This window comes from Pseudomonas sp. KH_046_2, from assembly GCF_057838985.1.
In genome coordinates, this window is the sequence record NZ_CM174480.1 from 627,189 (window position 1) to 683,378 (window position 56,190).

Below are 56,190 nucleotides of genomic sequence, written 5' to 3' on the forward strand. Positions count from 1 at the left end.
GGTGGTGGAAAACCTGTTCTGGTTCGGTCGTTACTGCGAACGTTGCGACGACAGTGCCCGTTTGCTGCGCATCATGCTGGCGCGTTATGTCGACGGCGATGACCCCCAAGCCTTGCAGGCCGCGGTCGATCTCGGCGAACGGCTGATGCTGTTGCCCGAGGAGGGCGAGTTGCCGGAGCGCCTGTTGGCGGCGCTGCTTGGCGATGACTGGCCGTTCAGCCTGCGTTCCAACCTGCAACGCTTGCAGTGGGCGGCTTCGCAGGTGCGCGGCAAGCTCTCGCGGGAAAACTGGCAGGCGCTGGTGGAGTTGCAGCGTGAAGCCATGGAGCTGGAAACCGACGAGCCGGATTTCGGCGAGTTGCTGGATTTTCTCAACCGTCTGGTGATGTCCCTGGCGGCGCTGTCCGGCTTTGCCCTGGACGACATGACCCGGGACGAAGGCTGGCGTTTCCTGATGATTGGCCGGCGGATCGAGCGTTTGCAATTTCTCAGCGGCAGCCTGGCGGCGTTCTTGCGGGGCGCCGGGGCTTTCGATCAGGCCGGGCTGGAATGGTTGCTGGAACTGGGCAACAGCAGCATCACCTACCGGTCGCGCTATCTGGCGGTGGCGCAGCTGATCCCGGTGCTCGATCTGTTGTTACTCGACGAGCAGAACCCCCACGCCGTGTTGTTCCAGTTGAAACTGGTGACCCGCACCCTCAAGCGCCTCAACGATGACTTTGGCGTGCCGCGCGAAGCAGCGTTGCCGCAATTGGTCGAGCGTCTGGCGCGATTCGATCTGGGCTGCCTGGAAAACCCGCTATTCGGCGACGCCAGTGTTCGCGCCGCCATCGAGGGGCTGGCCGCGCTGCTGCAAGAGATCGCCGACGCCAGCGGGCAGGTTTCCGATCGTCTGGCGCTGCGGCATTTCGCCCATGTCGACGATGTCAGCCAGCGCACGGTGTCCGTCTGATGAGTGCTCACTACCAGATTTTCCACGACACCCATTATCACTACGACAGCCCGGTGTCCCTGGCCCAGCAACTGGCGCATTTGTGGCCGCGGCCTTGCGCATGGCAGCGCTGCACCGACCGGCAATTGCTGATCAGCCCCGAGCCGACCTCGCGTCGTGATGAGCTGGATGTGTTCGGCAATCCGTTGACCCGGCTGGCGTTCGAGCGTCCCCACGATGAATTGCTGGTCAACGCCAGCCTGACCATTGAAGTGCTGCCCCGGCCTGCGTTGGACTTCAATCTGTCACCCGCGTGGGAAGACACACGTAGCGCGCTGACCTACAGCAGCCAACCGCTGTCGCCCGAATTGCTCGAAGCCTGCCGTTACCGCTTCGAATCGCCTTATGTGCATTTGAAACGCAACTTCGTCGAATTCTCCGAGAGTTGCTTCCCGACGGGGCGGCCGCTGTTGCTCGGGGTACAAGCGCTGATGGAGAAAATCTTCAGCGAATTCACCTTCGATGCCGAAGCGACCCAGGTGGCGACGCCGCTGGTTGAGGTGCTGGAGCGTCGGCGCGGGGTCTGCCAGGATTTTGCTCACCTGATGCTCGCTTGCGTGCGCTCCCGTGGATTGGCTGCGCGGTACATCAGCGGCTACTTGCTGACCCAGCCACCGCCGGGTCAGCCACGGTTGATCGGCGCCGATGCGTCCCACGCCTGGGTCTCGGTGTTTTGTCCGGTGCTGGGGTGGGTGGATTTCGATCCGACCAACAATGTGCAACCGGCGCTGGAGCACATCACCCTGGCCTGGGGCCGGGACTTTTCCGATGTGTCGCCGTTGCGGGGGGTGATTCTGGGGGGAGGAAACCACGACCCGGAAGTTCGGGTAACGGTGATGCCACTGTAGGAGCAAGCTTGCTCGCGATGGACGTGAACGATGACGCGTACTGTCTGGAAAAATGCGCTGTCTTCGAATTTTTCGCGAGCAGGCTCGCTCCTACAGGGGGACGCAGTAATTTCAGATGGTACTTCAGACTGGACTGTGAGGGTCAGCAGCGTAACTGCTGACCCTGGACACAGATCCGGTGGGCCTGATCAGATCATCGGGCCCTGGGGGTCTCAGGCGTTGGGCGCCTGATCTTTCGGTGCTTCAACATCACTTTCTGCGGCCACTTCACCTTCTGCTTCCGGGTTCAGTGCGGCTGCTTCTTCTTCAGCTGTAGCTTTCTTGCGCTGAAGCTTTTCCTCTTTCTTCTGCTCCTTGGCCAAGTCTCTCTGACGTTTGGCGAAGGAATAATTAGGTTTAGCCATGGGCGATCCTCTGGGGTCGAAGGTGAGGTTGAGCGGCGCATATTCTGCCCTGTATCGGTGCCGAGCCGTTAGCTGGGTTTTTGCTCGGCCCATTTTGGCGCTACGGACGGTTGCCAGGCATCCAGAGCATCGAGCAGGGTTTGCGGCGATTCGCTCACTTGCAGCATGTCACGGTGCTGCCCGCGAACGAAGCCTTCGCCGACGATATGATCGAGAAAAGACGTCAATTTGCTGTAGAAACCGTTCACTTCCAGCAAACCCAGCGGTTTGCCGTGGTAGCCCAGCTGGCCCCAGGTCCAGACTTCAAACAGTTCCTCAAGGGTGCCAAGGCCGCCGGGCAGCGCGATAAAGGCATCGCTGAGCTCAGCCATCCGGGCCTTGCGCGCGTGCATGCCATCGACGACTTCCAGGCGAGTCAGGCCGCTGTGGCCGATTTCCTTGTCCTTGAGGCTTTGCGGGATGATGCCGATCACTTCACCGCCGGCCGCCAGGGCCGCATCGGCGACAATGCCCATCAGGCCCACGGCGCCACCGCCATACACCAGGGTCAGCTTGCGCTCGGCCAACGTCCGGCCAAGGGCCACGGCTGCTTCGCGGTAAGCCGGGTTGGTGCCGGTGCTGGCACCACAAAATACACAAACGGATGTTAAAGACATGCCTTGCTCCATGGTCGATCAGGGCCACAGAGTAATGGCAGGCGCGCGGCACTCCAAGGGCTAGACTTGTTGTTCCGGGGTTTCGTACGTACCGCTGGCGCCGCAAGCGTAGGCGGCCAGCAAACTGCACAACAGGCTGTTGATCGACATGACAGACGTTCCATTTGAAGGGGGACGGCCTGATGATAGGCCCGGGCCAGACACTTGGCCGGTAGATAATTTGCATCGGCGTCATAGCCCGAAAGTTGTATACAATTTTTGATTCAAGTCATATGAACTTGCGAAGTTTTCAGGCAGTCTTCTGTCCATTCGCGATTTCGTTAACCCTGCCTTGGAGATTCACCATGTTTGCCAAACTTGTTGCGGTATCCCTGTTGACACTGGCCAGCAGCCAATTGATGGCTGCAGAGTGCAAAGTCACCGTCGACTCCACCGACCAGATGTCTTTCGACACGAAGGCCATTGAAATCGACAAGAGCTGCAAGACGTTTACCGTGGAACTCAAGCACTCCGGCAGCTTGCCGAAGAACGTCATGGGCCATAACTGGGTGCTGAGTAAAGAAGCCGACATGCAGCCGATCGCCACCGACGGCCTGAGCGCCGGCATCGACAAGAACTACCTGAAAGAAGGCGACGCCCGCGTGATCGCCCACACCAAGATCATCGGCGCCAAGGAAACCGATTCGGTGACCTTCGATGTGTCCAAGCTGGATGCGGCTGAAAAATACGGTTTCTTCTGCTCGTTCCCGGGCCACATCTCGATGATGAAAGGCACGGTTACCCTGAAGTAAGACTGGCCACCGCGTTATCGTTCATCGCGGGCAAGCCACGCTCCCACAGTGACACCACCGTACCTGTGGGAGCGGGCTTGCCCGCGAAGATGCCAGAAGCATCGACACATATTTTGTGTCAAAGAAAAGCCCGCTGAAGCTCAACACTTCAGCGGGCTTTTTCATCCAATCACGCCTCAAGGCGCAAACGGCATCACTCGCTTGTGATGCGTCTTGTTGTACGTATCAACAATGATCTTGAACGCCTCTTCACGCACCGGCTCGCCGTGCAGGAACGCGTCGATTTCAGCGTAAGTCACGCCGTGGGAGGCTTCGTCCGGTTTGCCCGGCGACAGGTCTTCCAGGTCGGCGGTCGGGACTTTCTCCACCAGCGACTCCGGCGCGCCGAAGCTGCGGGCGATGGCGCGGACCTGGTTTTTCACCAGGCCACTCAGTGGCGCCAGATCGCAGGCGCCGTCACCGAACTTGGTGAAGAAACCCATCACCGCTTCCGCCGCGTGATCGGTGCCGATCACCAGGCCATGGGCCGCGCCGGCGATGGTGTACTGGGCGACCATGCGCATGCGTGCCTTGGTGTTGCCGAGTACGAAGTCCACCGACACCGCATGTTTGCCTTCGAAGGCCGCCACTTCATTGGCCAGGGCTTTGACTGCCGGGCCGATGTTCACGGTGTGGCGCTCGTCCGGCTTGATGAAATCCACCGACGCCTGGGCGTCGTGTTCATCGAACTGGGTTTCGTAGGGCAGGCGCACGGCGATGAATTTGTACGCGGCATCACCGCTGCGCTGGCGCAGTTCACGGACGGCCCGCTGGGCCAGCAGGCCGGCAGTCAGGGAGTCGACCCCACCGCTGATGCCCAGCACCAGCGTCTTGAGCCCGGAGTTGACCAGGCAATCCTGAATGAAGGTCACCCGCCGGGCGACTTCGGCCTCAAGGGCGGCTTCGTCGGCGAATGGCGGCTGGACCTTGAGCTGTTCAGCAATCTCACGCTGTACGGCTTGCATGAATTCACTCCTTGCTTGATGTACTTGAAAGGGCGGCAGGAACCTGGAAAACGTGTCGCAGGTAAGCGACGAAATTCGGGTCTTTGCAGTGCGTCTTGCCTGGCTCGTCGGAGATCTTCGCCACCGGCTGGCCGTTGCAGGCGGCCATTTTAAGCACGATGCTCATCGGTTCGACACCCGCAATATCACAGGTCAGGTTGGTGCCGATGCCGAAGCTGACATTGATCCGACCGCGCAGTGCCCGGAATATTTCCAGGCACTTGGGTAATGTCAGGCTGTCGGAGAAGGTCAGCGTCTTGCTCATCGGGTCGATGCCGAGCTTGTGATAGTGGGCAATGGCTTTTTCCGCCCATTGCACCGGATCGCCTGAATCGTGGCGCAAACCGTCGAAAAGCTTGGCGAAAAACAGATCGAAATCGCCGAGGAAGGCATCCATGGTGATGCAGTCGGTCAGGGCAATCCCCAGCAGGCCACGGTATTCGCGGACCCAGCAATCGAGTGCTGCAATCTGGCTGTCGATCAGCCGCGGGCCGAGTTGCTGGTGCGCCATGATCCATTCGTGGGCCATGGTGCCCAGGGGTTTCATGTCCAGCTCCCGGGACAGGTGTACGTTGCTGGTGCCGACGAAGCGTCCGGGGAAATCGTGCTTGAGCACATTCACCACTTCTTCCTGCACGCGATACGAGAAGCGCCGGCGCGTGCCGAAATCGGCCACCTGCAATTCGGACAATTCATCACTGCTGGCGTTGGCGCTCAGCCAGTCGAACTTGCGGTAGAGCTGCTCGCGGGCCTGCTCCAGCACAACTTCGCGGTAGCGATAGCGGTTGCGCACCTCGCTGACCAGCGCCAGCAACGGCACCTCGAACAGGATCACATGCAGCCAGGGGCCACGCAGGCGGATGAACAGTTCACCGTTTTCGATGCCGGTGTGGATGTAGCGCAGGTTGAAGCGAAACAAACCGAGAAAACGCAGGAAATCCGGCTTCAGGAAGCTGATGCGCTCCAGGAAGCTCAACTGGTCGGCGCTCAGGCTCAACTCGGCCAGGCGCTCGATCTGGAATCGGATTTCCGCCAGATACGGGCACAAATCCTCGCTGTTACGGCAACGAAACTCCCATTCGACTTCGACGTTCGGGTAGTTGTGCAGCACCGCCTGCATCATCGTCAGTTTGTAGAAGTCGGTGTCGAGCAGGTTCTGCACGATGCGATCGGCAAACACACTCTCGCTCATAACGGGAATCTCCAGCGTTGCAGCGGTATTGATCAGTGGCGTTAGTGGCGCATATCCGGGGGCTGGATTGCCAGCGATTTCTTGGATCACAACAGATCCCCTGTGGGAGCGGGCTTGCTCGCGAAGGCGTCAGTCCAGTCAATATTTGTGTTGAATGTGCCGGCCTCTTCGCGGGCAAGCCCGCTCCCACAGGTACTGCGTGCAACCCTAAATTTGCGACATCTCCGGGCTATCGATCTGCTCCAGCATCCACTTCACAAAGTCCCGCACCTTGGGCACTTCCGCCGAGTGCTCAGGGTACGCAAGGTAATAGGCGTCGGTGCTGGGCATTGCATGCTGCCAGGGAATGACCAGCTTGCCGTCAGCCAGTTCCTCTTCCACCAGAAAGCGCGGCAGCAACGCCACGCCGCAACCAACCTGGGCGGCGCGGATGCACATATAAAAGGTTTCGAAGCGCGGGCCGTGGTAGCTGTGCTCGGTGTGGTAGCCCTGATGGTCGAACCAGTCATGCCAGGCCTGGGGGCGGGAAGCGTTTTGCAACAGGACCAGGTCAGTCAGTTGTGTCGGATCGGTGAATGGCGTGTCCGGCAGGCTGCCCGGGGCGCACACCGGCACCAGCTCTTCGCCGAACAGCTTCAGGCACTCGGAACCGGGCCGCGAGCCCTGGCCGAAGTAGAACGCCAGGTCGCTGCGACCTTGCAGCAGATCGTCGGCTTCCTGCTCGCTGCACAGGTCCAGGTGGATCGACGGGTGCCGCAGGCGCCAGCCTTTCAGGCGCGGCACCAGCCAGCGCGCACCGAAGGTCGGAGGCGTCGAAACCCGCAGGACTTCTGTTTCGCCGCCGTAGGAACGCAGGTAATGGGTCGACATCTCGACCTGGGTGAGGATTTTTCGCACCTCAACCAGGTACAGGTCGCCAGCCGGCGTCATCTGCAGGCGGCGGCGCACCCGGCGAAACAGCAGGTGCTGCAACAGCTCTTCGAGTTGTGCGACCTGTTTGCTCACGGCGCTCTGGGTCAGGTTCAACTCTTCGGCGGCCCGGGTGAAGCTCAAATGCCGGGTGACGGCCTCGAAGCACTGCAACGCAGCGATCGATGGCAAGTAGCGTTTATTCAGCATGGGCGGTCCTTGGTTCTTGTCTCTTTATTGCCAGCAATGCACAGCATGAATAAACGGAATGATATCTCTCTTAATGGTCGTTTGTTGAGTAACCTCCGGGCAGCTAAAACTACAGGTCTGATCAGCCGTGAATTTCCGGCTGCACGTGTTCTGTCTTTTGCTTGAGGAGTGACCCATGGTTGCCGCATTGCTTGATCGTCTAGGTGTGAACCCGGCCCTGTACCAGAACGGCAAAGTGCCGGTGCATTCGCCGATCGATGGCAGCAGGATCGCCGCCGTGAACTGGGAAGGCGCTGCTGAAGTCGAGCAGCACATCAGTCGCGCAGATCATGCGTTCGAACTGTGGCGCAAGGTCCCGGCACCGCGCCGTGGCGAGCTGGTGCGGCAACTGGGTGACATCCTGCGTGAATACAAGGCCGACCTCGGCGAGCTGGTGTCCTGGGAAGCCGGCAAGATCACCCAGGAAGGCCTGGGTGAAGTTCAGGAAATGATCGACATCTGCGACTTTGCCGTCGGCCTGTCGCGCCAGTTGTACGGTTTGACCATCGCCTCCGAGCGTCCTGGCCACCACATGCGTGAAACCTGGCACCCGCTGGGCGTCGTCGGGGTGATCAGTGCGTTCAACTTCCCGGTCGCGGTCTGGGCCTGGAACGCCACGCTGGCGCTGGTCTGCGGCAACCCGGTGATCTGGAAACCGTCGGAAAAGACCCCGCTGACCGCACTGGCTTGCCAGGCGCTGTTCGATCGCGTGCTGAAGAACTTCAGCGATGCACCTCCGCACCTGAGCCAGGTGATTATTGGCGGTCGCGATGCCGGCGAAGCCCTGGTCGATGATCCGCGTGTTGCGCTGGTCAGCGCCACCGGCAGTACCCGCATGGGCCGTGAAGTGGCGCCGAAAATCGCCGCCCGCTTCGCCCGCAGCATCCTGGAGCTGGGTGGCAACAATGCAATGATCCTCGGCCCAAGCGCCGACCTGGACATGGCTGTTCGCGCGATCCTGTTCAGCGCCGTCGGCACCGCCGGTCAGCGCTGCACCACCCTGCGTCGCCTGATCGCCCATGAGTCGGTGAAAGAAGAAATCGTCACCCGCCTGAAAGCCGCGTACTCGAAAGTGCGTATCGGCCATCCGCTGGAAGGCAACCTGATCGGCCCGCTGATCGACAAGCAAAGCTTCGAAAACATGCAGGATGCGCTGGAGCAGGCCTTGAGCGAAGGCGGCCGGGTGTTTGGCGGTGGGCGTCAGCTGCAAGACAAGTTCCCGAATGCCTACTACGTGTCGCCGGCCATCGTCGAAATGCCGGAGCAGAGCGATGTGGTCTGCCACGAAACCTTCGCCCCGATCCTGTACGTGGTCGGTTACAGCGATTTCCAGGAAGCCCTGCGCCTGAACAACGCCGTGCCACAAGGCCTGTCCTCGTGCATCTTCACCACCGACGTGCGTGAAGCCGAGCAGTTCATGTCGGCGGTGGGCAGCGACTGCGGCATCGCCAACGTCAACATCGGCCCGAGCGGCGCGGAAATCGGCGGCGCGTTTGGTGGCGAGAAAGAAACCGGCGGCGGTCGCGAGTCCGGCTCCGATGCATGGCGCGGCTACATGCGCCGCCAGACCAACACTGTGAACTATTCGCTGGAGTTGCCGTTGGCGCAGGGCATTACGTTCGATTAATTGTAGGAGCGAGCTTGCTCGCGATGATCGTCAACGATAACGCGGGCTTGCTGTTTAAACGCGTTGCCATGACGTTTTTCGCGAGCAAGCTCGCTCCTACAAATGAATGGTGTGTTGGTTAGGTTTCTGTTGGAGTCTGGCAATGCCGTTACGCGAAGAGTGTCTGTGGGAAAAACTGACGCCGCAAAGGCCGGACAATTCGGCCCTCAAGGGTGAGGTCTCGGTGGATGTCTGCGTCATCGGCGCCGGGTTTACCGGATTGTCGGCGGCGGTGCACCTGCTGGAGCAAGGCAAGAGCGTTTGTGTGCTGGAGGCCCATCGCGCCGGCCATGGCGGTTCGGGGCGCAACGTCGGGCTGGTCAATGCCGGGATGTGGATTCCCCCGGACGAGATCGAAGCCGGGTTTGGCGAGGCGGTCGGCAGCCAGCTCAACCGCATGCTGGGGGCGGCGCCATCGCTGGTGTTCAGCCTTGTGGACAAATACAACATCGATTGCCAGTTGCGCCGCGAAGGCACGCTGCACATGGCGCACAACGCCCGTGGTGAGGCCGACTTGCGCAGTCGTGAAGAACAATGGAAACGTCGCGGTGCGCCGGTGGAATTGCTCACCGGTCAGGCCTGCGAACAAGCCACCGGCACGAAAAAGATCGCCGCTGCATTGCTCGATCGCCGCGCCGGCACGCTCAACCCGATGGCCTACACCACGGGGCTGGCCAAAGCGGCCATCGGCCTGGGCGGGCAGTTGTTCGATCATTCCCCGGTCACCCGACTCGAACGTCAGGGCCAGCGCTGGTCTGTGCAAACCGCCCAGGGTTCGGTCATGGCCGAGAAAGTGGTGATTGCCTCCAATGCCTACACCGAAGGCGACTGGACGGAACTGCGGCGCAATTTTTTCCCCGGTTATTACTATCAGGTGGCTTCGGCTCCGCTGACCGAAGAGGCCGCCCGGCAAATTCTGCCCGGTGGCCAAGGGTCGTGGGACACCCGGCAGGTACTCAGCAGCATCCGTCGAGACAAAGACGGTCGCCTGCTGCTTGGCAGCCTGGGTAATGGCAATCAGAAGCCGGCCTGGTTCCTCAAGGCCTGGGCCGACCGGGTGCAGCAGCACTATTTTCCGTACCTCAAACCGGTGGAATGGGAGTGCACCTGGACCGGTTGTATCGCCTTTACCCCTGATCATCTGATGCGCCTGTTCGAGCCGGCGCCCGGTTTAGTGGCAGTCACCGGTTACAACGGCCGGGGCGTGACCACGGGGACGGTGGTCGGCAAGGCCTTTGCCGATTACCTGTGTAACGGAAATCCTCAAGCGCTACCGATTCCTTTCGCGCCCATGCAGCCATTGGCCGGGGTGGGGTTGCGCAGCTGTCTGTATGAGGCGGGATTCTCGCTGTATCACGCAGGCCAGTGCCTGCGGATCGTGATCTGAAGGCTGATTTTTGCAGTGGGAAGCGGCGTTTTTTCGATCTGCAGCTAGCCTGTAGTGGTGCGGGTTGTAGCAGTCTCGCACCAGCAGTGTGCACTTCGGTGACGCACGTTGTTACAGGCTGGTTGCACGTCGTTTAAAGCCGCGGTTGCAATGATGGCGCAGTCGGGTTGCGCCTCAAAAAAATAATGGTTTTACCTTCCGCGGTTTAGACGGTTGCACGCCCAATGAAAATGGGTCCGAAACAGTCGAAATAACAAGAAAGCAGCGACTTTTTTCAGAATAAAAAACCGATGGCACGGCCCTTGCTCTGAGCAGTCAGTGAAGTCGCAGTGCCAATTAAAAAAACCATGGAGCACCACCTCATGTCCCAGACGTTTTACAAGAAAGGCTTTCTGGCCCTCGCAGTGGCAACTGCGCTGGGTGTTTCTGCGTTTGCTCAGGCTGACATCAAGATCGGCGTAGCGGGACCAATGACTGGCGCCAACGCGGCATTTGGCGAACAGTACATGAAGGGTGCACAAGCGGCGGCCGATGCGGTCAACGCGGCGGGCGGGGTCAACGGGGAAAAAATCGTACTGGTCAAGGGCGATGACGCCTGTGAACCGAAACAGGCTGTGACGGTCGCCAAAGACCTGACCAACCAGAAAGTCGCCGGCGTGGTCGGTCACTTCTGCTCCTCGTCGACCATCCCGGCCTCCGAGATCTACGACGAAGCAGGCATCATCGCCATCACTCCAGGCTCCACCAACCCGGCTGTGACCGAGCGTGGCCTGAGCGCCATGTTCCGTATGTGCGGGCGTGACGACCAGCAAGGCATCGTGGCCGGCGACTACATCGTCGACGTGCTCAAGGGCAAGAAAGTTGTCGTGCTGCACGACAAGGACACCTACGGCCAGGGCCTGGCGGATGCCACCAAGGCTCAACTGGTCAAGCGCGGCGTAACGCCTGTGCTGTATGAAGGCCTGACCCGTGGCGAGAAAGACTTCAGCACCATCGTCACCAAGATCCGCGGTGCCGGCGCTGACGTCGTCTACTTCGGTGGCCTGCACCCGGAAGCCGGTCCTCTGGTGCGTCAACTGCGCGAACAAGGTCTGAAAGACGTCAAGTTCATGTCCGACGACGGCATCGTGACCGACGAACTGGTGACCACCGCTGGCGGTCCGCAATTCGTTGACGGCGTGCTGATGACCTTCGGTGCCGACCCACGCATGCTGCCAGACAGCAAGACCGTGGTAGACGCCTTCCGCAAAGCCGGTACCGAGCCTGAAGGCTACACCCTGTACGCCTACGCTTCGGTCCAGACCCTGGCTGCAGCCTTCAACGGCGCCAAGTCCAACAAGGGCGAAGAAGCGGCTGCATGGCTGAAGAAGAACCCGGTCAAGACCGTCATGGGCGAGAAGACCTGGGACAGCAAGGGCGACCTGAAAATCTCCGACTACGTGGTTTACCAGTGGGACAAGGATGGCAAATACCACCAGCTGGAAAAACAGAAGTAAGGGCTGACTCAATCGGCAGATCCCTACGGCTCCCTTGTAGGAGTGAGCCTGCTCGCGATGACGGACTGACAGGCAACACATACGTTGAATGTTCAACCGCTATCGCGAGCAGGCTCGCTCCTACAGGGGGCGGTGGTGATCGGGCTGATCGTGGCTGACATTGCTCCGACGTAAATCTGTATTTTCCTTAGAAGAACCGCACAGCCACATGTGCAGGTTCTCATTGCGTGAGATTGCGTTATGGATGGTATTTTCCTGCAGCAACTGGTCAATGGCCTGACCCTCGGGTCGGTCTATGGCCTGATCGCCATCGGCTATACAATGGTCTATGGCATCATCGGCATGATCAACTTCGCCCACGGCGAGGTTTACATGATTTCCGCTTACCTCGCGGCAATCAGTCTGGCTCTGCTGGCTTACTTCGGTATCGAATCCTTCCCGCTGCTGATGCTTGGCACGCTGATCTTCACCATCGTCGTCACGGCGGTGTATGGCTGGGTCATCGAGCGTGTCGCCTACAAACCCCTGCGTAACTCCACTCGACTCGCACCGCTGATCAGTGCGATCGGTATCTCCCTGATCCTGCAAAACTACGCACAGATCGCCCAGGGCGCGAAGCAACAAGGCGTTCCGACTTTGCTCTCGGGTGCCTGGCGCGTTGATATCGGTACCGGTTTCGTTCAGTTGACCTACACCAAGGTCTTCATTCTGGTCGCAGCGTTCGTCGGGATGGCCGCGCTGACCTACATCATCAAGTACACCAAGCTCGGCCGCATGTGCCGTGCAACCCAGCAAGACCGCAAGATGGCTTCGATCCTGGGGATCAACACCGATCGGGTGATTTCCTACGTGTTCATCATCGGTGCAGCGATGGCGGCCCTGGCCGGCGTGCTGATCACCATGAACTACGGCACATTCGACTTCTATGCCGGCTTCATCATCGGGATCAAGGCGTTCACCGCCGCGGTGCTCGGCGGGATTGGCTCACTGCCCGGCGCGATGCTCGGCGGGATCATCCTCGGGATTTCCGAGTCGCTGTTCTCTGGTCTGGTGAACTCGGACTACAAAGACGTTTTCAGCTTCTCGCTGCTGGTCCTCGTTCTGGTCTTTCGGCCTCAAGGCCTGCTCGGCCGTCCTCTTGTGTCGAAGGTGTAAGCGATGTCTTCAACCACTAAAAAAACCATTGATATCAAAAAAAGTCTGGTTGACGCGATTCTTGCCGGCCTCATTGCCCTGATTGTGTTCGGGCCGATTGTCGGCGTCGTTCTCGATGGCTATGGCTTCAACCTGGAAACCACCCGGGTGGCGTGGATCGTGGCGATCGTCATGGCCGGACGCTTTGCCCTGAGCATGTTCCTGCAGACAGCCAGGGGCCTGAAAATCCTCGAAGGCTTTGAAACGACAGGCTCCGGGGTACATGTGCTGGCGCCGGACTACAAGTCGCGGTTGCGCTGGATCATCCCGCTGATGATCGTCATCGCCGTGGTGCTGCCGTTTTTCTCCAACTCCTACCTGCTGGGCGTGGTCATCCTCGGATTGATCTACGTGCTGCTGGGGCTGGGGCTGAACATCGTGGTCGGCCTGGCCGGCCTGCTCGACCTCGGTTACGTGGCGTTCTACGCCATCGGTGCCTACGGCCTGGCGCTCGGTTATCAATACCTTGGGCTGGGTTTCTGGACGGTGTTGCCGCTGGCGGCGATTACCGCCGGCCTGGCCGGTTGCATCCTCGGCTTCCCGGTGTTGCGCCTGCATGGCGACTATCTGGCGATCGTGACCCTGGGTTTCGGTGAAATTATCCGTCTGATCCTCAACAACTGGTTGTCGCTGACCGGCGGCCCGAACGGCATGGCAGCGCCGTTGCCAACCTTCTTCGGCATCGAGTTCGGCAAGCGAGCGAAAGAGGGCGGAGTCCCGTTTCATGAGTTTTTCGGTATCGCCTATAACCCGGATGTGAAGTACTACTTCATTTACGCGGTGTTGTTCCTGGTGGTGCTGGCCGTGCTGTACATCAAGGACCGCTTGACCCGCATGCCGGTCGGTCGCGCGTGGGAAGCCTTGCGTGAAGACGAAATCGCCTGTCGCTCCATGGGGCTGAATCATGTACTGGTCAAGCTGTCGGCGTTCACCATCGGCGCATCGACGGCGGGTCTGGCCGGGGTGTTCTTCGCCACCTATCAGGGCTTCGTCAACCCGACCTCGTTCACCTTCTTCGAATCGGCACTGATCCTCGCCATCGTGGTACTCGGCGGCATGGGCTCGACCATAGGCGTCGTAATTGCAGCCTTCGTGCTGACCGTCGCCCCGGAGCTGCTGCGTGGCTTCGCCGAATACCGAGTGCTGCTGTTCGGCATCCTGATGGTGTTGATGATGATCTGGCGACCGCGCGGCCTGATTCGGATCAGCCGTACCGGTGTGACCCCGCGTAAAGGAGTAGCGCCATGAGCGAAGTCGTACTCAGTGTAGAAAAGCTGATGATGCACTTCGGCGGCATCAAGGCGTTGAGCGATGTCAGCCTGAAAGTGCACCGCAACTCGATCTTCGCCCTGATCGGTCCTAACGGCGCCGGCAAGACCACGGTGTTCAACTGCCTGACCGGGTTCTACAAAGCCTCCGGCGGCAAGATCGAACTCAACATTCGTGGGCAACAGACCAACGTCATCAAGTTGCTGGGCGAGCCGTTCAAACCAACGGATTTCGTTTCGCCGAAATCCTTCGCCAGTCGGCTGTTCTACAAGGCATTCGGCGGCACCCACCTGGTGAACCGTGCAGGCCTGGCGCGGACCTTCCAGAACATTCGTTTGTTCAAGGAAATGTCCGTGCTGGAAAACCTGCTGGTGGCCCAGCACATGTGGGTCAACCGCAACATGCTGGCCGGCATCCTCAACACCAAGGGCTATCGCAAGGCTGAAAGCGATGCGCTCGATCACGCGTTCTACTGGCTGGAAGTGGTGGACCTGGTGGACTGCGCCAACCGCCTGGCCGGTGAACTGTCCTACGGCCAGCAACGCCGCCTGGAAATCGCCCGGGCCATGTGCACCCGTCCGCAGATCATCTGCCTCGACGAACCGGCCGCTGGGCTCAACCCACAGGAAACCGAAGCGCTGAGCGCGATGATCCGGCTGCTGCGCGACGAGCACGATCTGACCGTGGTGCTGATCGAACACGACATGGGCATGGTTATGAGTATCTCCGACCACATCGTGGTGCTGGACCACGGCATCGTCATCGCCGAGGGCGGACCCGATGCGATTCGTAACGATCCGAAAGTGATTGCGGCCTACCTGGGCGCCGAAGAAGAGGAGGTGGTATGAGTAAACCCATCCTCGAACTCAAGGATCTGGACGTGTTTTACGGCCCGATCCAGGCCCTTAAAGGCGTCTCGCTGCACATCAACGAAGGCGAAACCGTCAGCCTGATCGGCTCCAACGGTGCCGGCAAGTCGACCCTGCTGATGTCGATCTTCGGCCAGCCACGGGCAGCCGACGGGCAGATCCTCTACCAGGGCGTGGACATTACCCACAAGTCGTCCCACTACATCGCCTCCAACGGCATCGCGCAATCGCCGGAAGGGCGGCGGGTGTTCCCTGACATGACCGTCGAGGAGAACCTGCTGATGGGCACCATCCCTATCGGTGACAAGTACGCCAAGGAGGACATGCAGCGCATGTTCGAGCTGTTCCCTCGGCTCGAAGAGCGGCGTACGCAACGGGCGATGACCATGTCCGGCGGTGAGCAGCAAATGCTCGCCATCGCCCGGGCCCTGATGAGCCGGCCGAAGTTGTTGCTGCTCGATGAGCCGAGCCTTGGCCTGGCGCCGATCGTGGTGAAGCAGATCTTTGCCACCCTGCGGGAACTGGCCAAGACCGGGATGACCATCTTCCTGGTGGAGCAGAACGCCAACCACGCCCTGCGGTTGTCGGACCGGGCGTACGTGATGGTCAACGGCGAGATCCGCATGACCGGCACCGGCAAGGAGTTGCTGGTCAACGAGGATGTGCGTAACGCCTATCTCGGCGGGCACTGAGTTTCAGTGGTTATGCACAAGCCCCGGCGCGCAATCGCCGGGGCTTTTTTTTATATCTCCAATACTCCACAGGGTTTTTGGCATGCCTCTGGGAAATTGTGGAAAACAATATTCCCAAGCTCGCAAAGGGCGACATAAAGCCGCTGCAAATAGTTGTTTTGTCACGGTTTTGACTTGTCCCCGTTTGCTGTGGAACCGGCTGTGAATAACGTGGGAGTAGCTGGCTGGAGCCCTTTTAAACCGTGGCTTGCAGAGGTGTGGTTGTTTTTTGATCATGTGTTTTTGCGCAGCTTGAAGGTCGCTTTGTCAACCTTTTTGTTCGGGATGAAAATGCATGGAATCGGCGTGGACAAGCCTGTGGATAAGTCTGTGATTAAACTCTGGAAAGACTCGGCTGAAGGCCGTGGTTACTGGCTTGGCGCCATCGTCGGTTTGACCCGTCAGTCATGAAAATGGCCAAGGGCTACACAGCAGGCGGTTGAGGGTCAAGCAAAAAAGTTTCAAAATCCCGCGCAAAGCCTTGTGGATAGCGGCTTGCAGCTTTTCCACTTGCCCCCAAAGACTGTGGACCGACCTGTGGATAACGTGCGTGCACATGGCTGTAGGCCACGCTGGTCAAGGGCTTGCCGGGATTGAACGTTTTTTGAACAGATTGAACGGTGGTTGCCGCTGTGAACAAGGCCGGGCATGCTGCCTGCTGATTTTCTATTCCAATGGCTGGCGATCAGCCGAAGCAAGGAGAACACGATGTCCAACACCCTGTTTATTACCGGCGCGACCTCCGGTTTTGGTGAAGCCTGTGCCCGTCGTTTTGCCGAGGCTGGCTGGAAACTGGTGCTGACTGGCCGTCGTGAAGAGCGCCTCAATGCGTTGTGCGCCGAGCTGTCGAAGCAGACCGAAGTCCATGGCCTGGTGCTCGATGTGCGTGATCGCAAGGCCATGGAGGAGGCGATTGCCAATCTGCCGCCATCCTTTGCCAAACTGCGCGGGTTGATCAACAACGCCGGGCTGGCCCTGGGTGTTGATCCGGCGCCCAAGTGCGACCTGGACGACTGGGACACCATGGTCGATACCAACGTCAAAGGCCTGATGTACAGCACCCGCCTGCTGTTGCCGCGCCTGATCGCACACGGTCGTGGTGCCGGCATCGTCAACCTGGGGTCCATCGCCGGCAACTACCCGTACCCGGGCAGCCACGTGTATGGCGCGACCAAGGCGTTCGTCAAGCAGTTCTCCGTGAACCTGCGCTGCGACCTGCAAGGTACGGGCGTACGGGTCAGCAACATCGAACCGGGCCTGTGCGAGAGCGAGTTCTCGCTGGTGCGTTTTGCCGGTGACCAGGAGCGCTACAACGCCACTTACGCCGGCGCCGAGCCGATTCAGCCGCAGGACATCGCCGACACAATCTTCTGGGTGCTCAATGCCCCGGCGCACATCAACATCAACAGCCTGGAACTGATGCCGGTGAGCCAGACCTGGGCCGGGTTTGCTATCGAGCGCAAGTCTTAATTGTGGCGAGGGGGCTTGCCCCCGTTGGGCTGCGCAGCAGCCCCGAAACCATAGCGCTCAATTTTTCAGATGTACTTCATCCACCGGTTTGCGACTGCTCCGCAGCCGAACGGGGGCAAGCCCCCTCGCCACAAAAGCGGTCAAAACCGGACATCAGCTAGACTCCTCCCTCAAGCAACCCGCCACACCAGGCGGTCTAGAGGTATTAGAGGAGATCAAGTGAGTAATCGAGGCGAGCAGTCGCTGCTCAAGCAATCGACCTTCCTGATGCTCGCCGTGACATTCGCCGGGATCATCACCGGGTTTGTTTCGGGCGCCCAATCGATCCTGTTCGATGGCTTCTTTTCGTTGATCGCGGCCTTCATCAAGGTGCTGATGCTGATCACCGCCCGGCTGATTGCCAAGGAAAGCAATCAACGCTTCCAGTTCGGTTCCTGGCACCTGGAGCCCATGGTGCTGGTGATCGAAGGTTGTTTCATATTCCTGGTGGCCGTTTATGCGTTTCTCAACGGTGTGTTCGGCATCATCAGTGGAGGCCGCGAGGTCGAGCTCGGTCTGGTGATCCTCTACGCGGCGGTGTTTACCGTCGTTGAGCTGATTTATTTTTTCTACGTCCGCCATCGCAATCGCACGCTCAAATCATCGCTGATCCAGTTCGACAACATCAGTTGGCTGGTGGACGCGATGCTGTCGGCAGGACTGCTGGTGAGTTTCCTGATCGCGCTGCTGCTCAAGACTCAGGGTTACGACAAGTGGGCGGTGTATGTCGACCCGATGATCCTGATTCTGCTGGCCTTGGGCATGCTCCCCCCGGCGTTCAAAATCCTCGGCCCGGCCTTGCGCGATGTGCTGGGGATCGTCCCGGATCAACTGGACGACAAGGTGCGTCAGGTGATGGAGGTGGCGAAGGTCGAGCATGGTTTCGACGACTACATTTCCTACGTGCAGAAACACGGCAGGGCCTGTTTTATCGAGATTCACATCGTATTGCCGAAGGACTACTGGCTGGACGGTGTGGGGCAACTGGACAGTTTGCGCGAGGAGATTTCCGCGAAGCTCGGTAAACCGGATGCAGCGCGATGGCTGACCATCAGCTTTACCGGGGATCGCAAGTGGACTGAGTGATTGGATTTCACCTTGTGGCGAGATATTCCGCCAATCCGCGATAACAGGTTGCCAGGTGATAGGGCGTGGTCGACGGCATGTCGCGGCGGCTGACTTCACCGTGCTCGTCACGGCATTCGTACCAGCCGGCGGCATGCAGCGAGCGCTGCTGCAATGCCTGCAATTGACGCAGTACAGCCGCTCCGCTGTCCGGTCGCAGCGTCAACGCGCGCAGGTACTCGGCCTGGGCCCAGATACGCTGCGTGGCGTCCCGCACGCCGCCATCCGCTGCGAAGTCGAGCATCGCCCGCACGGCGCCAGTCTGCTGATCGACGCCCACTTGTTCGGTAAAGGCGAAGGCCCGTTCCAGATCGGCATGCAGTGTCGAACTGCGTAACAGCGCCGAGGATTCCAGCAGGAAATACCACTCGAACTGGTGCCCCGGTTCAAACCAGTTATCCACAGTCCCCAGCGGCTTTTCCATCAACACGCCGCACTGCGGATCGATGAAGCGCGCGTGCATGGCTGTACATAACCTGACGAGCGCCTGTTGCACGTCGAGGTCTTCACGCACTGACAGGGTGGCGAGGAAAGCTTCGGCCAGGTGCATCAGCGGATTTTGCAAAGGGCCGCTGTCCAGCGACGACCAGTCGCGCTCGAGCGTGGCTTCGTACAGACCGTCGTCCGTGGCGAAACGCTGCGCAATCACTTCCAGCGAGGCATTGAGCACCGACTCCACCAGCGGCTCGCGGACCTTGTCCCAGTAATGGGCGCAGGCGAACAGGATGAAGGCGTGGGTGTAGAGGTCCTTGCGCTGATCCAGCGGCGCACCTTGGGCGTCGACGCTGTAGAACCAGCCGCCGTGCTCGGCATCGTGGAAGTGCCGTTGCAACGAGCGGAACAACGCGGCGGCACGCTCTTCGGCGCCCGGCACCTGACCGATCAGGCTGGCAAACAGATACAACTGCCGCGCACAGGCCATGGCCCGGTAGCGTTGCGGTGGCAGCGGTCGGTGTTCGGCATCCAGCGCCTCGTAGGGCAACGCCATGTCGGCGTTCCAGCCCGGACCTTGCCAGAGTGGCACGATGACGTTCAGGAAGTGCTGTTGCACCGAGGCGAACAGGGCGGTCAATTCAGGCTGGGAGGCAGAGCGGGAAACAGGCGGCATTGGCTGGCGTCGTCACGGCAGGGGCGATTGCGCGACATGTTAGCAGAGAGGCTGACCTGAGAGAGGCTGTGTCTGTCAGGCCGCCTTCGCGGGCAAGCCCGCTCCCACAGGGACTCGCGGTGTACATGCGATCGTAACCACACCACAAAAACCTGTGGGAGCGGGCTTGCCCGCGAAGAGGTCAGGTCAGGCGGTGAGGAATCAACCCGCCAGCAACCACACCCCGGTTGCTGCCGACGCCGCACCCGCCAATCGCACCAACGGTGCCGCCGCTTGCGGCAACACCCGCACCAGCGCATATCCCGCCGCGTGCAGCACCGCCGTCGCTGCGACAAAGCCTGCGGCGTAGGTCCAGGGACTCGACATGTCCGGCAACTCAAGACCATGGGCCACGCCATGGAACAGCGCAAACAACGCCGTCGCACCCACCGCCATCACCAACGGTGGACGCACGGCCAAGGCAACCGCCAACCCTAAAGCCAGCACGGAGGCGGCAATCCCGCTCTCCAGTGCCGGCAGGTTCAATCCTTCAAAACCCAACAGCCCGCCAATCAACATCGTGCCGACAAAGGTGCACGGCAGCGCCCAGCGCGCAGCACCTTGCTGCTGTGCTGCCCACAGGCCGACTGCGAGCATCGCCAGCAAGTGATCGAGGCCGCCAAGCGGATGGCTGATACCGGCGATCAAGCCGTTGTCGCCGTGCCCCGGATGGGCGAAGGCGAGGGTCGGGGCCAGCAGCAGGGCCAGGGCGCCGAGAATGCGTTTGAGTGTCATGGATAAGCTTCCTTGTTGATAAGTCGTGATCAGGCCGGGATCAGCAAACCCTGGCGTTCGATGAAGGCGATGATCTCTTCCAGACCCAGGCCGGTTTTCTGATTGCTGAAGACAAAGGGCTTGCCGTTGCGCATGCGCTGGGTGTCGCTGTTCATCATCTCCAGCGAGGCACCGACCAGCGGCGCGAGGTCGATCTTGTTGATCACCAGCAGGTCGGATTTGCAGATTCCCGGGCCGCCCTTGCGCGGCAGCTTGTCGCCGGCCGAAACGTCGATCACGTAGATCGTCAGGTCCGACAGTTCCGGGCTGAAGGTCGCGGAGAGGTTGTCGCCACCGGACTCCACGAGAATCAGGTCCAGCCCCGGAAAGCGGCGGTTGAGCTGATCCACGGCTTCGAGGTTGATCGAGGCGTCTTCGCGGATGGCTGTGTGCGGGCAGCCACCGGTTTCCACACCGATGATGCGCTCAGGCGCCAGGGCTTCGTTGCGCACCAGGAAGTCGGCGTCTTCGCGGGTGTAGATGTCGTTGGTCACGACGGCCAGGTTGTAACGCTCGCGCAGGGCCAGGCACAGGGCCAGGGTCAGGGCGGTTTTACCGGAACCGACCGGGCCGCCGATGCCGACGCGCAGGGGTTGTGCGTTCATGTGATTCTCCAAAATAACAGGCCCTAGGAACGGAACAGGCGGCTGTACTGGCGCTCGTGGGCCATACACGCCAGGGACAGGCCGAAAGCGGCGCTGCCGTAATGATCGGGATCGATTCGGGTGGCGTTCTGCTGGGCTTGTTGAAGCAGCGGCAACAGTTCGCTGGTCAGGCGTTGGGCGGCTTGCTGACCCAGGGGCAGGGTCTTCATCAGCACGGCCAACTGGTTTTCCAGCCAGCTCCAGAGCCAGGCGGCCAGGGCGTCCTGCGGGCTGATCTGCCAGGCGCGCGCGGCCAAGGCCCAACCCAGGGCCAGATGTGGCTCGCTGCGTTGTTCGAGGAAGGCACGGGCCGGCGCGTCGAGTTCCGGCAAACCATTGAGCAATTGCTGCAACGAGTAGCCCATCTGCCGGCTCTCCTGATGCAGCTCGCGGGTTTCGCGACTGGCGCGATGCGCTTCGCAGCTCTGCAGCAATTCTTCCCAGTTTTCCTCGCTGGCGGCCACGCAATGGGCGAGCAGCAGCGGCGCTTCGAAGCGTGCCAGATTCAGCAGCAACTGATCGCTGATCCAGCGTCGCGCACTGTCGGGGTCGTGAACCCGGCCGTTATCCACAGCCATTTCCAGCCCCTGGGAGTAGCTGTAGCCGCCAATCGGCAATTGCGGACTGGCCAGGCGCAACAGCGCCCAGGCCGGGTTCATGTGCGTACGCCGAACTGATGCAGTTTCGGCGCGTAGTTGAAGTCTTCATCGCCGTGGCGCGAGTGATGATGGCCACCGCCGTAGGCGCCGTGTTCCGGCTGGAAGGGCGCCTCGATGTTCACGGCAACGGCACCGAGTTGTTCGAGCATGGCCTTGAGCACGTAATCGTCGAGCAGGCGCAACCAGCCGTCGCCGACTTGCAGGGCGACATGGCGGTTACCCAGGTGATAGGCCGCGCGGGTCAGTTCAAAGGCATTGGCGCAGGTGACGTGCAGTAATTGTTCGGGGCGGGCGCAGATACGCACGATTCGCCCGTCTTCGGCTTGCAGGCATTCGCCGTCATGCAACGGCGGCTGGCCGCGCTCCAGAAACAACCCGACGTCTTCGCCTTCGGCACTGAAACAGCGCAAACGGCTTTTGCTGCGGGCTTCGAACGTCAGGTGCAGTTCGGTGGCCCAAACGGGTTGAGGGTTGATTCTGCGATGAATCACCAGCATCGGAAGGCTTCCAGCAATGGACAATGCTCAGGCTAGAGCAAGGGGCTTGCCAATCGACATGATGCGTAGGAAATGGCTGAAGGAGACGTGGGATTGGTATCGATGGAGTGAGTTTTTTGGTTGAAGTTGGTGCGTTGTTTTTGAGTTGCGCACCAAGTTGAGGCGGCAAGGTTCAATGTGGGAGCGGGCTTGCTCGCGAAAGCGGAGTGTCTGTCACATGAATGCTGAATATGCTGGCGCCTTCCCGAGCAAGTCGAATCGTTGCACCGCCGCTCCCACAGGGATATGGGCTTGCTCAGGAGGTTACTCGGTACTTCCAAGCCCTTGCCAATGCTTGAGGCCGATAAAGATGAACCGCAACTGCTGGGTGATTTTCGCCTGGGGCGTCAGGTGCTCAGGCAAGGCCTCGGCTGGCGGATCGATGATGTCTGGCAGGGTCGCGAACACGCTCTTGACGATCAGGTCCGCCATGACGCTGAGGTCGGCGATGTCCAGATGCTGCAGTTTCGGCATCAGTGACAAATCCGCCGCCAGGTCCGAGCTGATGTTTTCACGCAAACGGCCGATGGCCTGGCGCACCGGCAGCGAACCACCGTATTGCTCGCGGGCGAGAAACAGGAACTGCGAACGGTTGGCGCTGACCACGTCGAGAAAGATCCGTACCGAGGCATCGATGATGCCGCCCATCACGAATTCGTTGTGTCGTACCAGGCGTATGGTTTCGCGGAATGTCTGGCCGACTTCGCTGACCAGCACCAGGCCCAATTCATCCATGTCGGCAAAATGCCGATAGAAACCGGTCGGTACGATCCCGGCGGTTTTCGCGACTTCGCGCAGGCTCAGGCTGCCGAATCCTCGGCCGCCATCCATCAGGCGCCGGGCAGCGTCCATCAGGGCGTTACGGGTTTGTTGTTTCTGTTCGGCGCGGGGCAGCATCGCAAGGGCGTTTTCTGGACAGGGACGCGGCGCACTCTAGCAAATCGGCTTTGCCGGCGTCGAATGACTGTGGGGGGATCAAGCGGGAAAGGGCGACATCTATCAAGCGGACCGCTGAAAAGTCAAAAGCCCAATCCGGGGATTGGGCTTTTTTTCAAGGCGGCCATGAGGCTTAGCTCACGGCGCTATTGCGTTCGATTACACGGTCACCACCGCCTTCAGCGAGGGTTTGACCTTGTGGAGTGCGATCCGAACCGTCGGCGGCAAGGGTCTGGCCTTGTGGAGTACGGTCGGAGCCATCAGCAGCCAGGGTCTGGCCTTGTGGGGTGCGATCGGAACCATCAGCGGCGAGGGTCTGGCCTTGTGGGGTACGATCGGAACCATCGGCAGCCAGGGTTTGGCCCTGTGGAGTACGGTCCGAGCCATCCTGAGTGATCAGGCCTTTTTCTTTCAGGCGATCATTGCCACCTTCGGCAAGGGTCTGGCCTTGTGGGGTACGGTCGGAACCATCGGCGGCAACGGTCTGGCTGAACACCGAGTGGTTTTGTTTCACTTGTGGGGTGGCCTGGTCAGCGGCTGGCAGGGCAAAGGCAGTGCTGGCCAGCATCGAGAGTGTAAGGCTAAGCAGTAGTTGGCGTTTCATGATCGTTGTGCTCCTCGGGGGTGCGAAAAAGTGGGTACGAGAGCAATGCTACTCTCGATAAATCGATATGAAAGTTCATAAACGCAATGGTAATAATCAACGGAATTGATTGTTTGCTGCGGAGGCCCTAGGCCGGGCGTTTGCGGCGAGTTGTCTTGCACTTTTGTGGGTATTTTCGACCCACCTGTGTTGTGCAAAAGAGCAGGTCCGGTAACGCAGGTAGACCGCCTGGTCAGTATTGGACTGGGTGAATTCGGCGAAATCGGTCTTTCGATTAAACCTGCCGGGCTTTTATCAGTCGTAGACTTCAAGGCGGGCCGTTTGCGGCTCACCGTTTCACATGTGCGTCGCAGTCGGGGCGCTCAGTCGTATCAGGAGCCCTGTGCAATGACGCGCACTCAAAAGACGTTTGTCTGGACCCTTTCCACTTTCCTTACCTTGTTGATGGTGCTGGTGCTGGTCATCGTGTTCTTCGACTGGAACCGGATCAAACCGCCGCTCAACGCCAAAGTTTCCGAAGAGCTGCACCGCGCTTTCGCCATCAACGGCAATCTGTCGGTGGTCTGGCAGCCCGAGCCCGATGAAGGCGGCTGGCGCGCCTGGGTACCGTGGCTTCATGTGGTGGCCGAAGACTTGAGCCTGGGCAATCCCGACTGGTCGAAACAGCCGCAGATGGTCACCCTCAAGCGGGTGGAACTGCGTATTTCACCCCTGGCATTGCTGGCGCAGCGGGTAGTGATCCCGCGTATCGATCTCACCGAGCCGAATGCCCAACTGCAACGCCTGGCTGACGGGCGCGCCAACTGGACCTTCAAATTCGACCCAAAGGACCCGAACGCCGAGCCTTCGAACTGGGTGGTGGATATCGGTGCGATCGGCTTCGACAAGGGTCACGTCACCCTCGACGACCAAAGCCTGAAGACTCAACTCGACGTGCTGATCGATCCTTTGGGCAAGCCGATCCCCTTCAGCGATATCGTCGGCGACAAAGCGGCGAAAGCCGCGCAGGAAAAGGGCTCGTCACCCCAGGACTATGCGTTCGCCCTCAAGGTCAACGGCCAGTACCAAGGCCAGAAACTCGCGGGCCAGGGCAAGATTGGCGGGCTGTTGGCGTTGCAGGACGCGGCACGGCCGTTTCCGCTTCAGGCACAGGTGAAGATCGCCGATTCCAGCGTTGAACTGGCCGGCACCCTGACCGATCCGCTGAACCTCGGCGCCCTGGATCTGCGCCTGAAACTGGCCGGCACCAGCCTGGGCAACCTCTACCCGCTGACCGGCGTGATCTTGCCGGACACGCCACCCTATGCCACCGACGGCCGTCTGATCGCCAAGTTGCACGAGGCGGGTGGCGCGGTTTTCCGTTATGAAGAATTCAACGGCAAGATCGGCGAAAGTGATATCCACGGCAATCTGACCTACGTGGCCAGCCAGCCACGGCCAAAGCTCAGCGGCTCGCTGTTGTCCAATCAATTGCTGTTCGCTGACCTGGCGCCGCTGATCGGTGCCGACTCCAACGCCGAACAGAAGGCCCGGGGCGGTGACAGCAAGCAACCGGCGGACAAAGTGCTGCCGGTCGAAGAGTTCAAGACCGATCGCTGGCGCGATATGGACGCCGATGTCGAGTTCACCGGCAAGCGCATCGTGCACAGCGAAAAACTGCCGTTCAACGACCTCTATACCCATCTGGTGCTCACCGATGGCGTGCTCAGCCTCGAGCCGCTACGCTTCGGCGTGGCCGGCGGCAGTCTGAATGCGCAGATTCGCCTGAACGGCCGCACCGATCCACTGGAGGGCCATGCCCGGCTCACTGCACGAGGCTTCAAGCTCAAGCAGTTGTTCCCCGGCTTTGAACCGATGAAAACCAGTTTCGGCGAACTCAACGGCGACGCCGATATCAGCGGCCGCGGCAATTCGGTGGCCAAACTGCTGGGCAGCGCCAATGGCAATCTGAAAATGCTGATCAACGATGGCGCCATCAGTCGCGAATTGATGGAACTGGCGGGCCTGAATGTCGGCAACTACGTGGTCGGCAAGATCTTTGGCGACAAGGAAGTGAAGATCAACTGCGCCGCTGCCGACTTCGGCATCCAGTCCGGCCTGGCCACCACACGGTTGTTCGTCTTCGACACCGAGAACGCAATCGTCTACATCGATGGCACGGCGAACATGGCGACCGAACAACTGGACCTGACCATCACCCCGGAATCAAAGGGCTGGCGTTTGATTTCGTTGCGTTCGCCGCTATACGTACGAGGCAAGTTCATCAAGCCCGATGCGGGAGTGAAAGCGGTGCCGCTGATGCTACGCGGAGCCGGGATGGTCGCGTTGGGCGTGATCGCCGCACCGGCGGCAGGGTTGCTGGCGCTGGTAGCGCCGAGTGGCGGCGAGCCGAACCAGTGCGCACCGTTGTTGGAGCAGATGAAGGCGGGCAAGGCGCCGAAAACAGTCAAGAACTGAGTTGTATCTGCAAAAAATGCCCATGCACTGCCGACATCTCGGCAGTGCATGGGCATCAGAAACGTTTGAGCGTTAACTCAGGTGACCGATGTTTAAACATGAAGCAACTCGGTTTCAATCTTGCGCCCAAGTTTTTTTATGACGATATCCCGAACCTCGTTGTATTGGCGTCCATCCAGCGCGCTACGCAATAGCCTGAAGTTGGTTTTACCGTCCTGGATAGCGCTGAGCACAGGTTGGTCGAGAATATCGATTGTAATCCCCTCGGTGGTCATGAATGCCATTTGCAGGGTTACCATGGCCTTGTCCTGGCGGACGATCGTCAACAGGGCTGCCGTTGCAATCGATTCCGGTTCCTTCGGGTCATCAGGAGCAGCGTTGACCTGAAGTTTGTGAATGAGTGTTTTGATGGCCAATGAGTCGGGTGGAAGTTTCTTCAGCTTCGTAAAAGCGTTGACGAGTGCCAGTTGGTCATGGCTTGACAGTTCGCCAAGAGTGCTTTCAGTCACCAGTTCAAACAGCCTTGAATTGTCAAATTCAGAGCGCTGGATGGATCGGCTATTGGTTATCCAGCCTGTCGCCGCGATGGTGTTTGTGTAGGTGGTCCATGACGCTCCGCGATCATTATTTTGTCTTGCTGCCATAAGTTCGGCAAGCAAGCTTGAGTTTAAAATGTCGCTTTTGAAGCCTTCAGTATGTGTTCCGCAGAAAACAGTGATATTACCGTTGACAAGGTAAATATCAAAAGTAGGGTTGCTCATAATCGACTCTGCGTGGAGGTTTCTATGTTGAAGGTTAAATCGGTAACTTTGGCCGATTCACGTCAGAAGATAGTTAATCGTCAAAGTCATCGAGATCAACAATAAATTTCTTTCCGGCTCCTCCGAATTTTGCATAAAGATCGTCACGTACACCAGAGAAGACTTTACTGTCCAGATACGCGCGTACCGCGCCGGATTTTATGGTGGTGGAATGGCTGGTCGATTTCCAGAAGAGAATACCACGAGCGCTTTCTCGTACATCCATAGAGATGCAGTTGAGGATCATGTTCGGTTGCCCGTTGTTATCAACCCAGACGGGCGCCATATCGAATTTGGCTTGGGTGCCGATTTTTTTGTTGCGTTCAAAAACCTGGATTGCCCCCGCATTTTTTTGTACGGCTTCAACGGCCTTCCGCGCCACATTTGCCAGAATGGTCGCCGCATTGGGACCGATCAGTCCTGCTGCAATTTCCAGCGCAACCTGGTCCATGGTCAGCGCTGTTTTCCTGATGGTCACTTCCTGGATGTCCTTGTTTTGAATGACCCATCCAAACTTGGTCAAGCCGTCGACATAGTACTTGTACCATTCGAAGAGTTGCGCGTCGTCAGGGTAACGTCTAGAGGCTGCGTTATGCATGACTAGCTTGCAGAGATTGATGTCCTCGAGGTTCTGCGTTGTAACGCCGGGGAGAAAAGCATTTATAGTGTCCGGCATGGCACTTGCCGTTGATTTGTTGGTGTCGTGCTCAGGACTACTGGTCTGCGTTGTGGAAACGTCAGAAAAAGTACTGATTCGCGGCGAGGGCATCAGCAAGGAAGGTAAGGTGTCAATGAATTCCAGTCGTTGCTCTAAGTGCATTTTTTTAGTCCTTTATAAATGTGATCAGGTGTCTTGCCTGCGTGTTTAATATAAGTGGTTGGTTATGAATGTCTACTGAGTGTTTGTAACTTGATGATGTTGGCTTTATGTGGGGTGTATGTAGTTGGCGGGTAATAAAAAGCCTTGTCGCAGTTGTTTGCGACAAGGCTTGTTTTGCTTCACAAGCCTTTTAGAATATCCGCCATATCATCCGCATGCTCTTCTTCCTGGCCAGGATATCTTCGAATATACGCCGGGTGGTGGAGTCCTTTTCACCAATGTACTGAATGATCTCGCGATAGCTGTCGATGTGGGTGCGCCCGCGAAGGGTGGTTACAACAGACAAATGCAGGTCGCTCGTCTCTATCTCCGGCAGGCTAATCCGGTTCGTGTCACGCCTCTGGGGGGGCCGCTTCTTCCTGCAACCACGCAAAAAACGCCCGCACCGATGGATGGCGTTCGCGCCCCGGTACACACAGTGCGCTGTAGCCGGCGCCCTGCACTTGAACATCACCCCGATACGGCAGCAACACACCGCTGGCGATGCTTTGCGACACCAGAATATTGCTCGCCAGCACCAAGCCTTGCCCGGCAATCGCAGCTTGCAACGCGTAATGCTCTTCGTCGTATTCGCGGATTGCCGGTTGCTGGTTGAGCCAGGTTTCCCCGGACTTCGCACACCATGCCTCCCAGCCGTGGGCATAGAGTTTGGAGTTGTGCCATTTCACACTGATTAGAGTTGGTGTACGACGCGCGGCCAGCGCCACCTGCTCCGGTGAGCCGTAGACGCCAAAGAACTCATCAAACAGGCACAGGCCATAAAGATTCGGGTAATCGTCGAGGCTATATCGCAATACCAGATCGACACTGGCGTCCTGATGCAGATCGATGACTTCGCAGTGGGTATCGAGGCGCACATTGATGTTCGGGTGCCGGGCATAAAAGCGCCCCAGCCTTGGCACAAGCCACAGCGCGGCGAACGCGGCGGTGGTGGAGATCGTCAGGCTGGCGCCGCTGCGTTGCGGTCGCAAGGTGTCGACGCTTTGCGCCACTTCCAGAAATGCACCATGCAGACTGTGGAACAGCCGTTCGCCGCATTCGGTCAGGCGCACCTGGCGTGGCAGGCGCTCGAACAACGGCACGCCGAGCCAACTTTCCAGGGAGCGGATCTGGTGGGACACCGCCGTCGGGGTGACGGACAGTTCCTCGGCGGCGGCCTTGAAGCTCAGCAGGCGTGAGGCGGATTCGAAGGCCCGCAGGGCGGTCAACGGCAACGAGGCAAACATTGAACACTCCATGGATGAAATGGATTCATCCAGACTGATTTCTGCTCATTTGAACGAGGACGGTGGTGGGCTTCAAGCTGCAAGTCACAAGCCGTTTGAGTTTAGCCCTGAGGAGAGACAGATGAGTAGAATTCTTGCTGTTCACGCCAGCCCCCGTGGTGACCGTTCGCACTCCCGGCGTTTGGCCGAAGTGTTTCTGTCGGCCTGGCAGGCCCGCCATCCACACTCACAGTTGACCCGACGCGAAGTCGGTCGGGCGCTGATTCCGCCGGTCAACGAGGCATTCGTGGCCGCCGCGTTTTACCCCGAGCCCGCCGCTCGGCCGCTGTCGATGCAGGCTGACCTGGCGCTCAGCGACGAACTGGTTGGCGAACTGCTTGGCCACGATGTGTTGCTGATATCCACACCGATGCACAACTTCAGCGTACCCAGCGGCCTCAAGGCCTGGATCGATCAGATCGTGCGCGTCGGGGTGACCTTCGATCACACCCTGGACAATGGCGTGGCCCAGTACCAACCCTTGGTGCAGGGTAAAAAAGCCCTGATCATCACCAGCCGTGGCGGCTTCGGTTTTGGCCCGGGCGGCGAGCTGGAAGCCATGAACCATGCCGACACGCTACTGCGCACGGTGCTCGGATTCATCGGCATCACGGACGTCACCGTGGTGGCTGCCGAGGGCGAAGAGTCCGCCGAGCGCAGCTTTGAAACATCTGCCGCCGAGGCTGAGCGGCGCCTGTTGGCGCTGGCCGGGGAGTTCTAGATGGCCTGGCTGTTTCTGCTGGTCGCCGCCGGGTTCGAAGTCACCTTCGCCATGGGCATGAAGTACGCGGAGGGCTTCACCCGGCTCTGGCCTTCGTTGATCACCGTGGTGGCCGCTGTGGGCGGGATCTACTTCCTGACCCTGGCCATGCGCGAGTTGCCGGTGAGCATCGCGTACCCGATCTGGACCGCCATCGGTTCGCTGGGCACGGTGTTTCTCGGTTTCGCGCTGCTGGGTGAAAGCCTGAGCGTGATCAAGCTGGTCTCGGTCGGGCTGATCGTGGCGGGTGTGGCGGGGTTGAAGTAGGGCGGATGACCTAGACTTGTCGTCGAGTTGTCATCTTCGCTGGTGATGCTTGGCGGATGTCTTGCATCCCGCCTTGCGTCACCGCCCGACCACAAGGATGTCCACCCATGTCGCAAGGTTCTGCCCCGCGCTACCCGCTGGTACTGGTCCCGGGAATGCTCGGGTTCATCCGCTTGGTGCTTTATCCGTACTGGTACGGGATCGTCGAGGCGCTACGCCGTGGCGGTGCGGTGGTGTTCGCGGTGCAGGTCTCGCCGCTTAATTCGAACGAAGTGCGCGGCGAGCAATTGCTGGCGCGTATCGATGAAATCCTGCAGGAAACCGGGGCCGCCAAAGTCAACCTGATCGGCCATAGCCAGGGTTCGCTGACCGCCCGTTATGCAGCGGCCAAACGCCCGGACCTGGTGGCATCGGTGACCTCGGTGGCGGGGCCGAACCACGGTTCGGAGCTCGCCGATTACCTGCACGAGCATTATCCCCATGACAGCGTCCGTGGTCGTTTGCTGAGCTTTTTGCTACGGATGGTCGGGCTGCTGATGGGGTGGCTGGATACCGGTTACCGCGGGCCGAAGCTGCCGGTGGATATCCATGCGTCCCATCACTCCCTCACCACTGCTGGCGTCGCGCTGTTCAACCAGCGTTATCCACAGGGCCTGCCCGACACCTGGGGCGGTCACGGGCCGGAAGAAGTCAACGGCGTGCGCTATTACTCCTGGTCCGGCACCTTGCAACCGGGCATTACCGATCGCGGGCGCAATCTGTTGGACGGCACCAACCGCAGTTGCCGGCTGTTCGCTAAAACCTTCGTCCGCGAAGCCGGGCATTGCGACGGCATGGTCGGGCGCTACAGCTCGCACCTGGGCACGGTGATTGGCGATGACTATCCGCTGGATCACTTCGATATCGTCAACCAGTCGCTGGGGCTGGTGGGCAAGGGGGCCGAGCCGATCCGGTTGTTTGTCGAGCATGCGGCGCGGTTGAATGCGGCGGGGCTTTAGACCGGGTTATCGTTCATCGCGGGCAAGCCACGCTCCCACAGGTTTTCGGTCGTTCGCAACAGAGGGGGTCGACACAACACCTGTGGGAGCGAGCCTGCTCGCGAAAGCGCCGGATCAGGCAACGCGAACCCTGCGCCCCAACACCGTCGTCCAACGCTCGGAAACAATCACCCCACCCAAGGTCAACGCCCCGCCCACCAAGTGATACAGCGCCAGTTGCTCATGCAGCACCGCCGCCGCAATCAAGGCGGTAATCAGCGGCAGCAAATTGAAAAACTGCGTGGTCCGGCTAGGCCCCAAACGCAGCACAGCCTGCATCCACGCCAGCGGCGCGACCATCGAAGCCAGCAGGCAGGCGTACAGTACCAGCGGAATGTTTTGCAGGGTCGGGCCGACTTTCGGTGAGGCGAGGAACAGCGGAAACAGCACCACCACGGCCACCAGCACCTGCAAATACAGGAGCACCAGCGGCGGCAGTTTCAGCTGCCATTTTTTCAACAGGGTGCTGTAGACCGCGTAGGCCAGGGTGGCGATCAGCATCATCGCGTCGCCCAGGTTGACCCCGTGCTCCAGCAACGTGCCAAGGCTGCCGGACGACACCACTACCAGGACACCGGCGAACGACAGCACCGCACCGGCCAAGGCCCCCATGGTCAGGCGCTGGCCGAGGCTGATGATCGCCATGGCGAGTGACATCAGCGGCATCAGCGACAGGATGATGCCCATGTTGGTGGCCGAAGTCAGGCTCGCGGCGAAGTACGCCAGGCTTTGATAAACGGCCATGCCCAGTACACCGAGGACAAAGATCTTGCCCAGTTTCGGGCGGATCAGCGGCCAATGGGCGAGCACCGGTTTGAGCATGAAGGGCGTGAACAGCAACCCGGCCAGCAGCCAGCGGTAGAAACCGATCTCGGCGGGGAAGATCGCCCCGGCCGACATTTTGGTGATCACGGTGTTGCCGGCCCAGATAAAAATGGCCAGCAGGGGATAAGCGTATTGCATCGGGAAAAACCAGAACGTTAATGAAGGGCAATTATCCGCTTGTCTGGATGCAAGCCTATACTCCGATCCAGACAACCGGCCCCTGATGACGGACAGCATGAGCAGTAAACACATCGACCTGCTGGATTTCAGCGAATTGCCGTCGGCGGTGTACTTCCGCTACGCCGATTTCGACGCCCACGAATATGCCGCGCCCCATCGACATCCCTGGGGCACGCTGGAATACGCTGCCCACGGCGTGCTGCACATGGACGTCGAGGGCAGCCGCTTCATGTCGCCACCGCAATACGCGGTGTGGGTGCCGCCGCAGATCGAGCACAGTTTCTATAGCCACCAACCGGTCAACTACCGCGCCGTGTGCCTGGCACCCAAGGTCTGCGCCGATCTGCCGCCGCGAGCCTGCACCCTGGCCATCAGCGACATCCTCAAGGCAATCCTCAAGGATTTCGCTGCCCGCGACGTGAAAATCCCCGAGCAGGCCGCCGACCTGCGTCTGGCCCAGGTATTGGTGGACCAGCTGCAACAGGCCCCGGTGCACGAGTGCTACCTGCCCTATGCCAGCAGCCCCGGATTGCTCGGAATTCTCGAAGCGTTGCAGGCCGAGCCTGGGGATAACCGGCCCCTGTCGGAATGGGCTGCACGCATCCATGTCAGCGAGCGCACCCTGGCGCGGCAGTTCGTGCGGGAACTGGGCATGAGTTTCGGTGAGTGGCGCCAGCGCCTGCGTTTTCTGGCCGCGATCGAAGCGCTGGATAGCCAGCGCAGCATTCAGGAAATCGCCTTCGACATGGGCTACAGCACCGGCTCGGCGTTTATCGCGATGTTCCAGCGCCAGGCCGGGTGTACGCCGGAGCAGTATCGCCGCAGCCATCTGGAGAACAGGAAGGTGTAACAGGGGTTGTCTACACTCCAGAACAAGGCCGCGCCCCTCGGTGTGGCGACCAGGAGAAAACTCCATGAAGATGATGCGTGTCCCTTTGTTGATGATCGGTTTGCTGCTCTGTTCCCAAGGTTTCGCCGCCACAGCCCAACAGGAAAAGATGACCACCTGCAATGCCGACGCTACGGCTAAAAGCCTCAAGGGCGACGAGCGCAAAGCTTTCATGAGCACCTGCCTCAAGGCCACACCGGCGGCAAACGATGCCGGTAAGGCTTTGACGCCGCAGCAAGAGAAGATGAAAACCTGCAACGCCGACGCCGCGACCAAGGCCCTCAAGGGTGAAGAGCGCAAGGCGTTCATGAGTGATTGCCTGAAGAAAAAATAAACATAGGGCTGAAAAATGTGGGGCCTGTCGAGACACTGAAAACATCCAGGCCCCACTAAGGTCGCCCCACACAATCCTAGTGCTCGCACCGGATCGCTGGCAGACTGCCAATCCTTTTTACGCCGTTCCATTTTGAGGCTGTATGCCAACGTTTTCTCAGCGTCAAGTCTTGCTGGTCATCAGCTGGGTCATCATTTTTGGCGGACTGCTGCTGGTGATTCCGCTGCGGTTGCTGCCCAGCCTGCTCGCCGGGTTGCTGGTGTTCGAACTGGTCAACATGCTCACCCCGCAACTGCAACGGCTGATCGAAGGCCGGCGCGCGCGCTGGCTGGCGGTGGCGTTGCTGGGGACATTGATTGTCAGCGTGCTGTCGCTGATCTTTGCCGGTGCCTTCAGCTTCCTGTTGCACGAAGCGGAAAACCCCGGCGCCTCCCTCGACAAGTTCATGGGAGTGGTCGACCGCGCACGCGGGCAATTGCCACCGTTCATCGACGCCTACCTGCCGGCCAGTGCCGCGGAGTTCCGCGTGGCGATTGGCGAGTGGGTCAGCAAACACCTCAGTGATTTGCAACTGGTGGGCAAGGACGCGGCGCACATGTTCGTGACCTTGCTGATCGGCATGGTGCTGGGTGCGATCATTGCCTTGCAGCGTGTGCCGGACCTGACCAAGCGCAAACCGCTGGCTGCGGCGCTGTTCGAACGTCTGAGCCTGCTGGTCCAGGCGTTTCGCAACATCGTGTTCGCCCAGATCAAGATTTCCCTGCTCAACACTGTCTTCACCGGAATTTTCCTGGCGGTGGTGCTGCCGATGTTCGGTATCAAGCTGCCGTTGACCAAAACCCTGATCGTGCTGACGTTCCTGCTCGGCCTGTTGCCAGTGATCGGCAACCTGATGTCGAACACCCTGATTACCATCGTCGGTTTGTCGTTGTCGATCTGGGTGGCTGTGGCGGCGCTGGGTTACCTGATAGTTATCCACAAGCTCGAATACTTTCTCAACGCGCGCATCGTTGGTGGGCAGATCAGTGCCAAGTCGTGGGAGTTGCTGCTGGCGATGCTGGTGTTCGAGGCCGCGTTCGGCCTGCCGGGGGTGGTGGCGGGGCCGATTTACTATGCGTACCTGAAGAGTGAGTTGAAGCAGGTGGGGATGGTTTGATCATTCAGATTGGTGTTGCTTGATCTGACGCCATCGCGGGCAAGCCGCGCTCCCACAAGGACGGCGCATGACCTGTGGGAGCGTGGCTTGCCCGCGATGAAGGCGCTTCGGTTTCAGATCAGTCCATGGAGCCGTAACGCTTGGCCGCTTCAATCGCCAACCCACTGCCGATACTGCCAAAGATGTTCCCTTCCACATGCCGCGCATTCGGCAACATCGCCGAAACACTGTTGCGCAGCGCCGGAATCCCGCTCGAACCACCGGTGAAGAACACCGTATCGACCTGATCGACCCGCACATCGGCGTCCACCAGCAGTTGGGTGACGCTGTTGCGCACCCGCTCCAGCAGGTTATCGATGGCCGACTCGAACAGTGCACGGCTCAAGTCCACGCTCAGGCCCGCTTCAATACGATCAAGCGGCACGTGGCGATTGTCGGCGTGGGTCAGCTGGATCTTGGTTTCTTCCACTTCCATAGCCAGCCAGTGCCCGGCGCGCTGTTCGATCAGCTTGAACAGGCGGTCGATACCGCCGGTGTCCTCGATGTCGTATCGCATGCTGCCCAGGGCCAGCTGCGACTTCTGCGAGTACACCGAGTTGATGGTGTGCCAGGTCGCCAGGTTCATGTGGTGACTGGTCGGCATGTAGGCGCCGCTCTTCATGCGGCTACCGTAGCCGAACAGCGGCATCAGGCCTTGCAGGCTGAGCTGTTTGTCGAAGTCGGTTCCGCCGATGTGCACACCGCCGGTGGCGAGGATGTCCTCGTGGCGGTTGTCCACACCCCGACGCTCCGGCGACAGGCGCACCAGCGAGAAGTCGGAGGTACCACCGCCGATGTCGACGATCAGTACCAGCTCTTCTTTCTCGATGGTCGACTCGTAGTCGAACGCTGCGGCAATCGGTTCGTACTGGAACGAGACTTCCTTGAAGCCGATCTTGCGCGCCACGTCTACCAGGGTGTCTTCGGCTTCTTTGTCGGCCATCGGGTCATCGTCGACAAAAAACACCGGGCGGCCCAGCACCACTTCTTCGAATTCCCGACCGGCGGACGCTTCGGCGCGGCTCTTGAGCTGGCCGATGAACAGCCCGAGCAGGTCCTTGAACGGCATCGCCGTGCCCAGGACGCTGGTGTCGTGCTTGATCAGCTTGGAACCCAGCAGGCTCTTGAGCGAGCGCATCAGGCGGCCTTCGTAGCCTTCCAGGTACTCGTGCAACGCCAGACGGCCGTACACCGGGCGACGTTCTTCGATGTTGAAGAAGACCACTGACGGCAGGGTGATCTTGTCGTCCTCCAGCGCGATCAGCGTTTCCACGCCGGGGCGCAGCCAGCCGACAGTGGAGTTGGACGTGCCAAAGTCGATACCCAAGGCACGGGCTGGAGATGCGTTGTTCATGTCTTTCAGGTTCCGGTTAAAAAACGGCCGCGCAGTGTATGTCAGAGCGCGCCAGATTCGAAGGCCGGTTATCTGCTAATTCTTCGCAAGCAATGCCTTGAAAGATGGGGCATCCCCCCCAAACTACCCTGCATCAACCGGACAGCCGTGGGAGTGCTCGCAAGAAGCCCCGCCTGCTGCCGATAAACTTCTGCTGCGCCGCCCGGTCACAAACTTGAGATCGGTCAAACCAATGGCTGCAAACTAGCGCATGCTGTGGCCCGTGGCGCGATTCTGATAACGGATGGTGATTCCCTCGATGGACTTCAAAGACTATTACAAGATTCTCGGTGTGGAGCCGACCGCAGACGATAAGGCGATCAAGGCCGCCTATCGCAAGCTGGCGCGCAAATACCACCCCGACGTCAGCAAGGAAAAGGACGCCGAGTCCAGGTTCAAGGACGCTTCGGAAGCCTATGAAGCACTGAAAAGCGCCGACAAACGCGCCGAATACGATGATTTGCGCCGCTATGGCCAGCACGGCCAACCGTTCCAGGGACCACCAGGCTGGCAAAGCCGTGGCGGTTTCGGTGGCGGTGGCCAGGACACGGGCGATTTCTCGGACTTCTTCAGTTCGATCTTCGGCAACCGTGGGCCTGGTTTCAGTGGTGGTGGACAGTCGCGTCGCAGCACCGGACGTCGAGGGCAGGACGTGGAAATGGAACTTGGGGTTTTTCTCGAAGAAACACTGTCGACCGAATCGAAGAAGGTCACCTTCCAGGTGCCGCAGTACAACGCGGCCGGCCAACATGTGAGCAACACCAGCAAGAGCCTGAACGTGAAGATTCCGGCCGGTGTGAGCGACGGCGAGCGCATTCGCCTCAAGGGGCAGGGCGCTCCGGGCGTGGGTGGCGGGGCCAATGGCGACCTGTACCTGACGATCCGTTTTGCACCGCACCCGAAGTTCGACGTCGAAGGCGAGAACCTGATCATCACCTTGCCACTGGCACCTTGGGAGCTGGCGCTGGGCGCTGAAGTCGCCGTGCCGACCCTGACCGGCAAGATCAACCTCAAGGTCCCGGCCGGCAGCCAGAACGGCCAGCGCATGCGCGCCAAGGGCCATGGCCTGATGAACAAGGCCGGTGAGCGTGGTTACCTGTTCGTGCAACTGAAAACCGTGATGCCGAAGAAATCCGACGATGACATCAAGGCCCTGTGGCAGGAGCTGGCGAAAAAAGCCGCGTTCGACCCGCGAGAGCATTTTTGATCCCATGGAACCAAGGAGTCACTGACTATGAGCAGTCCCCTGAACGTTCAACTGGACATGGCAGAATTCTGTGAGGCGGCCGAGTTGTCGGACGTCTACGTGATCGAAATCGTCGAGCACGGCATCCTCGAACCTCAGGGCGCTCAGCCCAAGGACTGGGTTTTCAACGACTACGAGCTGACCCTGGCCAGGCGCGCCGCCAAGCTGCGGCGCGACCTTGACCTGGAATGGGAAGGCGTCGCCCTGGCGCTGGACCTGCTCGAAGAAGTCCAGCAACTGCGGGCGGAGAACCGCATGCTCAAGCAGAGGTTGGGGCGGTTGTTGGTCGAGTAAATATTCTGTTGTTTTTGCATTGCCTGTCAGGCCGCTTTCGCGAGCAGGCTCGCTCCCGCATTGGTTTTGGCGAACTGTTCCCACTCATCGACGATGCGATCAACGTGCAACACGATCAACTCGGAAAGACGCATGTCGGTTATCTGAGCATGATTCGGGGAACGGCGAGTCGAATAGTAGTTCCTTTGGCGGGAAAAACACGACCACTCAAGCAGCGACATAAATGTGGGCTGCTCTGGCGGTATCTATGTATTGGCGACTCTTTGAATTTCGAACCGTCAGCGCCTTTTTAGAGCGCTGGCTCAACAGTAATTTGGTCTTTTTTTTCAGGTTCCGGTGAGTAAGTCTGTGGGCTCCTATCTTGTCATCAAGGTGATGAAAAAGTGTCTGACTTGCACGGAAGCAACTCGCTGGAAACTCCCGCCGAAAATAACGGCGTTCATTACGAACGCGTACTCGGCGCAATACCCGGCGCGATAAAAAAGGCGTCGATGGCGAAACTGAAAACCCTCGAAACACTGCGGCCCCAAACCCCCGAGTGGTACGGCCGGGCACGGGAAATTGACCGCCAATACCTGAAAGAATTGATTGAAGAACAAGGACGCTTGCAAGGCGTACTGGACAAGACGCTGGGTGATTTGCAACACGACATCAATACCTTCGCCGAGCCTCTACTGAGTACGGCATTGAAGTCGAACTTCAATACCGTCGAGAACGTCAACGAGCTCAGCGTGCAACTTGCAGTGCCAAGCAAAATTGCCTTTGTCATCGATACCGGTGCCAGTCGCGTTCGGCAGTCCACGCTGCTGGAAGCGGCGCTGCATAATTTCGAAGAGTCCGAAACCACCGAAGACGCCTGGCGGGACAGCTCCGGCATTTACCGCAAGGATGCGCGTGGCAGTCTTGTACTTGAACCCGCGATCCCCCTGCCACGCTTTACGTCGTTATGCCGAAGTCTGGACATCGGCGGGCAATATCAACGGCACATCAAGTCCGTCTTGCTGCCCAGCAACGTTGAAGCGCAGCGGACGTTGCAGCACGACTCGGTGGCCAGCGAAAAGGCCACTTTTCAGGTGGCGGCGCTGATTGCCAGATTAAAGGGGGATATCAGTGATTACGCCTACACCAAGCTTGGGCTAATGCGTGAAAACCGCGCAAACATAACGTTTTATGACCAGCCATTGCACAGCCATCGTTTATCACTGATGGGTTTCAGGCTGACCGGCATTGTGTTGTTCAGTGCGATTGCTGATCCATCGGCATTAAAGAAGGCAATCGATGCGCTGACCCCCGACTCGTTGAAGTTCTGGAGTGAGTGGTCACAGCGTATTCCGGTGTTACCCGGGAACGAGTATGAACAGTTCAAATTGATACAGGCATTCTTTGCCAATGGCCCGCAGGGCGTGACCGATGAGCTTTTGCGCAAGGACGATATTTACCAGCAAAGCCGCTTGTCCGGCCCGTTGATCGCCTATGTCCCGGATGATCCTGTTCACCCCTTGAAGGAATACTCGTCGCTGACCGAGTTCATGGCGACGCTGATCGGCCAGTTACGCAACACCGAGTACCAAGCCTTTTTCAGCCGGTTCGTGGCGCAAAAGGACAAAGGCGTTTTTTTCACCCGTGTCAACGAGCGCTTCACGACCTTTACCTGGCATCAACCCGAACCGTTCGACATGGGGCCGTGGTGGCGTGAAACCGCGGTAGAGAACCCCAACGCGGAACCCATCACCAACCGCATCCACGGTGACCTGTGGATAACGCTGTTTCAAGAGCGCCGCAATAAGGCCATCGCCGACGCCAGGCTCATCGCTGTGCCGACTGACGATGAAGATGCGACAGCGCGCTTCAAACGTTTGACCAGTTACCTGGAGATCGGCTGGAACATCTTCAATTTTGCCGCGATGCTGGTACCCGGATTGGGCGAAGCAATGCTGGGAGTCATGGTCGCGCAAATGCTCGCCGAGGTGGCAGAAGGTGTCGAAGACTGGAGCAAGGGTGATAAAGAGGAGGCCTCTGCCTATTTCAATGGCGTGCTGATCAACTTTGCGCAGTTGGCGCTTATGAGTGTCGGGCACGTGTTGCCGAGCGGCAGGCTGACACCCATCAAGGTCTCGCCATTTGTCGAGGGCCTCAAATCGGTGGAGGTGCGCGGCAAGGAGCGGTTGTGGAACCCGGATCTGCGTCCCTATGAACATCCGATTGCCTTGCCGCCGGACGCGCCGGTCAGCGAAAAGGGCCTCTACCGGCATCAGGACCAGGACCTGCTGCGGCTCGACGAGAAGTGTTACGGGGTCAGGCAGGACCCCACTACCGGACAGCATGGTCTTGCGCATCCAACCCGTGCCGACGCCTATCAGCCGCTGCTGGAGCATAACGGTGCCGGTAGCTGGAAGACCGAACTCGATCAACCGCTTGAATGGGACAGACGCCAATTGCTCAGACGCCTGGGGGCTTCGGCAGACGGTTTCTCCGATGAAATCCTGAACCAGGTTTTGACCGTCAGTGGCGTGCACGAAAATGTCCTGCGCCGGCTTCACGTCGAGCATGAAACCCCGCCGGCGATGCTGGTCGACACCCTCAAACGCTTCAAGGCCCATGCCGATGCGCAAGCCTGCGCAGAGCAAATTCTGGCCAATCGGATCGGCGAGGAATGGGCCGATTACGCCGTGCGATCCATGACCGAAATGAGCGGCTGGCCCGACGACAAGGCCATTGAAGTCTTCCAGGGGCCGGGACTTACGGGGGCGGCGATCAAGGAGGGCTATGCCCAGGCGTCACCGGCCAATACATTGCAGATGACCTGGTCGGACCTGCTGGCGGGGGCGCTGCCCGAGCGCGTGGTAGGGTTCCTTGACGAACAGGCGCTTCGCGAACTGCTCGGTGAATGGTTTTCCGGTGACGCGCAGAAGCGTTCCAAAGCATTGCGCGAGCAATGGGCGGCAAAGGTGAGCCAGCGCAAGCGGCAGTTATTCGACCTCCTGTACAGTCGTCGGACCCGTTCGGAGGATCCTTTGGTGAATCTGCTCAAGGACGATTTTGCAGACATCTCGATCAGCCAGGCGCAAGAACTGCTGGTTGAGGCGCACCCCTCGGACGTGCAACACCTGACCGAAAAAAAACGCGTACCTTTGCGGCTGGTTGAACAAGCCCGCAAGGACGCCGAGCAATTGCGGATGACACGGGCCTATGAAGGCCTTTATCTCGACGAACTGCACAACCAGGATACCGTGCGGCTGGAGTTGCATTCACTGGCAGCGCTACCGGAATGGCCGTCGGATCTGCGCCTGGAAATTCGTGAGTATTCTTTTGAAGGTCCTTTGAACAACAGTATCGGTGCGCCGGACGCACCGACGCGCAAGGTACTGATCCGGGGGGAGGGCGGCCAATACGAGGCACGGGATGCCCGCGATCAACACTTGCATGGCGCCGACACGCTGTATGCGGCGGTGCTGCACGCATTGTCCGACTCGCAGCGCGACGCCCTGGGCTTTGAAATCCATGACGCATTACGGCTTGAGCAAGCGGTAAAGGCACAACCGTTGGGTCGTCAGTTGTTTGAGCCGATTTTGCGGGACAACCCCGTGCTCAAGCCCGCTTACGACCCGAAAGTCATGCGTCTGCGTGGCGGCATGCAAGGTTACGCGCAACAGGCGCCGCGCGGGGTGGGGCTGCGGCGGCGGGCTCGGTCGTTGTATCCGGCCCACTCCTCGGAGGAAATCGAAACGCTGTTGACGCAGTTCGGTCACAACGGTGGTTCGGCGCATGAACGACTTACCGCGTTGGAGGCCGAGTTCAACCAGCTCATTCGAGCACTGCAACGCTGGATGAACTCGCCGACAGAGTCCTTTCGTTTATCCCTGGCGGGCGTGGCGGAGTGGCATGCGCGAAACCGGATCTTCGACGCGCTCAGGCAATGCTGGCAGCGCACCGGGCCCGAGGGAATAGAGGCGGAGGGTGTGGTGCGCCCGCAGTCCTTGAGGTTCGATAACATTCCAAAGTTGAGCCAGCTTCTGGATACCCTGCCGAAGCTGGAGGCCAACTTCGACCATGTCACCTCGCTGAGCCTGCGAGGTGGTCAGTTGCGCGGCGAGCACATGCCGTTCCTCGACTCGTTCCATCAGGTGCGCTACCTCAATCTGCAAGACAACCGGCTAACGGCCCTTCCGCAAGCGGTGAGGGATATGCGTCATCTCACCCACCTGTTTCTTGACGGCAATCACATTGAACTGGATGCATTGGCGGTAGATCGCCTGAAGAAACTGACACGCATGACGTCCCTGCGCTTGCGCGGCAACCCGCTGAAGCTCATTCCGGACATCAGCCGAATGCCGCACTTGCAGGTGCTTTTGTTGGGCGAAACAGGGCTCGACAGCTGGCCGGTCGGGCTGTTTTCGCAATCGCGACCGCGCAGTTTCTTTCTTGATCTGACCGATAACCCGATCAGCCGGATACCCGAGGTCGCGCCCGGTTCATTTCGCGCAGAGTTGCTGGCGCGCACCGTGATCAGCCGGGGCCCGCGCTGGATCTCACCGGAAAATCTCGACATCCTGAAGTCTTACATCGAGTCGGTCGGTATGGACCCGGAGCGTCCTTATCCGCCCCGCGGCGTGCTCGACAGTTCGGAATGGGACGCGGGTATGTCTGTGGAGCAATGGCGGGAAAAACAGAAAGTCTGGAACGCGGTCGAGGATGAATTCGATTCAGTGCCGTTCTTCAACGAAGTCTACAAACTCACCCAATCCGCCGACTTCAAGGCCGGCGGCACCTATCAGACGGAACTGACGACCAAGGTCTGGCGCATGCTCGAAGCCATGGCCCGCGACAGTGAACTGCGCATCAAGTTGTTCAACGAAGCTGCAACCCCCACCGAATGCGTGGATGGCGGCACGCAACTGTTCAATGCCATGGGCGTGCAGGTGATGGTTCACGAAGCCCATGCCCTGGTGCGTGCGGACCTGATCGAAACGCAATTGCTGGAGCTGGCCCTGGGCAAGTCCCGGCTCGACGAGCTCGGTGCCATTGCCCGTCAGCGGGTGTCTGAGCGGTTGACGAAGGGAGAGCAATTCCGCCGCTACGACGCCAATGGCGAAGTGACCGGCACTATCGATGAAGTGGAAGTGCACCTGGCCTACATGACCGATCTGGCAGAGCGCCTGGATTTGCCGTGGCAGGCACGGGGTATGCAATTCCGCACGATCGCCGAAGTCAGCAAAGAGATGATCGAGGCAGCGTTCCTGCGGATCAAGGCGCTTGAGGACGGTGATCTGCTGATCGACCGGATCTTCGAGCAACCGCTCTGGAAAACCTGGTTGGAGTCGACTTACCGCGAGGAATTGACCGGCTTTAAACGCCGGATCGACGCCACCATCGATTTGCAGGATGCGTTGCAGCGCAGGGCCGAAGGTACGCGATTCACTGCCGAGGAAAAGACTGCGGTGGAAGCGGAAATCAAGGGACTGTGCAGCGAATTGGGCAAAAGTGAAACCGACTATGCGGATGGCCGGCTGATGACTGACGAGGAGTATGTTCAAGCCTTGAATGACATCGACCGGCAGATCACGCAGCAGCTGAAAACCCTGACCCGAGATGCGATGACGCGGGCCAAGCTGGACCGGCTGCGGATTGGGGCCGATCAGTAATCACGGAAAAAACAAAGGCCTCGACACCTTGGGGGGCGAGGCCTTTGTGTGTGGTGCAACAAACGGCTCAGAACAGGAAGTAACGCTGGGCCATCGGCAAGGTGTCCGCCGGTTCACACCATAGCAACACACCGTCGGCCTTGACCTGGTAGGTCTGCGAATCGACGTCAATTTTCGGCAGGTAGTCGTTGTGGATCAGGTCGGTTTTCCGCACGTCGCGGCAGCCTTTGACCACAGCGATTTTCTTCTTCAACCCCAGCGCCTCAGGCAAGCCTGCATCCTGCGCCGCCTGACTGATGAAGGTCAGGCTGGTGGCGTGCAGCGAGCCGCCGAAGCTGGCGAACATCGGGCGGTAATGCACCGGTTGTGGCGTCGGGATCGAGGCATTGGCGTCGCCCATCAGGCTGGCCGCAATGGCACCGCCCTTGAGAATCAGCGTCGGCTTCACGCCGAAAAACGCCGGGCGCCAGAGCACCAGGTCTGCCCATTTTCCCACTTCGACCGAACCCACTTCATGGCTGATGCCGTGGGTGATTGCCGGGTTGATGGTGTACTTGGCGATGTAGCGCCTGGCGCGGAAGTTGTCGTTGCCTTCACCATCGCCGGGTAGCGGCCCGCGTTGTTTTTTCATCTTGTCGGCGGTCTGCCAGGTGCGGGTTATGACTTCGCCGACACGGCCCATGGCCTGGCTGTCGGAGCTGATCATCGAGAACGCACCGAGGTCATGGAGGATGTCTTCGGCGGCAATCGTCTCGCGGCGGATGCGGCTTTCGGCGAAGGCCACATCCTCGGCAATGCTTGGGTCGAGGTGATGGCAGACCATCAGCATGTCGAGGTGTTCGTCGATGGTGTTGCGGGTGAACGGCCGGGTCGGGTTGGTGGAGCTAGGTAGCACGTTGGCAAAACCGCAGGCCTTGATGATGTCCGGCGCGTGACCGCCACCGGCACCTTCAGTGTGGTAGGTGTGAATCGTGCGGCCCTTGAAGGCGGCGAGGGTGGTCTCGACGAAACCGGATTCGTTGAGGGTGTCGGTGTGGATCGCCACCTGCACGTCGAACCGGTCGGCCACATTCAGGCAGTTGTCGATACTCGCAGGTGTAGTGCCCCAGTCCTCATGCAACTTGAGGCCGATGGCACCGGCCTTGACCTGTTCGATCAATGGCTCGGGCAGGCTGGCGTTACCCTTGCCGGTCAGGCCGATGTTCATCGGGAACGCGTCCGCGGCCTGGAGCATGCGCGCCAGGTGCCACGGCCCGGAGGTGCATGTGGTCGCATTGGTGCCGGTGGCCGGTCCGGTGCCGCCACCGATCATGGTGGTGACACCGCTCATCAATGCCTCTTCGATCTGCTGCGGGCAGATGAAGTGGATGTGGGTATCGATGCCGCCAGCGGTGAGGATCATGCCCTCGCCAGCGATGACTTCGGTGCTGGCGCCAATGGCGATGTTGACGTTGGGCTGGATGTCCGGGTTACCGGCCTTGCCGATCGCCGCGATGCGCCCGTCCTTGAGGCCGACGTCGGCCTTGACGATGCCCCAGTGATCAATGATCAGCGCGTTAGTAATCAAGGTGTCGACCACGTCGGCAGCCAGCAACTGGCTCTGACCCTGGCCGTCACGGATGACTTTACCGCCACCGAATTTCACTTCTTCGCCGTAGGTGGTGAAATCCTGTTCCACTTCGATCCACAACTCGGTATCGGCCAGGCGCACCTTATCACCGACGGTGGGACCGAACATGTCGGCGTAGGCTTGACGGGAAATCTTCATGTGTTCGCCTTGAGATTCAATTGATTTTGAGATCGCTCGCATTACTCGCTATCGCGAGCAGGCTCGCTCCTGCATTTGATCGCGGTCTCATGTAGGAGCGAGCCTGCTCGCGAAGGGGCCTGAGCGGACACCGAATTACTTACAGGTCACCCATGATCCGCCCGGCAAAGCCGAACACCCGGCGATGCCCGGCCAAATCCACCAACTCCACCTCACGGCTCTGCCCCGGTTCGAAGCGCACGGCGGTGCCGGCGGGGATGTTCAAGCGCATGCCGCGGCTGGCGGTGCGGTCGAACGTCAGGGCGTCGTTGGTTTCGAAAAAGTGGTAATGCGAGCCGACCTGGATCGGCCGATCACCACTGTTGGCCACTTTCAGACTGATCGTGCGCCGGCCGACGTTGAGTTCGATCTCGCCGGGCTGGATCTGGTACTCACCGGGAATCATCAATGGGCTCCTTGGAGAATTTTGTAGTACAGGGCGGTCGGCTTGTAGCGGCCGCTCGGATCGCAGGCGTAGTCGGGGATTTCACCGGCGCGGGTGTAGCCCAGCGATTGGTAGAAGGCTTCGGCGGGCGAGCCGGCTTCGGTGTCGAGGTAAAGCATGCCGCGCTTTTGCTGCAGGGCCGCCGCTTCCAGAGCGCTCATCAGTTGCTGGCCCAGACCACGACGCCGCGCATGTTCGCGCACCAGCAGTTTTTGCACTTCGCCACGGTTCAGGCCGTTGGCTTTCTGGCACAGACTCAGCTGTACGCTGGCCTGCACCTGCTCGTCCTTGACCACCAACCACAGCAGCACATTGCCCTTGTTCAAGTTGTCCTGGACCTCGTCGAACCAGGCATGGGCCTGGGTGGCATCGAGGTCAGCCATGAAGCCGACACTGGCGCCATAGCCGACGGCATCGAGCAGCAAATCGATCAGGCCTTGGCGATAATGCGCAAAGCTTTCGACATTGACGCGTCGCAATTGGGCGGGGTTCATGGACGATCACTCCTTGTTGGCGGCGGGTGGTTGCGCGCCGGGGTCGAGGGTCAGTTGCATGAAGGTCAGGTCCAGCCAGCGGCCGAATTTGGTGCCGACCTGAGGCATTTGCCCGGTGGCGATAAAGCCGATGCGCTCATGCAAGCGAATGGAGGCGGCATTACCGCTTTCGATGGCCGCGACCATCACATGCTTGCCGCAGCCTTTGGCGCGCTCAATCAGCGCTTCCATCAATTGCGGGCCGAGGCCGTTGCCGCGCTGGTCGCTGTGTACATAGACCGAATGCTCGACGGTGTGGCGGAAACCGTCGAAGGGTCGCCAGTCGCCGAACGAGGCGTACCCGAGCACCGTGTCGTCGGCATCTACAATCACCAGGATCGGATAAGCCTGGGATTGCCGGGCGTTGAACCAGGCCTGGCGGTTGCCGAGGTCGACCGCCTGCTCGTTCCAGATCGCCGTGGTGTTGAGCACCGCGTCGTTGTAGATGTCGAGGATGGCTGGCAGGTCGGCATGCACGGCATCGCGGATGTGGTAAGTCATGGCGCGGCCTCAGGCGATGGGTTGGTGGACGGTGACCAGTTTGGTGCCGTCGGGGAAGGTGGCTTCGACCTGGATTTCCGGGATCATTTCCGGGATGCCTTGCATCACTTGTTCGCGGGTCAACAGGGTGGTGCCGAAGTGCATCAGGTCGGCCACGGTCTGGCCGTCGCGGGCGCCTTCAAGCAGCGCGGCGGAGATGTAGGCCATGGCCTCCGGATAATTGAGTTTCACGCCGCGAGCCAAACGCCGCTCGGCCACCAGGCCGGCGGTGAAGATCAGCAGCTTGTCTTTTTCGCGTGGGGTCAGGTCCATCGTAGGAATCCATCAGGGCAGATTAAAAAGAGTTGGGCCTGTTTGCACAGAAAAGCAATTCAGGTGCTCCATATTCTGGGTGGCAAGGCTTCACGGCCAAGCAAGGCTGGGCGTAACAACTTCCAAAGTTCAATCAGCCAACCTCGCGCCAACAGCGCCTCACTGGCCAGACATCGCGCCACCACCAACCCCGGCAACTGCGTCAAATCCCCGCGCACGTCGTTGGGCAGTGAGCGGCAGCGCTCCAGCAGTTCGCGTTCAACCTCACCCGTCACCAACAACGTAGCAAACACCGGTTGCCCATCCAGCCCGATCGGCGAGTCCAGCAAACCGTCCGCCCCGACAATGCGCTGGCACTCATGCCAGATCAACTGGCCGTCGCGGCGGATATCCAGTTGCGCCTGGAAGTGCCCAAGGTCGAAGCGCTCGCCACTGGCCGGACGGCCCAGGGCCACGACGTCCCAGTAGAACAGCCGCGCATCGCCTTCAAGGTCGATGGACGTGCTGAGTTGCGCCTGGGCCGCGCTGAAAATGATCGTCTCCTGGGGCAGCCATTCCAATGTCGCTCCGGCCGCCACCTTTAACTTCAGTTGCTGATAGGCGGGGCCGGCGGCGCGATACCACTTGGCCGCGCCGGGGCTGGTGATTTGTGCCCAGGCATCGCGCTCGACGCTGGCCGAGATGTCCAGCCGATCACCACCGGCAATTCCGCCGGGCGGGTGGACGATGATGTGCTGGCAGACTTGCAGCCCTTCGGCATACAGGTGTTTTTGCACCCGCAACGGACCTTTGTGTCGGCGCTGGACCGGGCGGGTGGTCTTGTCGAATCGGGCATAGCCCAGCTCCAGTTCGGCGTGCCAACTGGGGGTAAACAAGGTGCCGGATGCGGGAAGAGTCATAGTCAGTGCTTATCGTGAGGTCGTCACGAAGGTTGCAAAGGCTGTGCCGCAAGGATTCGCAAGCAGGAGGCGACTATTGATTGTGTTGATGCACCAGCGCAGGGCCAATTATGAAATATCGTGCAATAAATTGGTGCGCCTCATCGATAACGAGTTGGGTTCCTTGCCAACCGGTCCCCTCCAGGCCTCACGGAAAGTGATCGACTCAGATCGTTACCAGCCCGCGCACCCCTTCGGCTTCCATATTCTCTCCGCGACCCTGTTGCACGATTTCGCCCCGGGACATCACCAGGTATTGGTCCGCCAGCTCGGCGGCGAAATCGTAGAACTGCTCGACCAGTAAAATGGCCATGTCGCCCCGGGCCGCGAGCTTTTTGATTACGGCACCGATCTCCTTGATCACCGAGGGCTGTATGCCTTCGGTGGGTTCGTCGAGGATCAGCAGGCGAGGGCGACTGGCCAGCGCACGGCCGATGGCCAGTTGTTGTTGCTGGCCACCGGACAGGTCGCCGCCACGGCGTTGCTTCATTTGCAGCAGCACCGGGAACAGCTCGTAGATGAACGCCGGGACTTCTTTGGCCTCGCTGCCGGGGAAGCGCGACAGGCCCATCAGCAGGTTTTCTTCCACGGTCAGGCGGCCGAAGATTTCCCGGCCCTGCGGCACGTAGGCGATCCCTGCGTGCACGCGTTGGTGCGGCTTGAACGTGGTGATCGGTTTGCCTTCCCAATTGACCGCCCCTTCCTTGGCCGGCAACAGGCCCATCAGGCACTTGAGCAGCGTGGTTTTGCCCACGCCGTTGCGCCCGAGCAGGCAGGTGACTTCGCCGACCTTCGCGTCAAACGTCAGGCCGCGCAGGATGTGGCTTCCGCCGTAGTACTGGTGCAGTTTGTCGACTTGCAGCATTCTCGAATACTCCTCAAGTCCCCTGTAGGAGCGAGCCTGCTCGCGATGGCGTCGGCACACTCAACATCGTTGGTGACTGATGCACCGCTTTCGCGAGCAGGCTCGCTCCTACAGGGGGATGTATTTGCAGGTTTAACGACCGAGATAAACCTCGATCACCCGCTCGTTGTCCTGCACCTGCTCCAGCGACCCTTCGGCCAGCACGCTGCCCTGATGCAACACCGTGACGTGGTCGGCAATCGAGCCGACGAAGCCCATGTCATGTTCCACCACCATCAGCGAGTGCTTGCCGGCCAGGCTCTTGAACAGCTCGGCGGTGAATTCGGTTTCGGCGTCGGTCATGCCCGCAACCGGCTCATCGAGCAGCAGCAGTTGCGGGTCCTGCATCAGCAGCATGCCGATCTCGAGGAACTGCTTCTGGCCGTGGGACAGCAGGCCGGCCGGGCGATTGACCGAGGAGGTCAGGCGAATGGTCTCCAGCACTTCGGCGATGCGGTCTTTCTGCTCGCCGCTCAAACGCGCCCGCAGGCTGGCCCACACCGACTTGTCGGTTTTCTGCGCCAGCTCAAGGTTTTCAAACACGCTCAAGGCTTCGAACACCGTCGGCTTCTGGAACTTGCGCCCGATACCGGCCTGCGCGATCTGCACTTCGCTCATCTGAGTCAGGTCCAGGGTTTCGCCGAACCAGGCCTTGCCGTGGCTGGGTCGGGTCTTGCCGGTGATCACGTCCATCAGCGTGGTCTTGCCCGCGCCGTTGGGGCCGATGATGCAGCGCAACTCACCGACGCCGATGTACAGGTTCAGATTGTTCAGGGCGCGGAAGCCGTCGAAGCTGACACCGATGTCTTCCAGGGTCAGGATGGTGCCGTGGCGCGTATTCAGGCCTGGCCCGACCCGTTGGCCAAGGCCGATGGCATCGCGGCTGCTGCCGGCGTCCTTGTTGGGCTCCACAGGAAAAAACGCCGGTTCGAGCATGAATTCAGCCGTCGCAGTGACTCTCATAGTTCACCTCTTTTCTTCAACAGACCGATCACGCCTTTGGGCAAATACAGGGTCACGACAATGAACAGCGCGCCGAGGAAGAACAGCCAGTACTCGGGAAACGCCACAGTGAACCAGCTCTTCATGCCGTTGACCACGCCGGCGCCGAGCAACGGACCGATCAAGGTGCCACGCCCACCCAGTGCCACCCAGACTGCGGCTTCGATCGAGTTGGTCGGCGACATTTCACTCGGGTTGATGATCCCCACTTGCGGCACGTACAGCGCACCGGCCAGGCCGCACAACACTGCGCTCAACACCCACACGAACAACTTGAAACCACGCGGATCGTAGCCGCAGAACATCAGGCGGTTTTCTGCATCGCGCAGCGCGGTCAGCACCCGACCGAACTTGCTTTGCGCCAGGCGCCAGCCAATAAACAGGCTCGCTACCAGCAACAGCACCGTGGCGAAAAACAGCACGGCGCGGGTGCCCGGCTCAGTGATGCCGAAGCCAAGAATGGTGCGGAAGTTGGTGAAGCCGTTGTTGCCGCCGAAGCCGGTTTCGTTGCGGAAAAACAGCAGCATTCCGGCGAAGGTCAGGGCCTGGGTCATGATCGAGAAATACACGCCCTTGATCCGCGAGCGGAAGGCGAAGAAGCCGAACACCAAGGCCAGCAACCCCGGCGCCAACACCACCAGGCACAGGGTCCAGAGGAAGCTGCTGGTGCCGGTCCAGAACCACGGCATTTCGGTCCACGACAGGAAGGTCATGAACGCCGGCAAGCCATCGCCCGAGGCCTGGCGCATCAGGTACATGCCCATGGCATAGCCGCCGAGGGCGAAGAACAGGCCGTGCCCCAAGGACAGCAGGCCGGCGTAACCCCACACCAGGTCCAGCGCCAGGGCGACGATGGCGTAGCAAAGAATCTTGCCCACTAGTGTCAGCGTGTAGGCGGAAACATGCAGCGTGCTGTCCACCGGTAACAACGACAGGAGCGGTAGCGCCAACAGCAGAACGAGGATCACCGCACCGACGGCAATCGAGACTTTAGGGCCGGCTTTTTGGGTCGCGGTAACGAGCAGGGGCTGGTTCATCAGTCGATCACCCGTCCTTTGAGTGCGAATAGGCCTTGCGGACGTTTCTGGATGAACAGAATGATCAGCGCGAGGATGAGGATCTTGCCGAGCACGGCACCGATCTGCGGTTCGAGAATCTTGTTGGCGATGCCCAGGCCGAACGCAGCAAAAACACTACCGGCCAACTGCCCGACACCGCCGAGCACCACCACCAGGAATGAGTCGATGATGTAGCTCTGGCCGAGGTCCGGGCCGACGTTGCCGATCTGGCTCAGGGCTACGCCACCGAGGCCGGCGATGCCCGAGCCGAGACCGAAGGCGAGCATGTCCACGCGCCCGGTGGGTACGCCGCAGCAGGCGGCCATGTTGCGGTTCTGGGTGACGGCGCGAACATTCAGGCCGAGGCGAGTCTTGTTCAGCAGCAGCCAGGTCAGCACCACCACAAACAGCGCAAAGGCAATGATGACGATGCGGTTGTACGGCAGCACCAGGTTCGGCAGCACCTGAATCCCGCCTGAAAGCCACTCCGGGTTGGCCACTTCGACGTTCTGTGCGCCGAACACCAGGCGAACCAGTTGAATCAGCATCAGGCTGATGCCCCAGGTAGCAAGCAGGGTTTCCAGCGGACGGCCGTAGAGATGGCGAATCACCGTGCGCTCCAGCGCCATGCCGATGGCCGCGGTGACGAAAAACGCCACCGGCAGCCCGATCAGCGGATAGAACTCGATGGCTTGCGGGGCGAAGCGCTGGAACATCAGTTGCACCACATAGGTCGAGTAGGCGCCGAGCATCAGCATCTCGCCGTGGGCCATGTTGATCACGCCGAGCAGGCCGAAGGTGATCGCAAGTCCCAGGGCGGCGAGCAGCAGAATCGAGCCCAGGGACATGCCGCTGAAGGCCTGACCCAGGAGTTCGCCGACCAGCAGTTTGCGTTTGACTTGAGCGAGGCTGGTTTCAGCGGCGGTACGCACATTCGCGTCGGTTTCAACGCCCGGCTCCAGGAGGTTTTCCAAGCGTGTGCGGGCCAGCGGATCGCCGGTTTCGCCGAGCAGGCGCACAGCAGCGAGGCGCACGGCCGGGTCGGCATCCACCAGTTGCAGGTTGGCCAGGGCGAGGCTCAATGCAGCGTGAACACTTTCGTCCTGTTCGCCAGCGAGTTGCTTATCGAGGAATTTCAACTGCGCCGGCTTGGCGCTTTTCTGCAATTGCTGTGCGGCGGCCAGACGGATTTTGCTGTCGGTGGCGAGCAACTGGTGACCGGCCATTGCCGTGTCGATGAGACCCCGCAGGCGGTTGTTCAGGCGCAAGGTTTTCGGCTGGCCGTCGATGGTCAACTCGCCTTGTTGCAGGGCGTTGATCAGTACGGTGCGGGCCGGATCGGGCTGCGCGGCCCAGGTTTCCAGCAGCCTGGCTTGCTGCACGGGATTGGCGGCGACGAAGTCTTCGGCGTCGCCGGCGTGGGTGGCCATCGGCAACAACAGTGCGATGACCAAGATGAGACGATAAAGGGCGGTGGGCATAGATAGTCGCCTTGACGCGGATATTGTAGGAGCGAGCCTGCTCGCGATAGCGGTTGTTCAGTCACAGAAGTGTTGAATGTGCTGCCGTCATCGCGAGCAGGCTCGCTCCTACAGGGATTTGTGTCGGGCCCGAATGCTTGGGCCCGACATCCAGTGGCTCAGTTGCTCTTCACCGCATACTCCGGTTTCTTGTCGTTGCCCGGGATGAACGGGCTCCACGGCTGGGCGCGGATCGGCCCTTCGGTCTGCCACACCACGTTGAACTGACCATCGGCCTGGATCTCGCCGATCATCACCGGCTTATGCAGGTGGTGATTGGTCTTGTCCATGGTCAGGGTGTAGCCGGACGGGGCGGCAAAGGTCTGGCCGGCCAGGGCCTCGCGGACTTTGTCGACGTCGGTGGATTTGGCTTTTTCGGCCGCTTGCGCCCACATGTGGATGCCGACGTAAGTGGCCTCCATCGGATCGTTGGTCACCGCCTTGTCGGCGCCTGGCAGGTTGTGTTTCTTCGCGTAGGCTTTCCAGTCATCGACGAACTTCTTGTTCACCAGGTTCTCGACCGACTCGAAGTAGTTCCACGCCGCCAGGTTGCCCACCAGTGGCTTGGTGTCGATGCCGCGCAGTTCTTCTTCGCCGACCGAGAACGCCACGACCGGAACATCGGTGGCCTTCAGGCCCTGGTTCGCCAGTTCTTTATAGAACGGCACGTTGGAGTCGCCGTTGACGGTGGAGATAACGGCCGTCTTGCCTCCGGCCGAGAACTTCTTGATGTTGGCGACGATGGTCTGGTAGTCGCTGTGACCGAACGGGGTATAGACCTCTTCGATGTCCTTGTCGGCCACGCCTTTGGAGTGCAGGAACGAACGCAGGATCTTGTTGGTGGTGCGCGGGTAGACGTAGTCGGTGCCGAGCAGGAAGTAGCGCTTGGCGCTGCCGCCTTCTTCGCTCATCAGGTATTCAACGGCGGGGATCGCTTGCTGGTTCGGCGCGGCGCCGGTGTAGAACACGTTCGGCGACATTTCTTCGCCTTCGTATTGCACCGGGTAGAACAGCAGGCCGTTGAGTTCTTCGAACACCGGCAGTACCGATTTGCGCGACACGGAAGTCCAGCAACCGAACACCACGGCAACCTTGTCCTGGGTCAGCAACTGACGGCCCTTCTCGGCGAACAGTGGCCAGTTCGACGCCGGGTCGACGACCACCGGCTCAAGCATCTTGCCGTTCACGCCACCCTTGGCGTTGATCTCGTCGATGGTCATCAGCGCCATGTCTTTGAGCGACGTTTCGGAGATCGCCATGGTTCCGGACAACGAATGCAGAATACCGACCTTGATGGTCTCGGCGGCCTGGATGGTCCAGGTCATGCCCATTGCGGCAATGGATGCCGAGAGTGTGAAAGCCTTGATCAAACTGCGACGCTTCATTGTGCGATCTCCATGAACTTATGAGTTTTCTTGGTTGGCAGATGCGGACTACTGAAGGTGTGTTTTGCAAGGGCTGTGCCCGGTCGGCAAAAGGCAGGGAAATGTCGTTTTAGAGCGGTTGAACGGTTTGATGGCGCACCATGAAGGATCGCGTCTGGCGCGTTGGTGCGAAGAGCTGCGCCAGATTGGGGCGAAGATTTTGTGGGCAACAAAAATCGACTGTGGGAGCGGGCTTGCTCCGGGCGGCGTTCCGACGAATGCGGTGTTTCAGTTGCCATTTATGTTGTCTGGCACACCCTCTTCGCGAGCAAGCCCGCTCCCACAAGGTCAGCGGCGTATCAACTCAGCTTTTAATGCAGGTTTCAAAACCATGTCCGCCACCTTCGTACTCCGGGCCGTAATAGTACTTGGTGAATGAAGTTTTCCCGTCAGGGGTTGAAGCAATTTTCGCAATCCCGACGCCGTAATCCTTGAGCGACGGATCCGTATGGGCAAAGTAAATCGCCAGGGAGCTCAAGTTGGCGGCAGCAAACCCGTCATACCGCGAGTTGTCGGGCAACGTCAGCGTAAAACCGTAGGCGCCGTGTTCGCCGGTACTCTGTTCGGCATTGAGCTTCATTTCGACAACACCTTCAAACGGACCGATATGGCTGTCCATTCCGGTGCATTGATACCGGCCACTGTAGTCAACGCCAGTAAAGGGTGGCTGCACTGCCCATGCGGGCGCTGAAACAAGTGCAATGGATGCGATGAACTTCTTGAACATGTTTACCTCTTTCCGCTCTTGTAAGAGTTGTGGCGATTAAGGTGTAGGAATAATCGTCGTTGAAGCGCGAGCGTTTTACAGTTGAACTCGCGAGAGCGGAGTATGAACATGATGGTGAACTTGTTAAGCGTTAACTCAATACGAGGTTTTTCCGGGCGTAAATGCAGTTCTGAAACTTTTATAATTAAATGTGGCGTTAACGACGTCGCATCAAGCCGATGAAGAACAACCCGCCAATTGCTGCAGTGGCAACGCCGATGGGCAAGTCTTCGGGGGCGATCAATGTCCGGGCAGCGACGTCGACCCAAACCAGAAACACGCTGCCAAGCAATACGCACACCGGCAGCAATCTTCGGTGTTCAGCTCCGACCAGGCGCCGCGCAATGTGCGGCACCATCAGCCCGACAAAACCGATCGAGCCGCTGATCGACACCAGTACCCCGGTCATCAATGACGCAATCAGAAACACCCGCAGGCGCACGGTGCGGGCATTCAGGCCCAGGGTCACCGCTGTCTGCTCGCCGGCCATCAGCGCATTCAGCGGTCGCGCCATGCCCAGCAGCAATATCAGCCCGAGCAATACACTGGCTGTCGGCACCGCCAGCAGCTCCCAGCGAGCCAACCCGAGCCCGCCGAGCATCCAGAACATCACCGCCGAACTGGCTCGATGGTCACCCATGAACAGCAGCAGATTGGCAATCGCCATCATCACGAACGACACCGCCACGCCGCACAGCAGCAAGCGGTCACTGTCGAGGCGACCATGGCGACTGGCGATCATCAGCACCACTAGCATGCTCAGCAATGCACCGATGAATGCCGCGATCGGCAAGGTTAGCAGGCCAACGATTTCACCGACATGCAGCACCACGATCACCGCGCCAAGCGTGGCACCGGACGTCACGCCGAGCAGGTGCGGGTCAGCCAACGGATTGCGCGTGACCGCTTGCAGCACCGCGCCGATCAACGCCAGGCCGGCGCCCACCAGCGCGCCGAGCAGCATGCGCGGGACGCGGATCAGCCAGACGATATGTTCCTGTCCGGGGTTCCAGTCCGGCACACCGAAACCGAACAGTTTGTGCAACAGGATGCGCCACACCACATCCAGCGGCACCCGCGCCGGGCCGAAACCCAGGGACACCACGCACGACACCAGCAACAGGGCACCGAGGGCGATCAGCAACAGGGCGTAGCGACGGTTGATCATTTGCCGTGGAAACCCTTGGCCAGGGTGGCGACCGCGAGCACGTTATCGATCCCCGGCGTGGCCTGCACGTAAGGGATGACGATGAAGCGCCGGTGCTTGATCGCGTCCACCGATTGCAGGGCCTTGTTGCCCAGCAGGAATTGAATCTTCTGGTCGGCAGTTATTTCGCTGTAGTCGACGATCACGATCACCTGGGGGTTACGCTCGACCACGGTTTCCCAATTGACCCGGGTCCAGCTCGCGTCGACATCCTCCAGGACATTGCGCCCGCCTGCGGCGTCGATCAGCGCTTGCGGCATGCCCAGTCGCCCAGAGGTCATGGCCCGGTCTTCGCCGCTGTCGTACAGGAACACCCGCGGTGTTTCCGCGGGCAGGTCTTTGCGAATATTCGCGACTTGCGCCTGCATGTTCGCGATCAGGGCATTGGCGCGGTCCTGCACGTCGAAGATTCTGCCGAGGTTGCGCAGGTCGTTGTAGGTGTCGTCGAGGCTGGCCGGTGGGCGCTTCATTACGAAGGCGCAGGATTCGCTCAGCTCATACACATTGATGGCCAGCGGTTGCAGGGTTTGCGGCGTGAGGTCGCCGCCAACGCGCATGCCGTAGTCCCAGCCAGCGAAGAAGAAGTCGACGTTGGCATTGAGCAGGGTTTCGACCGACGGGTACTTGGCCGCCAGCTCCGACAGGCCTTCGAGAATGCCCTGCATCTCGGGCGTCACGGC

General features: G+C 59.9%; 54 protein-coding genes and 1 pseudogene (2 of these 55 running past the window's edge). 23 read left to right on the plus strand and 32 right to left on the minus strand.

The window, feature by feature from the left end:
- Together AC3IX1_RS02810 and AC3IX1_RS02815 are read left to right on the plus strand one after the other, a co-directional pair.
- Positions 1–952, plus strand: the final stretch of a protein-coding gene (locus tag AC3IX1_RS02810; RefSeq protein ID WP_489387045.1) for a circularly permuted type 2 ATP-grasp protein. It extends 1,535 nt beyond the left edge of the window; the window shows 952 of its 2,487 coding nt (coding positions 1,536–2,487); the start codon falls outside the window, past its left edge; the stop codon is at positions 950–952.
- On the plus strand, positions 952–1,839 hold the full coding sequence (locus AC3IX1_RS02815) for a transglutaminase family protein (protein WP_489387046.1): 888 nt from the start codon (positions 952–954) through the stop codon (positions 1,837–1,839). Before AC3IX1_RS02810 ends, AC3IX1_RS02815 begins: the two co-directional genes overlap by 1 nt.
- Positions 1,840–2,051: 212 nt before the next feature.
- On the opposite strand, the gene AC3IX1_RS02820 is transcribed toward AC3IX1_RS02815, so the two are convergent.
- Both AC3IX1_RS02820 and AC3IX1_RS02825 read right to left on the minus strand, forming a co-directional pair.
- Positions 2,052–2,243 carry a hypothetical protein gene (locus AC3IX1_RS02820; RefSeq protein WP_489387047.1) on the minus strand — a complete coding sequence of 64 codons (192 nt, stop codon included), beginning with the start codon at positions 2,241–2,243 and terminating at the stop codon, positions 2,052–2,054.
- A gap of 68 nt (positions 2,244–2,311) precedes the next feature.
- Positions 2,312–2,899, minus strand: coding sequence for a cytokinin riboside 5'-monophosphate phosphoribohydrolase (locus tag AC3IX1_RS02825; protein WP_489387048.1), 588 nt, complete (start codon positions 2,897–2,899; stop codon positions 2,312–2,314).
- A gap of 344 nt (positions 2,900–3,243) precedes the next feature.
- Here AC3IX1_RS02825 and azu point away from each other — a divergent pair, with 344 nt between their 5' ends.
- Positions 3,244–3,690 carry an azurin gene (azu, locus tag AC3IX1_RS02830; protein ID WP_090452831.1) on the plus strand — a complete coding sequence of 149 codons (447 nt, stop codon included), beginning with the start codon at positions 3,244–3,246 and terminating at the stop codon, positions 3,688–3,690.
- Between the two features lie 176 nt (positions 3,691–3,866).
- Here the strand turns inward: azu and nadE are convergent, their stop codons facing one another.
- From nadE to AC3IX1_RS02845, 3 genes are all read right to left on the minus strand, one after another.
- Entirely contained in the window at positions 3,867–4,694 is an 828-nt protein-coding gene (gene nadE / locus AC3IX1_RS02835) for an NAD(+) synthase (RefSeq protein ID WP_489387049.1), read from the minus strand.
- A gap of 4 nt (positions 4,695–4,698) precedes the next feature.
- Entirely contained in the window at positions 4,699–5,925 is a 1,227-nt protein-coding gene (pncB, locus tag AC3IX1_RS02840; RefSeq protein WP_489388679.1) for a nicotinate phosphoribosyltransferase, read from the minus strand.
- Positions 5,926–6,132: 207 nt separating this feature from the next.
- Positions 6,133–7,044 carry a LysR family transcriptional regulator gene (locus AC3IX1_RS02845; RefSeq protein WP_414914233.1) on the minus strand — a complete coding sequence of 304 codons (912 nt, stop codon included), beginning with the start codon at positions 7,042–7,044 and terminating at the stop codon, positions 6,133–6,135.
- A gap of 175 nt (positions 7,045–7,219) precedes the next feature.
- Here AC3IX1_RS02845 and amaB point away from each other — a divergent pair, with 175 nt between their 5' ends.
- From amaB to AC3IX1_RS02895, 10 genes are all read left to right on the plus strand, one after another.
- Positions 7,220–8,710 carry an L-piperidine-6-carboxylate dehydrogenase gene (gene amaB / locus AC3IX1_RS02850; RefSeq protein ID WP_489387050.1) on the plus strand — a complete coding sequence of 497 codons (1,491 nt, stop codon included), beginning with the start codon at positions 7,220–7,222 and terminating at the stop codon, positions 8,708–8,710.
- 142 nt (positions 8,711–8,852) lie between these two features.
- Positions 8,853–10,136 carry an L-pipecolate oxidase gene (gene amaA, locus AC3IX1_RS02855; protein WP_056725423.1) on the plus strand — a complete coding sequence of 428 codons (1,284 nt, stop codon included), beginning with the start codon at positions 8,853–8,855 and terminating at the stop codon, positions 10,134–10,136.
- Positions 10,137–10,498: 362 nt separating this feature from the next.
- Positions 10,499–11,632, plus strand: a complete 1,134-nt coding sequence (locus AC3IX1_RS02860; RefSeq protein ID WP_053153757.1) for an ABC transporter substrate-binding protein — start codon at positions 10,499–10,501, stop codon at positions 11,630–11,632.
- Positions 11,633–11,872: 240 nt separating this feature from the next.
- Entirely contained in the window at positions 11,873–12,787 is a 915-nt protein-coding gene (locus AC3IX1_RS02865) for an ABC transporter permease subunit (protein WP_489387051.1), read from the plus strand.
- Between the two features lie 3 nt (positions 12,788–12,790).
- Positions 12,791–14,074, plus strand: a complete 1,284-nt coding sequence (gene livM, locus AC3IX1_RS02870) for a high-affinity branched-chain amino acid ABC transporter permease LivM (RefSeq protein WP_489387052.1) — start codon at positions 12,791–12,793, stop codon at positions 14,072–14,074.
- Positions 14,071–14,943 carry an ATP-binding cassette domain-containing protein gene (locus AC3IX1_RS02875; protein WP_489387053.1) on the plus strand — a complete coding sequence of 291 codons (873 nt, stop codon included), beginning with the start codon at positions 14,071–14,073 and terminating at the stop codon, positions 14,941–14,943. The genes livM and AC3IX1_RS02875 overlap by 4 nt, the downstream gene beginning before the upstream one ends.
- Entirely contained in the window at positions 14,940–15,656 is a 717-nt protein-coding gene (locus tag AC3IX1_RS02880; RefSeq protein ID WP_007979701.1) for an ABC transporter ATP-binding protein, read from the plus strand. The genes AC3IX1_RS02875 and AC3IX1_RS02880 overlap by 4 nt, the downstream gene beginning before the upstream one ends.
- Before the next feature lie 201 nt (positions 15,657–15,857).
- The gene (locus AC3IX1_RS02885) at positions 15,858–16,106 is read left to right on the plus strand and encodes a hypothetical protein (protein ID WP_489387054.1); all 249 of its coding nucleotides are present in this window, start codon (positions 15,858–15,860) and stop codon (positions 16,104–16,106) included.
- Positions 16,107–16,403: 297 nt separating this feature from the next.
- Entirely contained in the window at positions 16,404–17,165 is a 762-nt protein-coding gene (locus AC3IX1_RS02890) for an SDR family oxidoreductase (RefSeq protein ID WP_477775368.1), read from the plus strand.
- A gap of 219 nt (positions 17,166–17,384) precedes the next feature.
- On the plus strand, positions 17,385–18,290 hold the full coding sequence (locus AC3IX1_RS02895; RefSeq protein ID WP_489387055.1) for a cation diffusion facilitator family transporter: 906 nt from the start codon (positions 17,385–17,387) through the stop codon (positions 18,288–18,290).
- A gap of 7 nt (positions 18,291–18,297) precedes the next feature.
- Here AC3IX1_RS02895 and AC3IX1_RS02900 read toward each other — a convergent pair whose 3' ends face one another.
- The 7 genes from AC3IX1_RS02900 to AC3IX1_RS02930 form a co-directional block, all read right to left on the minus strand.
- Positions 18,298–19,437, minus strand: a complete 1,140-nt coding sequence (locus AC3IX1_RS02900) for an AGE family epimerase/isomerase (RefSeq protein WP_489387056.1) — start codon at positions 19,435–19,437, stop codon at positions 18,298–18,300.
- Between the two features lie 201 nt (positions 19,438–19,638).
- Positions 19,639–20,211: a HupE/UreJ family protein gene (locus AC3IX1_RS02905; RefSeq protein ID WP_489387057.1), complete on the minus strand. Its 573-nt coding sequence runs from the start codon at positions 20,209–20,211 to the stop codon at positions 19,639–19,641.
- 29 nt (positions 20,212–20,240) lie between these two features.
- Positions 20,241–20,855 carry an urease accessory protein UreG gene (ureG, locus tag AC3IX1_RS02910; protein ID WP_489387058.1) on the minus strand — a complete coding sequence of 205 codons (615 nt, stop codon included), beginning with the start codon at positions 20,853–20,855 and terminating at the stop codon, positions 20,241–20,243.
- 23 nt (positions 20,856–20,878) lie between these two features.
- Positions 20,879–21,553 carry an urease accessory protein UreF gene (locus AC3IX1_RS02915; RefSeq protein ID WP_489387059.1) on the minus strand — a complete coding sequence of 225 codons (675 nt, stop codon included), beginning with the start codon at positions 21,551–21,553 and terminating at the stop codon, positions 20,879–20,881.
- On the minus strand, positions 21,550–22,050 hold the full coding sequence (gene ureE, locus AC3IX1_RS02920) for an urease accessory protein UreE (RefSeq protein WP_489387060.1): 501 nt from the start codon (positions 22,048–22,050) through the stop codon (positions 21,550–21,552). The genes AC3IX1_RS02915 and ureE overlap by 4 nt, the downstream gene beginning before the upstream one ends.
- A gap of 303 nt (positions 22,051–22,353) precedes the next feature.
- Complete coding sequence (locus AC3IX1_RS02925; protein ID WP_008054031.1) at positions 22,354–22,986, minus strand: TetR family transcriptional regulator; 633 nt, start codon at positions 22,984–22,986, stop codon at positions 22,354–22,356.
- Positions 22,987–23,158: 172 nt separating this feature from the next.
- Positions 23,159–23,629 (minus strand): hypothetical protein, encoded by a 471-nt coding sequence (locus tag AC3IX1_RS02930; RefSeq protein ID WP_489387061.1) that lies wholly within the window; start codon positions 23,627–23,629, stop codon positions 23,159–23,161.
- 387 nt (positions 23,630–24,016) lie between these two features.
- Here AC3IX1_RS02930 and AC3IX1_RS02935 point away from each other — a divergent pair, with 387 nt between their 5' ends.
- Positions 24,017–26,086, plus strand: coding sequence for an AsmA family protein (locus AC3IX1_RS02935; RefSeq protein WP_489387062.1), 2,070 nt, complete (start codon positions 24,017–24,019; stop codon positions 26,084–26,086).
- A 92-nt stretch (positions 26,087–26,178) separates the two neighbouring features.
- Here the strand turns inward: AC3IX1_RS02935 and AC3IX1_RS02940 are convergent, their stop codons facing one another.
- From AC3IX1_RS02940 to AC3IX1_RS02955, 4 genes and pseudogenes are all read right to left on the minus strand, one after another.
- Positions 26,179–26,847 carry a hypothetical protein gene (locus AC3IX1_RS02940; RefSeq protein WP_489387063.1) on the minus strand — a complete coding sequence of 223 codons (669 nt, stop codon included), beginning with the start codon at positions 26,845–26,847 and terminating at the stop codon, positions 26,179–26,181.
- 73 nt (positions 26,848–26,920) lie between these two features.
- Positions 26,921–27,706 carry a hypothetical protein gene (locus AC3IX1_RS02945; protein ID WP_489387064.1) on the minus strand — a complete coding sequence of 262 codons (786 nt, stop codon included), beginning with the start codon at positions 27,704–27,706 and terminating at the stop codon, positions 26,921–26,923.
- Positions 27,707–27,885: 179 nt separating this feature from the next.
- Positions 27,886–28,025: pseudogene (locus AC3IX1_RS02950) on the minus strand (ferritin-like domain-containing protein); the annotation flags it as partial.
- Positions 28,026–28,098: 73 nt separating this feature from the next.
- Positions 28,099–29,004, minus strand: coding sequence for a LysR substrate-binding domain-containing protein (locus AC3IX1_RS02955; RefSeq protein WP_489387065.1), 906 nt, complete (start codon positions 29,002–29,004; stop codon positions 28,099–28,101).
- Between the two features lie 109 nt (positions 29,005–29,113).
- Between AC3IX1_RS02955 and AC3IX1_RS02960 the strand changes: the two genes are divergently transcribed.
- The 3 genes from AC3IX1_RS02960 (at position 29,114) to AC3IX1_RS02970 (ending at position 31,056) form a co-directional block, all read left to right on the plus strand.
- A complete protein-coding gene (locus tag AC3IX1_RS02960) occupies positions 29,114–29,752 on the plus strand; it encodes an FMN-dependent NADH-azoreductase (RefSeq protein WP_489387066.1) in 639 nt (212 codons plus the stop codon).
- On the plus strand, positions 29,753–30,058 hold the full coding sequence (locus tag AC3IX1_RS02965; protein ID WP_095964730.1) for a DMT family transporter: 306 nt from the start codon (positions 29,753–29,755) through the stop codon (positions 30,056–30,058).
- Between the two features lie 107 nt (positions 30,059–30,165).
- Positions 30,166–31,056 (plus strand): alpha/beta fold hydrolase, encoded by an 891-nt coding sequence (locus AC3IX1_RS02970; RefSeq protein WP_489387067.1) that lies wholly within the window; start codon positions 30,166–30,168, stop codon positions 31,054–31,056.
- 114 nt (positions 31,057–31,170) lie between these two features.
- Here the strand turns inward: AC3IX1_RS02970 and AC3IX1_RS02975 are convergent, their stop codons facing one another.
- Positions 31,171–32,058 carry a DMT family transporter gene (locus AC3IX1_RS02975; protein ID WP_489387068.1) on the minus strand — a complete coding sequence of 296 codons (888 nt, stop codon included), beginning with the start codon at positions 32,056–32,058 and terminating at the stop codon, positions 31,171–31,173.
- A gap of 97 nt (positions 32,059–32,155) precedes the next feature.
- On the opposite strand from AC3IX1_RS02975, the gene AC3IX1_RS02980 reads away from it, so the two are divergent.
- From AC3IX1_RS02980 to AC3IX1_RS02990, 3 genes are all read left to right on the plus strand, one after another.
- A complete protein-coding gene (locus AC3IX1_RS02980; protein WP_489387069.1) occupies positions 32,156–32,950 on the plus strand; it encodes an AraC family transcriptional regulator in 795 nt (264 codons plus the stop codon).
- Positions 32,951–33,014: 64 nt separating this feature from the next.
- Entirely contained in the window at positions 33,015–33,323 is a 309-nt protein-coding gene (locus tag AC3IX1_RS02985; protein WP_489387070.1) for a PsiF family protein, read from the plus strand.
- A 142-nt stretch (positions 33,324–33,465) separates the two neighbouring features.
- On the plus strand, positions 33,466–34,479 hold the full coding sequence (locus tag AC3IX1_RS02990; protein WP_489387071.1) for an AI-2E family transporter: 1,014 nt from the start codon (positions 33,466–33,468) through the stop codon (positions 34,477–34,479).
- A gap of 118 nt (positions 34,480–34,597) precedes the next feature.
- Here AC3IX1_RS02990 and AC3IX1_RS02995 read toward each other — a convergent pair whose 3' ends face one another.
- Entirely contained in the window at positions 34,598–35,872 is a 1,275-nt protein-coding gene (locus AC3IX1_RS02995; RefSeq protein WP_489387072.1) for an Hsp70 family protein, read from the minus strand.
- A 298-nt stretch (positions 35,873–36,170) separates the two neighbouring features.
- Between AC3IX1_RS02995 and AC3IX1_RS03000 the strand changes: the two genes are divergently transcribed.
- From AC3IX1_RS03000 to AC3IX1_RS03010, 3 genes are all read left to right on the plus strand, one after another.
- The gene (locus tag AC3IX1_RS03000; protein ID WP_489387073.1) at positions 36,171–37,118 is read left to right on the plus strand and encodes a DnaJ C-terminal domain-containing protein; all 948 of its coding nucleotides are present in this window, start codon (positions 36,171–36,173) and stop codon (positions 37,116–37,118) included.
- 27 nt (positions 37,119–37,145) lie between these two features.
- On the plus strand, positions 37,146–37,451 hold the full coding sequence (locus tag AC3IX1_RS03005; RefSeq protein WP_489387074.1) for a chaperone modulator CbpM: 306 nt from the start codon (positions 37,146–37,148) through the stop codon (positions 37,449–37,451).
- Between the two features lie 383 nt (positions 37,452–37,834).
- Positions 37,835–43,093, plus strand: a complete 5,259-nt coding sequence (locus AC3IX1_RS03010; protein ID WP_489387075.1) for an NEL-type E3 ubiquitin ligase domain-containing protein — start codon at positions 37,835–37,837, stop codon at positions 43,091–43,093.
- Positions 43,094–43,160: 67 nt separating this feature from the next.
- Here AC3IX1_RS03010 and ureC read toward each other — a convergent pair whose 3' ends face one another.
- From ureC to AC3IX1_RS03080, 14 genes are all read right to left on the minus strand, one after another.
- The gene (gene ureC, locus AC3IX1_RS03015; RefSeq protein ID WP_489387076.1) at positions 43,161–44,861 is read right to left on the minus strand and encodes an urease subunit alpha; all 1,701 of its coding nucleotides are present in this window, start codon (positions 44,859–44,861) and stop codon (positions 43,161–43,163) included.
- Positions 44,862–45,000: 139 nt separating this feature from the next.
- A complete protein-coding gene (locus tag AC3IX1_RS03020; protein WP_489387077.1) occupies positions 45,001–45,306 on the minus strand; it encodes an urease subunit beta in 306 nt (101 codons plus the stop codon).
- Entirely contained in the window at positions 45,306–45,839 is a 534-nt protein-coding gene (locus AC3IX1_RS03025; protein WP_489387078.1) for a GNAT family N-acetyltransferase, read from the minus strand. The genes AC3IX1_RS03020 and AC3IX1_RS03025 overlap by 1 nt, the downstream gene beginning before the upstream one ends.
- 6 nt (positions 45,840–45,845) lie before the next feature.
- Positions 45,846–46,379, minus strand: a complete 534-nt coding sequence (locus AC3IX1_RS03030) for a GNAT family N-acetyltransferase (protein ID WP_489387079.1) — start codon at positions 46,377–46,379, stop codon at positions 45,846–45,848.
- Between the two features lie 9 nt (positions 46,380–46,388).
- Positions 46,389–46,691: an urease subunit gamma gene (locus AC3IX1_RS03035; protein ID WP_489387080.1), complete on the minus strand. Its 303-nt coding sequence runs from the start codon at positions 46,689–46,691 to the stop codon at positions 46,389–46,391.
- Positions 46,692–46,750: 59 nt separating this feature from the next.
- On the minus strand, positions 46,751–47,590 hold the full coding sequence (locus AC3IX1_RS03040; protein ID WP_489387081.1) for an urease accessory protein UreD: 840 nt from the start codon (positions 47,588–47,590) through the stop codon (positions 46,751–46,753).
- A 205-nt stretch (positions 47,591–47,795) separates the two neighbouring features.
- On the minus strand, positions 47,796–48,494 hold the full coding sequence (gene urtE / locus AC3IX1_RS03045) for an urea ABC transporter ATP-binding subunit UrtE (RefSeq protein ID WP_489387082.1): 699 nt from the start codon (positions 48,492–48,494) through the stop codon (positions 47,796–47,798).
- Between the two features lie 132 nt (positions 48,495–48,626).
- On the minus strand, positions 48,627–49,496 hold the full coding sequence (urtD, locus tag AC3IX1_RS03050; RefSeq protein ID WP_489387083.1) for an urea ABC transporter ATP-binding protein UrtD: 870 nt from the start codon (positions 49,494–49,496) through the stop codon (positions 48,627–48,629).
- Positions 49,493–50,572 (minus strand): urea ABC transporter permease subunit UrtC, encoded by a 1,080-nt coding sequence (gene urtC, locus AC3IX1_RS03055; RefSeq protein ID WP_489387084.1) that lies wholly within the window; start codon positions 50,570–50,572, stop codon positions 49,493–49,495. Before urtC ends, urtD begins: the two co-directional genes overlap by 4 nt.
- Complete coding sequence (urtB, locus tag AC3IX1_RS03060) at positions 50,572–52,074, minus strand: urea ABC transporter permease subunit UrtB (RefSeq protein ID WP_489387085.1); 1,503 nt, start codon at positions 52,072–52,074, stop codon at positions 50,572–50,574. The genes urtC and urtB overlap by 1 nt, the downstream gene beginning before the upstream one ends.
- Positions 52,075–52,232: 158 nt before the next feature.
- Complete coding sequence (gene urtA, locus AC3IX1_RS03065) at positions 52,233–53,498, minus strand: urea ABC transporter substrate-binding protein (RefSeq protein ID WP_489387086.1); 1,266 nt, start codon at positions 53,496–53,498, stop codon at positions 52,233–52,235.
- 343 nt (positions 53,499–53,841) lie between these two features.
- Entirely contained in the window at positions 53,842–54,264 is a 423-nt protein-coding gene (locus AC3IX1_RS03070) for a hypothetical protein (RefSeq protein WP_489387087.1), read from the minus strand.
- A gap of 196 nt (positions 54,265–54,460) precedes the next feature.
- A complete protein-coding gene (locus AC3IX1_RS03075; RefSeq protein WP_489387088.1) occupies positions 54,461–55,471 on the minus strand; it encodes a FecCD family ABC transporter permease in 1,011 nt (336 codons plus the stop codon).
- Positions 55,468–56,190 carry the 3' portion of an ABC transporter substrate-binding protein gene (locus AC3IX1_RS03080; protein ID WP_489387089.1) on the minus strand. The gene runs 237 nt beyond the window's last position, so only the last 723 of its 960 coding nucleotides appear in the window; its start codon lies off the right edge, out of view; its stop codon occupies positions 55,468–55,470. The genes AC3IX1_RS03075 and AC3IX1_RS03080 overlap by 4 nt, the downstream gene beginning before the upstream one ends.

Excerpts from the sequence above, each read along its gene's own strand:
- nadE (WP_489387049.1), bottom strand. The coding sequence starts at position 4,694 with ATGCAAGCCGTACAGCGTGAGATTGCTGAACAGCTCAAGGTCCAGCCG.
- urtB (WP_489387085.1), bottom strand. The coding sequence starts at position 52,074 with ATGCCCACCGCCCTTTATCGTCTCATCTTGGTCATCGCACTGTTGTTG.
- AC3IX1_RS02915 (WP_489387059.1), bottom strand. The coding sequence starts at position 21,553 with ATGAACCCGGCCTGGGCGCTGTTGCGCCTGGCCAGTCCGCAATTGCCG.
- AC3IX1_RS02845 (WP_414914233.1), bottom strand. The coding sequence starts at position 7,044 with ATGCTGAATAAACGCTACTTGCCATCGATCGCTGCGTTGCAGTGCTTC.
- urtE (WP_489387082.1), bottom strand. The coding sequence starts at position 48,494 with ATGCTGCAAGTCGACAAACTGCACCAGTACTACGGCGGAAGCCACATC.
- AC3IX1_RS02815 (WP_489387046.1), top strand. The coding sequence starts at position 952 with ATGAGTGCTCACTACCAGATTTTCCACGACACCCATTATCACTACGAC.
- AC3IX1_RS03020 (WP_489387077.1), bottom strand. The coding sequence starts at position 45,306 with ATGATTCCCGGTGAGTACCAGATCCAGCCCGGCGAGATCGAACTCAAC.
- AC3IX1_RS02905 (WP_489387057.1), bottom strand. The coding sequence starts at position 20,211 with ATGACACTCAAACGCATTCTCGGCGCCCTGGCCCTGCTGCTGGCCCCG.
- AC3IX1_RS02935 (WP_489387062.1), top strand. The coding sequence starts at position 24,017 with ATGACGCGCACTCAAAAGACGTTTGTCTGGACCCTTTCCACTTTCCTT.
- AC3IX1_RS02955 (WP_489387065.1), bottom strand. The coding sequence starts at position 29,004 with ATGGAGTGTTCAATGTTTGCCTCGTTGCCGTTGACCGCCCTGCGGGCC.
- azu (WP_090452831.1), top strand. The coding sequence starts at position 3,244 with ATGTTTGCCAAACTTGTTGCGGTATCCCTGTTGACACTGGCCAGCAGC.
- AC3IX1_RS02930 (WP_489387061.1), bottom strand. The coding sequence starts at position 23,629 with ATGAAACGCCAACTACTGCTTAGCCTTACACTCTCGATGCTGGCCAGC.
- AC3IX1_RS02865 (WP_489387051.1), top strand. The coding sequence starts at position 11,873 with ATGGATGGTATTTTCCTGCAGCAACTGGTCAATGGCCTGACCCTCGGG.
- AC3IX1_RS02860 (WP_053153757.1), top strand. The coding sequence starts at position 10,499 with ATGTCCCAGACGTTTTACAAGAAAGGCTTTCTGGCCCTCGCAGTGGCA.
- AC3IX1_RS03035 (WP_489387080.1), bottom strand. The coding sequence starts at position 46,691 with ATGGACCTGACCCCACGCGAAAAAGACAAGCTGCTGATCTTCACCGCC.
- AC3IX1_RS02970 (WP_489387067.1), top strand. The coding sequence starts at position 30,166 with ATGTCGCAAGGTTCTGCCCCGCGCTACCCGCTGGTACTGGTCCCGGGA.
- AC3IX1_RS03040 (WP_489387081.1), bottom strand. The coding sequence starts at position 47,590 with ATGACTCTTCCCGCATCCGGCACCTTGTTTACCCCCAGTTGGCACGCC.
- livM (WP_489387052.1), top strand. The coding sequence starts at position 12,791 with ATGTCTTCAACCACTAAAAAAACCATTGATATCAAAAAAAGTCTGGTT.
- AC3IX1_RS02960 (WP_489387066.1), top strand. The coding sequence starts at position 29,114 with ATGAGTAGAATTCTTGCTGTTCACGCCAGCCCCCGTGGTGACCGTTCG.
- AC3IX1_RS02980 (WP_489387069.1), top strand. The coding sequence starts at position 32,156 with ATGAGCAGTAAACACATCGACCTGCTGGATTTCAGCGAATTGCCGTCG.
- AC3IX1_RS02995 (WP_489387072.1), bottom strand. The coding sequence starts at position 35,872 with ATGAACAACGCATCTCCAGCCCGTGCCTTGGGTATCGACTTTGGCACG.
- urtD (WP_489387083.1), bottom strand. The coding sequence starts at position 49,496 with ATGAGAGTCACTGCGACGGCTGAATTCATGCTCGAACCGGCGTTTTTT.
- AC3IX1_RS02975 (WP_489387068.1), bottom strand. The coding sequence starts at position 32,058 with ATGCAATACGCTTATCCCCTGCTGGCCATTTTTATCTGGGCCGGCAAC.
- AC3IX1_RS02880 (WP_007979701.1), top strand. The coding sequence starts at position 14,940 with ATGAGTAAACCCATCCTCGAACTCAAGGATCTGGACGTGTTTTACGGC.
- AC3IX1_RS03005 (WP_489387074.1), top strand. The coding sequence starts at position 37,146 with ATGAGCAGTCCCCTGAACGTTCAACTGGACATGGCAGAATTCTGTGAG.
- AC3IX1_RS02820 (WP_489387047.1), bottom strand. The coding sequence starts at position 2,243 with ATGGCTAAACCTAATTATTCCTTCGCCAAACGTCAGAGAGACTTGGCC.
- AC3IX1_RS03070 (WP_489387087.1), bottom strand. The coding sequence starts at position 54,264 with ATGTTCAAGAAGTTCATCGCATCCATTGCACTTGTTTCAGCGCCCGCA.
- AC3IX1_RS02990 (WP_489387071.1), top strand. The coding sequence starts at position 33,466 with ATGCCAACGTTTTCTCAGCGTCAAGTCTTGCTGGTCATCAGCTGGGTC.
- amaB (WP_489387050.1), top strand. The coding sequence starts at position 7,220 with ATGGTTGCCGCATTGCTTGATCGTCTAGGTGTGAACCCGGCCCTGTAC.
- AC3IX1_RS02890 (WP_477775368.1), top strand. The coding sequence starts at position 16,404 with ATGTCCAACACCCTGTTTATTACCGGCGCGACCTCCGGTTTTGGTGAA.
- AC3IX1_RS03000 (WP_489387073.1), top strand. The coding sequence starts at position 36,171 with ATGGACTTCAAAGACTATTACAAGATTCTCGGTGTGGAGCCGACCGCA.
- pncB (WP_489388679.1), bottom strand. The coding sequence starts at position 5,925 with ATGAGCGAGAGTGTGTTTGCCGATCGCATCGTGCAGAACCTGCTCGAC.
- amaA (WP_056725423.1), top strand. The coding sequence starts at position 8,853 with ATGCCGTTACGCGAAGAGTGTCTGTGGGAAAAACTGACGCCGCAAAGG.
- AC3IX1_RS02940 (WP_489387063.1), bottom strand. The coding sequence starts at position 26,847 with ATGAGCAACCCTACTTTTGATATTTACCTTGTCAACGGTAATATCACT.
- AC3IX1_RS03025 (WP_489387078.1), bottom strand. The coding sequence starts at position 45,839 with ATGAACCCCGCCCAATTGCGACGCGTCAATGTCGAAAGCTTTGCGCAT.
- AC3IX1_RS03030 (WP_489387079.1), bottom strand. The coding sequence starts at position 46,379 with ATGACTTACCACATCCGCGATGCCGTGCATGCCGACCTGCCAGCCATC.
- AC3IX1_RS02985 (WP_489387070.1), top strand. The coding sequence starts at position 33,015 with ATGAAGATGATGCGTGTCCCTTTGTTGATGATCGGTTTGCTGCTCTGT.
- urtC (WP_489387084.1), bottom strand. The coding sequence starts at position 50,572 with ATGAACCAGCCCCTGCTCGTTACCGCGACCCAAAAAGCCGGCCCTAAA.
- AC3IX1_RS02825 (WP_489387048.1), bottom strand. The coding sequence starts at position 2,899 with ATGTCTTTAACATCCGTTTGTGTATTTTGTGGTGCCAGCACCGGCACC.
- AC3IX1_RS02900 (WP_489387056.1), bottom strand. The coding sequence starts at position 19,437 with ATGCCGCCTGTTTCCCGCTCTGCCTCCCAGCCTGAATTGACCGCCCTG.
- AC3IX1_RS02875 (WP_489387053.1), top strand. The coding sequence starts at position 14,071 with ATGAGCGAAGTCGTACTCAGTGTAGAAAAGCTGATGATGCACTTCGGC.
- AC3IX1_RS02925 (WP_008054031.1), bottom strand. The coding sequence starts at position 22,986 with ATGCTGCCCCGCGCCGAACAGAAACAACAAACCCGTAACGCCCTGATG.
- AC3IX1_RS03075 (WP_489387088.1), bottom strand. The coding sequence starts at position 55,471 with ATGATCAACCGTCGCTACGCCCTGTTGCTGATCGCCCTCGGTGCCCTG.
- ureE (WP_489387060.1), bottom strand. The coding sequence starts at position 22,050 with ATGCTGGTGATTCATCGCAGAATCAACCCTCAACCCGTTTGGGCCACC.
- ureG (WP_489387058.1), bottom strand. The coding sequence starts at position 20,855 with ATGAACGCACAACCCCTGCGCGTCGGCATCGGCGGCCCGGTCGGTTCC.
- ureC (WP_489387076.1), bottom strand. The coding sequence starts at position 44,861 with ATGAAGATTTCCCGTCAAGCCTACGCCGACATGTTCGGTCCCACCGTC.
- AC3IX1_RS02945 (WP_489387064.1), bottom strand. The coding sequence starts at position 27,706 with ATGCACTTAGAGCAACGACTGGAATTCATTGACACCTTACCTTCCTTG.
- urtA (WP_489387086.1), bottom strand. The coding sequence starts at position 53,498 with ATGAAGCGTCGCAGTTTGATCAAGGCTTTCACACTCTCGGCATCCATT.
- AC3IX1_RS02965 (WP_095964730.1), top strand. The coding sequence starts at position 29,753 with ATGGCCTGGCTGTTTCTGCTGGTCGCCGCCGGGTTCGAAGTCACCTTC.